Genomic DNA, 57,671 nt, shown 5'->3' with positions numbered 1-57,671 from the left:
ATCCCGAAAAAAATTATTCTTGCGACATCGACAAGAAAAAAAGATGACCCACTCATTCCGATCGCAGAACGGTGCGGGGTCGAAATCATCCGAGGTAGTGAAGATGATGTACTTGGGCGTTTTGTCCAGGCATATAAGGCACATCCATCGGATGCCGTTGTCAGGGCAGCGGCTGATAACCCTTTGCTGGATCCGGAAATGATTGATAACCTGATCACCTTTTTCTGGGATAACCAGCCCTGCGATTATGCATCCAACCTCGGCCCGGTCTCCGGGTATCCCGATGGTGTCGGCGTTGAGATGGTGAGTGCGAAAACACTTTTGCGCCTTGACAGGGAAGCAAAGGACATGCGGTACCGGGAACATGTAGTCACCTATCTTCATAATAACCGCGATTATACAAGCAAATTACAGCATGCCCTGCCGGAATTCCATAGGCCCGGCTACCGGCTGGATATCGATTTCTTTGAGGACCTTGTTTTCGTGCGGGAACTTATCAAACGGTTGCCACAGAAGAAAGGACCTTTCTGGACAACTGGGGATATTATCAGAACACTGGATAAAGAACCAGAACTGCTGAAATTAAGAAAAGTAAGGGGGGAGTGAACTTTAATGGATATTTATGAGATCAAAAGATTAGGGAACTTAATATCAGAAAGTTGCCGGGGGTAGATATCTTAAGATGCACTACAATTTTTCAATTAGGATTATCTAGGAATCATACAATTAAAATAATGGATTCTATTAAATGACACATCATAGTTTATTATTATCTGAAGTTATTGAATTGGCAAATAACAACATAAAGATAGATCATTCGAAAATAGTTGTAATTTTTGAGAATTCTGAAAATGTCAGTTCCCTTTTACCCTTAAAAAAAAGCGACAACCTCCACATTTTGATGTATATTGCCACAGATCCTGATGTTGGCTATGCACTCTATAAAAAAAATGAAAAATATGTTTTGTTTGATGTTTATTTTACTATTAAAGAAATTTCAGAACTTGGATTAAGCAATTTCACTAAAGTTGAAAATTTGTGTGATGTGATTGATCGGGGTATTTGTAAAGATTTTGATATAGTCAATAATTTTTCTTGTCTCCGATGCATCTATCTACTGATGTCAGATCCCATATTAACAATGGATGGGGGCAAAACGTGTTGACATATATTGGAGTGAGTCACAAAATTATAATTTTGTGGTTTATTTGGGAACATTCATTTTTGAGGGTGAAAAATTATGAAAGGCAGTAAAAAAATACTGGCATTTTTTGGCTCGGATATAAAAGATTTAAATTTTTTAAAACGATATTCAGAAAAAGGATATTCGTTGTTGCCACTTGATGCCTCGGCAATTACGCTGTTCTGGAAATCAGGTATACCTTATGGAGTATTCGACGATTACATTGATTTAAAAGAAAGAGGTAATTCTATAGAGAGCGCGGAAATTTGTGAAAAAGGATGGTTTGAATCTGCCCGTAATGAATTTACATATGATAGAATCTGCTGGCCGGATTTAGACCATCGTGCAATGCATTTTTTTTGGGCGGATATTTGTCTTGCTCATTCAATGGCAAATTGTTTCAGAGAACAGTGCATAGAAAAATTAATTTTTCCCGAATGTCCGTTTCCTTCAGTTAAAATAGGTTATAATGGTTCTCATCCTTGTAAAACATTTTGGAAAAAAGATTTACCCTCCATCGTATCAGATATTCCTTCATCAAAATTGTTTAAAATTGCACGATATGGATATAAAAAATGTATTGATACCGCTCATATAATAAAAAAACTGAATACGTATACTTGTTCTTATTTACCTTTTAACGATAAAATTATTTTAGTCATCAATCCCGGTGAAACTTTTCGATTTACAGAAATAGTAAATTCATTATCCGAAAATTTTAAAGATCAATTTTTAGTCATTGCATTATGTTCAGATCCTCGTGAAGTAAAAAAGATGTCACTGCAATTGTCAGTACCAGTTTTTTGTGAACCACAAATAACGAATATTAATTATGACTTAAAGAATCTATTCTTGAAGGGGTATCAAAAATGTTTAAAAGAATCAAATGATCAATACTGGAAAAAACCATTAGAATATCTTGATACCCATTTTTACTATTATTGTGAAAACCGTTGGCCGGAATTAGCAGCAAAATATGAATCGTGGCTAAATTTTTGTCAACAGGCACATCCGAGTGTAATTATTGTTAGTTCCCTCACAGATTGTGAGTCACAGATTCCCGCAGAAGCCGCAAAAAGATCAGGCATTCCCACATTTTCTATCCCTCATGCTGGGGTGATGGATCCGGATAATATCGCATCAAGTGAGTATATTCTGTATAACTTGAAAACAGAACGAATTACCTATAAACAGGGAGGAATTGAAGAGCACCGCCTGATACCCTGTAGAGGATTACTATCTGAAAATCCCTATCCTGTTCACACCAGCTCACTAAGTCAAATCCCTTCCAGGGGAAAGATACTAGCCCTTACTAACCCAATTTCAATACCCGATTCACTACCTGAAACAAGTGTTACCGATCAGTTTGAAGAGTTCCGAACACTTTCCCATCCACCAAAAGATCTCAAACAAATGTTAGAGATTAAGATTAAAGTTCATCCAGGATGGCCTGAACTTGATTTAATACGCATGGCAGATGAGGATTTATTTTCAAAAGTACTGCCTGTTGATTACCCCTTACGATCTGCTTTACAGTGGGCGGATTTGGTAATTGTTTTAAATATGAAATCAACTGCGATTCTCCATGCATTGCAAGCAGAAAAACCAATAATCCTGTTTTATACGGATATTAAATTTAATTTAAAAACGTGTATCTGGGGTAAATTTGCTGATACAATAATGCCTGCAGGAGAAATAGTACAGGATAGCAATCAATTTTGGGATCTCATACGAACATTTTTTATGGATCCGAACATGAGAGAAAAATTGCAGGATCGTTCCCGTAAATATTCACGTGAATATCTTGATGATTCAAAATACCCGCCGATTGAGGAAATAATTAGAGAAACGTTGGAAAACCAAAAAAAACAGCCCTAATTTTTCAAAAAATATGTTTGTGTTACAACAGCTTAAACGGATTCCTCTCTTCTCAAAAGAGATTATTTTTTGAGAGACTCTATCAGGTCCTAAACGCGTTTCTGCATAAAGAGATTTAAAATATTTAAAAAACCATGTTTAATGATCAACAGTTGGTTTGTTTTATGAAAAAATGTAATCATGAACCTTGTAATCTAGTTAATGATTCACCTATTCAAAACATCGATGTCGATCCAGATACTTACTATGGCGAGATCCCTAAAAGTGATATGGAGACAATACTGAAAAATAGCCAAAAAAACGGCAATATCGAACGGGAAATTTCTCGTTATTGTGATCGGAAGAAAAACGAATATTTCCGGGAATATGCGTTAGATCCACGAAGAGCATTGGGTCTTACACTATTAGGAAATATATCTGGGCTCCGTATTCTTGATTATGGTTGTGGTATTGGTTCATTAGGTGTTGTGGCTGCACGACACGGGGCTCATGTTACATTTATCGATAATTGTCAAATCCGTCTGGAAATTGCTCGTGAAAGGATACTTCAAAGTGGACTAAATGGTGAATTCATTGCTTGCAAAGACTATGATTCCCTCCCACCGGATCTTGGTTCGTTTGATTTTATTCTTTTAAATGGTGTCTTGGAATGGATTCCGGTTTGTCGTGCTTCTTTTGACAACGTTCTGGAAATTCAATTGGACTTCCTTGATCACATGAGACAATATCTCTCACCCCGCGGAAGCATCTACTTGGCTATTGAAAATCGATTTGCATTACAATATTTTATGGGCTATCCTGAAGATCATACGGATATTCCCTATTTATCACTTATGGATCGGATTGAGGCGAATCAATGTCACCAGAGACTCAAAGGCCGGGACTTTCTTACTTGGACGTGGTCTCTTCAGGAGTTTAAAAAATTATTGCCCTCTGTAAATCTGACATTAACTGAAGGATATGGAATATTCCCGGATTATCGATTTCCCCGACTTATCACAAGTTTAGAAGATAAAGACGGATTAAAAAAGGGAATGCTGATGGAGAGATACAGCGCCAAAAACGAATTTAAAAACAGATTTATTGACTACGTTTATAATATGGATCTGATTGAGCATTTTATTTACAGTTATTGCTTCTTAATAGGGAGGGAACAGGAATAATGATAACTAAATTAATTGACTATTTAGAAAAAAACCGGAAATTATTCAAAATACCAGAAAATGAAAAAATCGCAATAGAATTGCATCCCCCCTGGCGGAAATCACACAATGGAACCTGTCAATATATCGTTTATGTTGGAAAAAAACGAATTGAAACGATAGTAATTCGAGAAAGTATTTCACTTTATGGCATTCGATGCAGATGCAATCCATATAAACCTCAATTTTCTGAAGACGTTGATAATTTTTTACCGGAAAATAAAGGAAGCTTCTCTCTAAACAATAAGGAATACTATTGGTCGGACAGGATTCAAGAAAAAACATTAATGTCAATTATTTCTGAAAATCCCCGTGATCCAGATACCTGGAAATTAGTATCAGATTTTTTTCATAAATTCAGTTCGACGCAAATAGAAAATTCTGTCTTGTCTTCTGATTTTTATGACGAGTTAAAAGAATTAATAAATCAAAAAATAAAGCAGAAAGAAGGAACACTGGTTTTTGAGGAATTCTGCGATCTAAATATCCTTAAATTCAATGATCAAAAAAAAGTTCCATGTTCCTGGAGTCATGGAGATCTTTGGTCACAAGATATTTTTTTAGTGGGGACCTCATGGCGAATTATCGATTGGGAATATTCTCTTCAGGTAGCACCAATTGGATCCGATATGATTGATTTATATATTACTCTTGCAGAGCATAATCTGAAAATGTCAACTCCGGATGCATGGCGGGGTTTTTGGTATAATGAAATTCCTCAACTTTCAAAATTAAGAGAGGATATATTTTCGGTCTGGTCAACGGCTGGATTCGATGATGAACAAGAAAAGTCTACGTACAAGTATGCATTGATCCGGTCCGTTGGACGCATAATTAGTCAGGAGGGGGAAACAAATAAACTCGATTTAAAAGTTTATTCACAGATTATATTTGAAGTTACAGATAAAAAAATTCATACACCGTTGTCAGTTATTCAACATATATTCCGGCTTATTCGAAATCGATATAGAATTTAATTATGAGAATGACAAATGTCAACGGTATTGATGAAATCGCGATAACTTGAAGATGTATTCGGAAAGAGATCCCTTCCAAAGTCAGATCACAGGAAAAACTTCCAGATATGTATTGGGCCTGGTTTTGATAGACCGCTAACCTCTTTTACCAATACGATAATTTCTAAACGAGAATATGACTAAATTGAAATCATCCCTTGCGTCAGGTCCGATAAAGAATATATTAGTGACTGGAAGTAGCGGGACAATCGGGACCCGGCTATGTGAAAAATTGCTGGCTTGTGGTTATAATGTAATAGGTGTCGATAAAAGATCGAACCCCTGGAACAGTAAAATTGATAAAATTACGATAATTGCAGATTTGTGCGACAAAAACTCCCTGCGCTCATTGCCCAAAGATATCGATATGATCATTCATCTTGCTGCAAATGCAAGAGTCTATAACTTGGTTGTTGACCCCGCTCTCGCCCGGGATAATTTTGAGATGCTCTTTAATGTACTGGAATTTGGTAGAGTAAATAATATCAAAAAAATCATTTTTTCATCAAGCAGGGAAGTATACGGCAATTCGGGACTTCCAATTTATTCAGAAGAAGATGCATTTGTAAAATATTGTGAAAGTCCTTACACAGCATCCAAAATTGGTGGAGAGGCACTCATACATGCATATCATCAGTGTTATGGAATTGATTTTATTATCACCCGGTTTTCCAATGTATACGGCATGTACGATGAATCTGACCGTGTGATTCCTCTGTTTATTCGCCAGACATTGAACAACGAAGATCTGACAATTTTCGGAAAAGACAAAGTGCTCGATTTTACATATATTGATGATACTGTTGACGGGATCATCAAATGCATTGAGCATTTTTCACAGGAAAAAAATTCAGTTTTTAACATTGCATCAGGAACAAGCATTCCAATTATTGAAGTCGCTGAACAAATTATTCAGGGAATGAATGGAAACAATTCTATTGTATTAAATGACAATCGGACGGGGGAGGTAGTTCGATCATCCATTGATATATCTAAAGCACAACAGAAACTTGGATATTTACCAAAAATAAAAATTCATGAAGGAATAAAAAAATCTATAGACTGGTATACAAAACATCTCTATACAAAGTAAATAACAAGACAATTCATGTTTCAATATAGATGTGATCATTAGTGTAGAAAATACGACTACCTTGCGTTAAAGATATGAATTTGGGGGATGTGTAATGACAGATACTAGTTCTTATATCTCGATAATTATTCCAACATTTAACAGGGATGCCTTTCTACCAAATGCGATAAAAGGAATAACCACTCTAAATTATCGATCTGATAAATATGAAATTCTGATAATTGATAATGGCTCGACGGATAATACCGAAAATATATGTAAAACAATAATTCAAGAAAACCCCCAACATACAATAAGATATATTTTTGAACCCTCACCCGGTCTTCTCGCTGCCAGACATAAGGGGGCTTCAGAAGCACAAGGTAATATTTTTACCTTTATTGATGACGATATTATTCCATTCCCGACGTGGCTGGCAGCAATTTCAAAGTCTTTTGAAGATGACAACGTGCAATTAGTGGGTGGGAAATCTATCCCGAAATATGAAGGAGTACCTCCTGCATGGTTACACAATTTGTGGGAAATGACACCGTATGGAGGAACCTCCTGCGGATATTTGAGTTTGCAGGATTTGGGGGATCAACCTAAAGAGATTCATCCAAATTATATTTTTGGACTTAATTTATCAATCAGAAAAACGGCATTATTTGATGCCGGGGGTTTTCATCCGGATCTTTATCCCAAATTTTTACAGAGATACCAAGGAGATGGGGAAACCGGATTAACTATGCGTTGTTATGATAAAGGATTTAGGGCTGTTTATAATCCTGAAGCAGGTGTTTTTCATTGTATCCCTCCGCAACGGATGACAATGTCCTATTTTGAGAATCGTATGTTTTACCAGGGAGTATGCAATTCGTATACCGATTTCAGGTCACAGAACGGAATGTATGGGAAAATCACGAGAATAACCAATGTTAAAAAAATTCTTTTGTCATACTTACATGTCGCAAAAAAGTATTCAGTAAAATACTCAGTCTCAAAAAATGGAACTAATAAACACCCGGATCTGAAGATAATCAAACAAAGAATGGAAATGGCGTATTATAATGGATATGAATTCCATCAAAACGAAGTAACAAATGATCCGGAACTGTTAAAATGGGTTTTAAAGAAAAATTATTGGGATTATCATATCCCCTTTGATAATAAAGATCTTGTAAATGTGGATAAAATCAAAAAAAGTTATTGAAAAATAATTGTTACAAATAAGAAATTTTTTGAAATGAAGTATTCACACATGCAAAATTTTAATTGAGATTTGATCAACCGCGACTCAATACATCAATGTAGTGTCTATTTTTTAACCACATAACACCTAATATAAGGAAATGATAACCATGCCCCCAATCGAGCAACTAACTTCCAATAACCAAATCATTGCTATCATCGTATACCACAAATTCGCAAAAGACGGGATTGAATTTTTCACTCCCGGTGATTTCTCACAACAGCTTGGCTACATGAAACACAAAAAAGGAGAAACCATCCAGGAACACATTCATGTCCTGCATGTGCGGGAAGTGCAGTATACACAGGAAACATTATTCGTCAAAAAAGGCCGGGTAAAGATCAACTTTTATCATCAGGACAAATCATTTTTCACCAGCAGGGAATTAAAAACCGGGGATGTAATTTTACTTGCATCCGGGGGCCACGGGTTTGAATTCCTTGAAGAGACGGAATTGATAGAAGTTAAACAAGGCCCCTATTGTGGTGATCAGGATAAAGTACGGTTTGTGGAGAAAAAGTAAATGATCCCCGTCAGTGAACCCCTCCTTGCAGGAAAAGAATTGGATTATGTCACCGACTGCATAAAAACCGGTTGGATCTCGTCTGCCGGAAAATACATCAACGATTTTGAATCCGGCTGGTCGGCATATTGCGGAAAAAAACATGGCATAGCGGTGAGCAACGGTACAACTGCGCTTGATGTCGCGGTTCACTGCCTTGGGCTCAAACCCGGCGACGAAGTTATTATGCCAACATTCACGATTATCTCGTGCGCCGTTGCGATCGTCAATAATAAAGGGACTCCTGTCCTTGTTGACAGCGATCCAAAACTCTGGACAATGGATGTCGATCAAGTGGCCGAGAAAATCACTCCCAAGACAAAAGCGATTATGCCGGTCCATATCTACGGTCATCCGGTTGATATGGATCCAATTCTTGATCTGGCAGAAGATCACCACCTTGCAATTATAGAAGATGCAGCTGAAGCACATGGCGCGGAATATCATTCACATCATAATAATACAAAATCCTGGAAACGCTGCGGAAGTTTCGGAACGATGAGTTGTTTCAGTTTTTATGCAAACAAACTGGTTACCACTGGAGAAGGCGGTATGGTCATCACGGATGATGAAACATTGGCGAAAAAAGCCCGGGCATACCGGGACCTTTGTTTTCAGCCTCCTCGCAGATTCTATCATGAACATCTCGGAAACCAGTACCGGCTTACCAATATGCAGGCGGCACTCGGTGTTGCCCAGATGGCACGCATTGATGAAATTATCGCGAAGAAACGATGGATGGCACAGGAATATACCAAACGTCTTCAGAACGTCCCGGAGATCCAGTTACCCGCTGAAGAACCTTGGGCAAAAAGTGTCTACTGGATGTATGCTTTGGGTCTTTCCGATACGTGCGGTATGGACAATACAGAATGTGCAAAACGCCTTTATGAAAAAGATGTCGATACCCGGCCGTTCTTTATCGGCATGCACGAACAACCTGCACTTCATAAACTGGGTCTTTTCAAGGACGAAAAATACCCGGTAGCAGAGCGGATTGCCCGAAAGGGATTCTACCTGCCATCGGGATTAACTATAACAAAAGAGCAAATTAATACCGTGGCAGATGCAGTATGTGAGGTTCTCGGCGCATGAATCCTGTTTTTGGCAAAGTATATTCAACATCCTATGATCTCCTTTACGAGGAGAAAGACTATGAGGGGGAGTGTACCCTGATTGAACAGATTATCAGGGATTATAGTAACATCCCGGTTCATTCAATCCTCGATCTTGGATGCGGAACCGGCAACCATTCTCTCCGGCTTGCTGAACGTGGGTATGAGGTAACCGGTGTTGATCGTTCGAACGAGATGCTTGCCATTGCCAAGGCAAAAGCGGATCAGAAAAAATTACCCTGTGTATTTCTTCAGTCTGATCTGAGGGAATTTGACGACACTAAAAAATATGACGCGGTCATCATGATGTTCGCGGTTCTGGGATATCAGCTGGAGAACGAGGATGTCCTTGCGGCGCTGAAAACCGTCTCAAAGCACCTCAATAAAGGAGGTGTTTTTATCTGCGATATCTGGTATGGTCCGGCGGTCCTTAACCAGAAACCCGGGGAGAGAGTCCGGGTAATTGAAACAGGGGATACAAAAATCATCCGGGTTTCATCAGGACTGCTTGATATCTTCCGGCATCTGGTAAAGGTACATTTCCATCTCTGGACCATAAAAGGAAATCATGTGCTGGCTGAAATACAAGAAGATCATAGTATGCGGTTCTTTTTCCCCCTGGAACTATCGCTTTTATTCAAAACCAGTGGATTAAAAATTCAGAAAATCGGGGCGTTTCCGAACTTAGAAACCGGCCCGAGTGAAGAAACCTGGGATATATGCACGGTCTCAATGAAGGAGAGATAACTGACACCATTAAAAATAGCAACTTATTACCGGTTTAACAATGAAAAATCAAAGGTGATTAGAATGAGAGTAGGAATTTTTTATTCAGGAACTTCTCCCGAATCCGGTGGAGGACATACTTATGAGCAGGAACTCCTGCTCTCATTTTTATCAATTGCACATGAAAGCCATCATGATTATGTCATTTTATCCAAAATTGATATGACAACTGTAATCAAGAAGTGTTCGCAGGACAACCTGTCAAATATTTTAGTACGCGGGAAACCACTAAACAGAATTTTTCTTCACTATTTTTTTGACGGCCTGTTTTTTTCAAAACTTGCCCTGAAATTTTCAAGGCTCAACAGGATAATTAAAAAAAATAAACTTGATATGGTGGTTTTCTTAAGCCCGGCACCGGAAGTTGTGGAATGCCCGTATATTATACCTGTATGGGACCTCCAGCACCGGTTGCAGCCGTGGTTCCCTGAGGTGAGTAACAACGGTATCTGGGATGGGCGTGAAAAATATTCCCGGGAAATGCTGAAACGAGCTACATGTATTATTACGGGCACTTCCGCAGGAAAGGAGGAGATTTCATTTTTTTATAGTATTCCGAAGAGCCGCATCAGAATTTTACCCATGCCGACACCGGAGTACTGTTTAGGGGATTTACCGAGAAAAAACAGGAAATATCTCCAAAAATTCGAGATCTCCGGGGAATATTTATTGTATCCTGCCCAGTTCTGGTCACATAAAAATCATATAAATGCAATTCGTGCACTGGAGATTCTTCGCAGAGAGTATAATCTGCCAGTATCTCTGGTTTTTGTGGGATCGGATGCAGGGAATTTATCATATGTTAAAAAAGTTGCATCTAATCAATCCGTTTCGGAATTCATTCAATTTTTAGGTTTTGTTTCTCGTGAGGATCTCATCACATTGTATCAAAATGCGTACGCACTCGTTTTTCCTACCTTTTTTGGCCCGGATAACCTGCCCCCTCTGGAAGCATTTGCATTAGGGTGCCCGGTAATTGCGTCGAATGTTTCCGGTGCGGAAGAACAATTGGGAGATGCAGCTTTGCTTGTCGATCCTAAAAATCCAGCAGAAATTGCACGAACGATTGATATGCTTTTTAAAAATCCTTCATTGCGAGATACATTAATTGAAAAAGGATATGCCCGCGCTCACCAATGGACAGGTAAAGATTATGTCAGGGAAATCTTTTCGGTTCTCGATGAATTCGAAGCGATAAGAAAATGCTGGGACTAAATCCCTCGTTAAGATGGGGCGCGAAAATTGAACCAACCAAGATCGCGATAGTGTGTTGGAAGTTCCGCTATAACCCACATTCCGCAGATCTCCTGATCACATAGTCGCAACGCTCTTCTCTCAATAAATCACAAAATGTTAACGAGAACCTGACCATGCTCACTATCTTCACAATCCCCAAACCATTTGAAGGTCACATTGGCGTCATACAGAAAAACGCAATAAAAAGTTGGCTGAGTCTCACGCCACAATGCGAGGTAATTCTCTTTGGTGATGAGCCGGGGATCCGGGAAATCGCAGAGGAGTTCGGCCTCATTCATGTGCCGAATATACGCAAAAACCAGTACGGGACGCCGTATCTGGATGATGTATTCAGCAAAGCACAGAATATCGCACACAATAATGTGCTCTGCTACTGCAATGCGGATATTATTTTTTTTAATGATATGCCTGAAGCAGTGGGAAAAATTCCGGCAAATAATTATCTTATGGTGGGGGAACGGTGGGATGTGGACATAACAACACCTGTCAATACCTCGCAGGAAACCTGGACGCAGGATCTTTTCGATGTTGTCCGGCAGCACCACACCCTCCAGAATTTTCCGGGAATGGATTATTTTATCTTCCCAAAAGGTCTGTTTCCCGAGTTCCCGCCGTTTTTGGTGGGCCGGAGAGGCTGGGACAACTGGCTCATTTACCACGTGCGGAAGAGAAAGATCCCGGTCATCGATGCAACACTGGTTATCCATGCCGTCCACCAGAACCATACCTATTCCCATATCCCCGAAAAAAAGGGACCCCGGTGGGAAGGACCGGAATCGGACAGCAATATCAGACTTGTCCAAAACCGGACCATGTACTTGTGGGAACTTGCGGACAGCGATTGGTTACTGCTGCCGGAGGGCTTGAAGAAGAAGCCGTTTTCGGTGCGGACTATTGAGCAGGATATTGTTCTGGTATCTCCGCAAAAAACCCATCCTTTCTTCGAGCCGTTTTACCGGTTCGGACACATGATTAAATACGGATTTTTGAAAATTTCAGAGTACTTTAGAAGATAATTCCCCGTCACGGAATATTTTTGGTGCCACAATGAATGTCCGTTTTGTTGACTGGGGGTACGTCCGTGTGACTGGCATCAGTACCCTAGTGATACTGTTGCGTCCATCATCTTAAGGATCGTTTGGAGAGGGAGTCTATCTCTCCGATCTCTTTGGCACTTCGTATTCCTTATTCATAGAATTCGACTGCTTTTGTCCAGATCTCCATCGTCACTTTCACCCGCAAGCATCTGTCAGGTACTCTTGAAAGCGGATATAAATTATATCACTAGTTTAGGACAGAAACTCCGGTGCGCTACAATTAACCTATTAAAATCTGCTTTTCACAGATTTTGTGTTGTGTCGTGATTTGTAAAATAGCGTGGGAACTCATGGGTATCCTTGTGAACATATTCACATAATTTTAACTCATGCACCTCTCATATCTAAATGAGTATGCACACTTCAAAATATTTCGTCACCGGTGGTGCCGGATTCATCGGCAGTAATCTTGTTGATCGGTTACTTTTGCAAGGAAACGAGGTTACGGTTTATGATAACTTTTCCACGGGAATTCCAGAATATCTTGAAGCAGCAAAACACAAAGACGGCTTCCGGTTGATCAACGGGGACACTCAGGATATAGAAAAAATGACTGCATCGATGTCCGGGTGCGATTTTGTTTTCCACCTTGCGGCAAATGCCGATGTCCGTTTTGGCACGGAACATCCGGCAAAAGATCTTCACCAGAATACCATTGCCACTTTTAATGTTCTCGAAGCAATGCGGAAAAATTCCATCAATAAAATTGCGTTCTCGTCAACCGGTTCTGTGTATGGTGAAGCAAAAGTAATCCCCACACCGGAAGATGCACCGTTCCCGGTCCAGACTTCGCTGTACGGCGCATCCAAACTCGCTGGAGAAGGGTTGATTGCGGCATACTGCGAAGGGTTCGGATTCCAGGGATGGATCTTCCGTTTTGTCTCCATTCTTGGAGAACGATATCCTCACGGGCATGTATTTGATTTTTACAAACAGCTCCGTGCCCACCCGGATCATCTTGATGTATTAGGAAACGGGCACCAGAAAAAATCATATCTCTATGTACAGGACTGCATCAACGCGATTTTTACTGCAATCGAAAAATCGCAGGACAAGGTGAACCTCTTCAATCTGGGTACTGATGAGTACTGTGAAGTAAAAGATTCCATAGCCAGGATATGCAGTTATCTTGATCTCAAACCCGATATCCGCTATACCGGTGGAGACCGGGGCTGGATCGGTGATAATCCGTTCATATTCCTTGACTGCAAAAAGATCCGTTCCCTTGGCTGGAAACCAGAATATACGATTCACGAGGGAATCGTTAAGACGCTTGAATTTCTCGAAGATAATCCGTGGTTGCTGGAGAGACGTTCATGAAAGTCTGTGTGTTTGGATTGTGGCACTTGGGATCTGTGATATCCGCGGGTCTTGCAGAATCCGGACACACGGTCATCGGGCTTGATTTTGACCAGGAGAAGATCGGGAACCTCAGGAATGCCAGGGCACCCATTGCGGAACCCGGATTAAATGAATTGATCCTTGAAAATCTCCAGAAAAAGAAGCTCGCATTCATGTGCGATCCCCAATCTGCACTGGCGGATGCTGACGTATTATGGGTTGCGTTTGACACACCGGTAGACGAGCAGGATAATGCAGATCCGGGATATATCGAAAAGAATTTTGAGGCAGTCTCGGAATTTTTAACGGACCAGACCAAAATTCTCATATCTTCCCAGGTTCCCGTTGGATTCACACGGCATCTTGCCCGGAAATTCCAGGACAAATATCCTGGCAAAAAAGTCTTTTTTGCGTACTCCCCGGAAAATTTGCGCTTGGGAAAATCCCTGAAAACATTTTTGGAACCGGACCGGATCGTTATCGGGACTGCTCCCGGGGAACAAGAATTATTTCGTCCGGTTTTCTTACCGGTCAGTGACAGGCTTGAATGGATGAGTGTCGAATCGGCTGAAATGACAAAACACGCAATCAACTCATTTCTTGCCACCTCGATTTGTTTTGCAAATGAAATTGCGACGCTCTGCGAATACGTTGGAGCGAATGCAAAAGAGGTTGAACGGGGATTAAAAACCGAAGAGCGGATCGGTCCAAAAGCGTATCTTACTCCGGGCAACGCATTTTCAGGAGGTACGCTGGCAAGGGATATCCGGTTTTTACAAAAACTGGGAGACAACAACCACCTGCCGGTCCCCCTCATCAACGCCGTCCTGAAAAGCAATGATCTCCATAAGACATGGATTAAAAGGAAGTGCAAGGAAGCACTGGGGGATCTTAAAGGAAAACATATTTCCGTACTCGGGCTCACCTACAAACCGGGCACAGACACGTTACGAAGATCTTTTTCTGTAGAGATCTGTACATGGCTTCACAAAGAGGGTGCCGCCGTCACCGCATTTGATCCGGCAATTCATGAACTCCCTCCGGAACTACAGAAAATTATTTTGTTATCTCCTGATAGTACCTTAACAATAAAGAATGCGGATTGCCTTATCATTGCTACAGAGTGGCCCGAATTCCAGAAAATAAAAAAAGATACACTCATTCACATGCAAACAAAAATTCTCATCGATCCAAACGGATTTGTTGAGAAGAACTTGGGAACAGCTCAAAATATCCGTTATCTGACCGTGGGGAGAGATCTGTCATGAAACTTACAGGACGAAATGCGATCATAACCGGGGCAAACCGGGGTTTTGGTTTTGAAATTGCAAAAAAGTTTGTTGAAGAAGGTGCCTCCGTTGCAATCTGCGGAAGGGATTCAGGACAGGTGGAACATGCTGTCGACGCATTACGGAAACGTTCCCTGCCGCAACAGACCATAATCGGCGTCCCGCTGGATGTATCAAAAGAAGAAAATGTCCGATCGATGATCGATACTGCCCTTGACAAAATGGGACGGATCGATGTCGTTGTCAACAATGCCGGGGTATACGGCCCCAAGGGACTCATCGAAGACGTTAACTCGGAAGAATGGGTTGATGCAATCCATATCAACCTGTTAAGCGTTTTTTTCATGTGCAAAGGGATACTCCCGCATATGAAAAAGAACAATTCAGGGAAAATTATCAACCTCTCCGGTGGCGGGGCGACAGCACCTCTGCCTAGGATTAGTGCGTATGCTGCATCCAAGGCTGCGGTCGTAAGACTGACTGAAACGCTCGCAGAAGAGTGCAGAGAGTATGCAATCGATATTAACGCGGTCGCACCGGGCGCACTCAACACCCGGCTTCTTGAAGAAGTCTTAAATGCCGGACCTGAATCTGTCGGCAAGGCGTTCTACGAAAAAGCCCTCAAGCAGAAAGCAAGTGGCGGAACTCCACTGCACTTAGGTGCGGAACTCTGCGTTTATCTTGCATCTCCTGAAAGCAACGGGATAACCGGGAAACTGATCAGTGCACCTTGGGACCCTTGGCAGAACCTTGCACAGTACCGCGACGATCTGAGGAATTCGGATATTTACACATTAAGACGGATCGTTGAGAAGGACCGGGGCAAAAACTGGGGGACTTAATCGTGAGAGTCGGAATAATCGGCTGCGGTGTCATCGGGAAAAAACGTGCGCTGGCTCTTGGGAACCATGAACTTGTGATCGCCGTGGACCCGTTCCTGGAACGGGCACGGGAAGTTGCGCAGCTCAAAAACTGTACTTCGGTGAGTACAGATTACCACGATGCACTCAATGACGACCGGATAGATCTTGTCTTTATCTCTACTACCAATGAATTTCTTGCAAGGATCGCCCTTGATGCGGTCGCTGCCGGAAAGCATGTGCTGGTAGAGAAACCCGGGGGCAGGAACCCGGAAGAACTTGTCCCGGTTATCGAAACGGCCAAACGAAACAATGTTTTTGTGAAAGTAGGATTCAACCACCGGTTCCATCCAGCCCTGCAAAAGGCAAAACAACTGGTGGATTCAGGAGAGATCGGGCCGTTGATGTTCATCCGCGGCCGTTATGGTCACGGGGGCCGGCGCGGGTACGAAAAAGAGTGGCGTGCAATCCCGGAAAAATCCGGCGGGGGAGAACTCATTGACCAGGGTGTCCACCTGATCGATCTGTCCCGGTGGTTCCTTGGCGATCTCGATCTCCTTGGGGGATTTGCCCATACGTATTTCTGGGATATGCCGGTCGATGACAATGCGTTCCTGATGCTGAAAAACAAAAACGATCAGGTCGCATGGCTCCACGTCAGCTGCACAGAGTGGAAGAATATGTTTTCCTTTGAAATTTACGGGAAGACGGGAAAACTCCAGGTGGACGGGCTTGGCGGGAGCTACGGCACGGAACGATTATCCCTTTACAAGATGCTGCCCGTGATGGGTCCTCCGGAAACGACCATATGGGAGTACCCGTTCCCGGACAATTCATGGAATATCGAAGTAAATGACTTTATCCGGTCGATTGAAATGCACAGGGAACCGCAGGGAAATATCCACGATGCCAAAGAAGCACTCGACATCGTCGCAAAAGTGTATGAAAAATATCATTATACGGTGAATATATGATTATCACCCGAAGTCCTTTGAGGATCTCGCTTGGCGGTGGGGGAACGGACCTGCCCTCGTATTACCAGAAATACGAAGGTTTTCTGATCGCTGCTGCGATCGATAAATATGTCTATATCAACCTGCATGATACATTCGTCGATTACCTGATCGTAAAATACTCAAAAATGGAAGAAGTCAGGAGTCTCGATGAGATCAAACATCCCATCATCCGGGAATCCTTAAAACTCCTGGGATTTGATGCCAGGAATCTTGAAATTGCAAGTCTGGCAGATATTCCCGCCGGGACCGGCCTTGGTTCATCGAGCAGTTTTACCTGTTCGCTTCTTAAAGCCCTTCATACGCATAAGAAAAATGTTATTTCCCCGGCTGACTTGGCAGAGCAGGCATGTCATATCGAAATGGATCTCCTTCATGAACCGATCGGGAAACAGGATCAGTATATCTCCGCATTCGGGGGGATCAACTGTTTTACCTTCTGCAAGGACAACCGGGTAAAAACGGAAAAACTCAATCTCTCCCCGGAAACACTCTATAATCTCGAAGACCATCTCCTGCTCTTCTTCACCGGGTACTCCCGCTCTGCGTCAAATGTCCTCAAGGAACAGGACGACAAAAGCAAGAGCAACGATGCTGCCATGATTGATAACCTGCATTTTATTAAGGAACTTGGGTACAAAAGCAAAGTTGCATTTGAAAATGGGGATCTCGAAGAATTTGCCCGTATCATGAACGTCCACTGGGAGCACAAGAAGCAGCGCTCGAACGCGATGAGCAATGACCGGATCAATACATGGTACGATATCGCCATGAAAAACGGTGCGCTGGGAGGAAAACTTATTGGCGCCGGGGGTGGGGGTTTTTTGATGTTTTACGCAGAGGACAACAAGAAACTCCGCAAGGCCATGGCACGCGAGGGCCTGCAAGAGGTCCGGTTCCGGTTTGACTTTGACGGCAGCAAAGTGGTGACGACATCGTAATGCTGCCCGTTGTCATTCTTGCAGGAGGGCTTGCTACCCGCCTATATCCGGTTACCCAAAAGATCCCAAAGTCCCTGATTTTGATCGCCGGCCGGCCCTTTATCGATCACCAACTGGAGCTCCTGAACGAAAAAGGCGTTACCCATGTTGTCCTTTGTGTGGGAAACTTCGGTGAGATGATCGAAGCGCATGTGGGTGACGGCTCCCAATTCGGGCTGGAGGTATGTTACTCATATGACTGGGATGTTCTCCGGGGGACCGGCGGTGCAATCAAAAAGGCCGCCGGGATGCTTCCGGACGCGTTCATGATCCTATATGGGGATTCTTATCTCGATATCGATTTTTCATCTGTCGTGCAGCGATTTAACACGGGGGCTCTTCCGGCCGTGATGACCGTGTATCGGAACCGGAACACGTTCGATACGAGCAACATCATCATGAATGCCGGGAAAATTGTCAAATATGATAAGAAATCCCGTGACCCGGCGATGGAATACATCGAATACGGACTCATTGCAATCCGGAAGAATGTGTTCGATGATTACCCGGCACATGAGCCCTTCGATCTCTCGCTTGTTCTTTCCCGGCTGGTTGACGCCGGTCAGGTCATGGGATATGAGGTCACAAAACGCTTCTACGAGATCGGGTCGACATCCGGAATCAGGGAAACTGAAGAATATATCAGGATACGAAAACCAGTTTAATATACGGAGTGAAATTTATGAGCGAAGACAATTATATTTCCGCATTTCTCGATGACGCTGTAACGATAATCCGGAAAATCGATCAGGGCCAGATCAAAAAGATGTCGGAGATCCTCCAGGACGTCCGGAAAAATGGCGGGCGCCTGTTTATTCTCGGGGTCGGCGGTGGGGCCGGCCATGCGTCCCACGCGGTCAATGATTTCCGGAAGATCGCCGGGATTGAATCCTATGCGCCGACCGATAATGTTTCGGAGCTTACCGCCCGTGTCAATGACGATGGCTGGGAGACGGTTTTTGAGAGCTGGCTCAAAGGGAGCCGGCTCAATGCGATGGATTGCATCTTTGTTTTTTCTGTCGGTGGCGGGAATTCTGAAAAAAACGTAAGCGTAAACTTGGTAAATGCCATGAAGTACGCAAAGAAGACCGGTGCAAAGGTGATCGGTGTTGTGGGGCGTGACGGCGGCTACACGGCAAAAGTTGCTGACGCATGTGTCATTATCCCGACAGTGAATGAAAAGACTGTGACTCCCCAGACAGAAGCATTTCAGGCTGTTGTCTGGCATCTCATCGTATCGAGCCCGGCGATGCAGAAGTTCGAGATGAAGTGGGAAAGCATGAAATAATTTTCTTTTTAAAATGAAGCCGGCAGTTTTTCTGGATCGCGATGGGGTCATCAATGAGCTCGTGTTGAATACGAGCACCGGAGAGTACGAACCGCCCCATTCTACCGATGATCTGGTGTTACGTCCTTATGTTATCCAGTCTCTCTCTGATCTTCAGAATGCATGTTTTGTTTTCTTCCTTGTCTCCAACCAGCCGGATTACGCAAAAGGGAAAACGACATTGGAACAGATTCAGGCAGTGCACGAAAGACTTGATCACCTTCTGAAATCCGAGGGGATTTTGTTCCGTGACTATTATTACTGTTACCATCATCCGAACGGGATCATACCGAAATACTCCACCGTATGCGAATGCCGGAAGCCAAAGCCTTATTTCCTCTTGAAAGCCGCCCGGGAGTATAGAATCGATCTTGCACAATCGTGGATGATTGGTGATCGGGATACTGATATTGAATGTGGAAAAGCAGCAGGAACATGGACGATTCTCATCGAAAATTCATATTCATCGGGGTACCGCGGTTTGAGTAAACCGGATTTTACCGCGGCGAATCTTAAAGATGCTGTACGAATAATACTACGCACATAAACAAATCCACGTGTATCGGGATGGTATATCATGACGGGATTACCTCAGTTTAAGATTAAGCTCTATGCGGATGGAGCCGACCTGAACGGAATGATTGAAGAATACAAGAAAGGAATCGCAAGCGGTTTTACCACAAATCCCACTCTCATGAAAAAGGCCGGGGTCAAAAGCTACGATGAGTTCGCAAAGGCTGCACTCAAAGCGATTCCGGACCTGCCGATTTCATTCGAAGTTTTTTCAGATGACCTGCCCGGGATGGAACGCGAAGCCCGGAAAATTGCCGGCTGGGGAAAGAACGTCTACATCAAGATCCCGGTGACAAATACCAAAGGTGAGAGCACTGCATCGCTCGTGAAAAAACTCTCCCACGATGGACTGAAACTGAATGTTACTGCCATCCTGACCCTTAACCAGGTAAAGACAGTCTCAAAGGCCCTTTCCCCGGATACGCCGAGCATTGTTTCAATTTTTGCCGGCCGCATCGCGGATACCGGAAGAGACCCGATGCCGATCATGAAAGATGCGGTGAAAGTTCTCAAGTCCAACCCGAAAGCCGAACTTCTCTGGGCCAGCACCCGTGAGCTGCTGAACCTTATTCAGGCAGAGTCCTGCGGGTGCCATATCATCACAATCACAAATGATATCCTCAAGAAGGTTCCGCAGGTTGGTAAAGATCTCGATCACTTGTCACTTGAGACGGTGCAGATGTTTTACTCCGATGCGCAGAGTGCGGGGTATAAGATTTAATTATTGATCAATTTTTAATTCCGGATTTAGAAGGATTTTATCCCACACTACCTCTGATTTATTTAAACACAAATTTTTTATTGATCGTATATCCCCAGATGAAACTGAGAACAATCTGAACCAATTTTGCTATAATGGGATTTATCTGAAGGAATTCCACGCAGATGATGAGGATAATGTTGTTAAAAATATAAGTCAGAATTACGACAAATAGAAATTTCGTGAAGAATACTGCGTTCTTTTCAGATTGATGTTGAAAGGTCCAGTTTTTCTGAAGATAATAAACAGCAAGGGTTCCTATGGAAAAGGAGATCGCATTTGCGAGAAGATAATTAAATGAGGTAAAACTAATGAGAAGTGAATACAACCCAAAATCAATGCATGCGCCGATTCCCCCGGCAATCCCGTATTTACATAACTGACGGAGAGCATTTTTGGATATATTCATCATCTTGTTCTCCTAATTATTCTACCAGAAATGGATCAATAATCTGCTCCAGCGTCTACTTCTCTTTTTTTAAGGTGATTAAGCACCGTATTCCCCGGGAATACCGGATCACTCTTCCCAGATTCAATTCCATTTTCATCAGGAAATAGAGGACTTCGTTCATGACCGGTCCCCCTAACTGGATTAAATGTTTCACGGAGTTCTGTGTTTCTACTTCAGTTTGCTTCATTTTTTGCTTGTTCCGCAACTTCATGAACCGAAATGCCGGGTAAACAAAGAACCCCAGATGCGATGCACACTGCACAGCAAATCCGGCATTTTTTGCTGTTTGGGACAACTCATCCAGAGCATATCTACGGAAATGTTTGAGTTGTTCATCGTAAAAATCATACAAATCCGGGTTGGCAGGGACTTCTATGATTGCATGCCCACCGGGTTTCAGGATCCGATGAATCTGCCGTAATGCTGCGGAATCATCTTCAATGTGTTCAAGAACATTCAGCGCAACAATCACGTCCACGCAATTATCCGGCAGCGGACAATTGACAAGATCAAACTGGATCAACGGAATATCAGGATGATGTTTTGCGATTTTTCCCAAAGGTTCCGGAATACAATCTGACCCGATAATGAATACCCCTGGAAAGGCTTTTTTAATGTCCCGAAGCAGGTAACCGGAAGATGAGCCGATTTCCAGTACTACCCGATCTGCCGACAGATTTTTTTCCAACTCATTGCAGGCATGAAGCCGTGATGCCCGGTCAATGTAATGATTACCCTGATCTGCCTCCGCTTCGTGGAATTCGGTGAGGTATGAGGTCCACCCGGCATCGCATACAGTATAATGTAAGACCGGCACGTTTTCAGAGCCGATCCGGAATCCATTTCCTGTCCAGACCGGATTTTCACGGTATCCGGGAGGGATGGGAAATTTAAACCCCATTACAGGTTCTCCGTTTTTTCAACAATATAAAGTGGGCGCTGCCTTACCTCCTCATAAATACGCCCGACATATTCCCCCATAACCCCCAGCGAAAGGAGCTGCACTCCTGAAAGGAACGTGATCAGGACAATCGTCCATGTCAACCCTGGTGTCAGTTCGACGTGCAGTATAATCCTTTCAACGAGAATCCAGAATCCCAGAAGGAACGCACCCACGGCAATAATTCCTCCCAGTATAGTGGCAACCTGTAAGGGGCGGGTCGAAAAGCCTACAATCCCGTTAAATGCGATCTTGAGCGAGCCCAGGTATCGGTTATAATTGGAAATTCCTGACGCGCGTTCATCACGGTCATATTCGATAAACGTCTGTTTGAACCCGACAAATGCCACCATGCCACGCAGGAATCCGTGTGACTCGTGCAATTTTTTTAGTTCATTGACTACACAGCGATCCATCAGCCGGAAATCCCCGGTATCTGCCGGGATAGACACATCAGAAATTTTATTGATTACAATATAGCCGAAATGCGAAATCCACTTTTTGATGAAGGTTTCACCTTTTCGGGAGCTCCGTTTGGCGTAAACGACCTTGTATCCCTCACGCCATTTTCCCAGCATCGGCTCGATCAATTCCGGAGGATCTTGAAGGTCCACATCGATAACGACGCAAACGTCACCTTTGCAGAAATGGATGCCGGCGAGTGTTGCGGCAGGCTGGCCGAATCGGCGGCTGAACCGGATAAGACGGATGTTTTCGTTTTGCTTGATCTCGTCCATGATTATCTGCTCGGTGTTGTCCGGGGAGGGATCGAGACAGAATATGATTTCATAGGAGAGTTGTAATTTTTTAAGGAGTGTTTCGGTTCTTTGCAAAAATGGTGTTATATTAGTTTCTTCTCGATAGACTGGTACGACAATTGAAATAAATGGTTGTTGTCTCATAATCCCTGCATCTCTTTACGGATCTATTTTAGTATTACACTGGAATCAACAATGAATAATTTCCATACCCTTTAATTTTCTTATATGTGTTATTGTCAATACTTACATTTTCGCCAATTTGAATTTCATCATTTCCCTTTTTCGCTGAAAATATTACATCCGGTTTAAAATCTTTTAATGAGTTATCCTGGAAATATTTGGATGGATTATCCACATTTACATGTTCTATTCTCGGAAAAGATCCAGAGTCATTTTTTAATAGCATCCATAATTGATATTCATTATTATATGGTGAGTTAAATATGATATCGAATCCAATATTTTCATATTTTTGCTCTTTAATGTACTGAGTCAATACAAAAAAGGGTTCTTTTGCATTTCGGTTGGTATTGAAATATTGCGCATTCCGATCTCGCTCAAAAATACTTTGTGTAAATTCAGGAGGATTCCGATCAATTATCTCCGATATATTTTTCCCGATAATTTTACTAATTGTGGGGTAGGTGGGTTCTAATGATTTATAACTGATAATCGGTTTTGTCTCATTGAGTACTACCCACGGTACTGACATAATTAATACTATAATTAAGATGAGATATGCGATTTTTTTATTGAAATGGTTTGATAAGACATACCCTACAAGTGGGGCAGTTATCATAAAGAGGGGTAATTGGTACCGAATGTTGTAGACATTATAATTAAAAAACATACAAAACAGGATGAATGAGAATCCAATGCCAAATATGTATAGGCCCATATACATATTTTTTATTTTTTTTCTGATTGTAAAAATAAAAAGTATCGCTAGAGTTAATAAAATCAGGATCAAATGGAGTGCATTTCCCGTATTATCTTCACTAAAATTTAATGCGGGAATCATAAACTCCCTGAAACTATTTGGAGACACTGAAAAAATAGTGTCTATGTTACTGACAATTGCATTAATATGAGTGGTTATACCTACGTTAATTGGATAAAAAAATTGCAAATGTTCTGCTAAATTCCAAAAGAAATTTGTTATTATCTTTGGAAAAGAAAACTCTATCGTTACTACTCCTTTGGAATCACCCAATATATTTCCAAAATATTCGTAGTTCCTATAAAAATAAGGAAGACATATGGTCAAAAATGTAATTGGTACAAGTAACGTCCAAGTAAGCCAAAACATCAAAGATTTTTTAATGTTGGTAAAATCAAATTCTTTTATCATGCATACGATGAAAATGACAATAAATGGAATTATATAGACATATGCAACGGGTTTGGTATAAACCGCCAGGCCGAGACTGGCGCCTGCTAAAAATGAATATGCAAATGATGGCTGGTTTGTGAATTTATCTATAAAATAAATAAAGCATAATATAAAAAATCCTAAAACCAGTTCATACTGTGTGGAAGACGCTTCGAGGATTAACATCGGTATGGTTCCACAAATTATGACTGAAAATATCTGGCATTCAATTGAAGGAGAAAATCTTTTTGCAATCAAAGAAACGAGAATCAAACAACCCAGCATACTAAAAAACTGGACAAAATTAGAGAAATAATCAGTTCCTGAAAGTAACTGTAAATGCATTATTGCAATGGATGCGAAAGGTGGATAATAAAATTGAGCTTCAATATTGGTCGGAAATACGTTTAAATTCTGATTTTGAATCCAATGCATTATTCTTGCAACATTTGATACCATTGAGTCCCAATTGCATGGCGGCGATATCCACGCAATTAATGTAATAAGTATAATATTAATAACTAAAAACAAAATGAGAATTGTATTAGTAAATGAGATTGATGGAATGGTAATTTTTTTGCCATACCCATTCCTTTTCATTATGTGAAAAAGCATTATTATAACACTCATGGCAAAAAAAATTAACCAAAATATTATAATTGCATTTGCTGTAATAGCATTAAAAAAACTAAAAATTTCTGTGACTACGGATATCACGAAAGCTAAAATAATCCCTGAAATTATTAATGATTCCCTAAAACCAAAATTAAATTTAAAAAATTTTTGATTATACACTATACCTGTAAGTATGCTCATTGTCAATAGGGGTAAAACCATCCAAATCTGCATTTATGTCATTTCCTTTGTTAGTAGAGTTAAGTCGAATAAATTATCATTGACTTGATCGCCCATAATATCCCGTTATTGTATTACGTTTTAATAGATTTTTAATATTTACATTTCCCCAAATTAACCATTTCTGAGATGTCCCCCTTCAGATCACACCCATCTCGGATAACCGGCTCGGCAAATACTTTTTCGTCACAAAGTCCAACCCCCTTGCCGCAAACGCCTGCTGTTCTGACTTCAGCCCCAGTTCGAGCTGCAAATTGATCTGCTTCTTCCAGTAATCCGTCGCAAACCGGGGATCGGTCAGCTCTGAGTTCAAAGCCTCGACATCCTTGTCGGACAACTTATCCGAAGGCAGGTTATAATCCCGGATATCGCTGGGCTGCAACCCGAGGAACTGCGCTTTTGGCGTCGCGAGCAGCTCGGACATATGCGCGCTCTTGATTGCGCCGTAGGCAACCGATGCGTAGATCCGGTACGACCACGGATCCCCATCGGTAAAGACCATAATTGGCAGATTCCAGGTCTGGCTTATCCGGTTGAGCAGCCTGCGCGTCGACCGGGCCGGCTGCCCTTTAAGGTGGAGGAGGATCGCGTTGTGCTCCTCGTCAAACCCGTTCTCGATGAGCCGGTCATACATACCACCAGTTTCCATGGCGATGACAAATTTCGCATCGTGATCGACAAGCTCAAGGTTCTCAACATTGTTCGGGATGGAATACCCGGCAGATCCCACGTCGTCCTGGCAGTGGATCATCTTTAAGCCTCGCCGGGTCGGCTCCCGGATCCGCATCGGGCCATAGATACTTGCCCCGTTTTCTTCGGGCCGGAGGTGGAAGCCTTCGCGCGGCACATCGGAGATGATCTCGAGATCCTCGACAAGGAAGTTGCTCTCATCCTGCGCATTAAACTTCGCGCGCTTCCAGCCCTCAGAGATGTAATACATTTCTCTTAATGTCGAGGACCGGTTCTCGATGAGCTGCTGCTTGACAAAACCGATCACAAAAGCCATTTTCAAAAGATGCGTCGCGCTCTTTGCCGTTGCCGCTGTCCGAAGGCTCTCCTTGTCGCCATACTTCCAGACCTCGCTTGCATCGTCGTACTCAATGTTGAATTTTGTACGGGTGGGTAGCGAGATGGACGGGATCTCCCCGGCTGTCATCTGGTCGTACCAGGAAGACGCAATCGCCATGAGCGCTTTCATCGACCGTGCATCAAGTTCCTCTTTAGACATCGAGATCCACCACCATCTTCTTGTTGTCCTCTATCCCACGGATGTCAAGCATACCGCCGCCTTTGCCGGTATACGTGACACGCCAGACTACCTGCTTTGGGATCGCAATCTTCCAGACTTTCGTGAACTGCCCGTCCATCTCGGTCGAGAACGCGGGGGGCATGTCCGCATCCGCCGCATTGTCCGTGGAAATATCGTAGACCGAGATCTCGATATCGTGGCCTGTGTAGTTGTTCAGTTCGATGGTCACTTTCCCGTCCCGGGTCCATTTCTTTGCGATCAGCTTGCGCATCAGCCGGCCTTCGATGGGGGTCGTATCGACCACCGGCTTTTCCACGATCTCGCTCACCTTTACCGCGATCTCCGGGATGACCGCGCAGACCGCACGCGCCCGGTCCTCCGCGAGCTTGTTCCGGTCCCTGCGTGAGAGGAAGGTCTTGAGCTCGCGGCCGAGTTCCTGCAGGGCAAGTACAATCTCTTTTTCGATCTCCGGGATGTTCGCGATTGCATCCTTGCTCTCGCTCGTGAAGGGCACGTTTGTGGATGCCACATGGACGAGGATCAAAACCGGCCCCAGAGGAAGGCCCTGCTGGGAGATATTGTACGACTTCCAGTTGACGTTTTCCACGCACTCGGTGATCGCGCAGGCGCCCTGCTGGTACATAAGCGGGACCCGGTTTGCAAACCTGAGGATCGTTGCATTGCCTTCGGGCGCGAGACGGCCGCCATACCCGATCGCCGCTTCAACCACGAACGGGTGGCCGGAGTACACCGAGCTCGGCCGTGTCCGTGCCGAGACAAAGTCCATCTGGAACTCCTTGTCAAGGCCGCGCCGGATCAGTTCCTCCCCGATGGGGGAGAGGCACTGGGTGGTCGGCGGGGCAGGCACGGCGACGGACTGCATCGCGGCGAGCAAATTCTTGAGCTCTTCCGTGCCAAGTCCCTTGACCTTGAGTGCCGGCTTGAGGCCGGCCTTGTCGCACATATCCTGCGTGGTCTTCTTCCCGACACGGGAAAAGCCGTTTACGAGGAAATCGGCGAGTTTCTCCTCGCTTGCGGCAGCCATCCTCTTGAGCTGCCCGAACTCGATCCCGTGCGGGTGGGGCTGGATCGCCACCGGACAGGCGATCACTTCCTGGCTCACACGCTCGAACGTGAACGCCTCATCGTCCAACTCCACCCGGAAGCGTGCATGGGGGTTCACCACCGAGGTGTACTTGAGGTATTCGAGCAGTTTCTTCTTTGCCGACATCGTGCTCTTGAACTCGATCTGGACCCGGGTGCCGTGGATCCGGTCCCACTCGAAAATCTGCTGGGAGGTGATGTCGGGTTCGTTTGTCTCAATCTTGATCTGGATCTCAAACTTGTGCGCCTGCTCCTTTACCCCGGTTCGCGAGATGACAACGGTAGGAATGCCGCTTGTCAGCTGCGCGTAGAGCACGGCGGCAGAGATCCCGATCCCCTGTTGCCCCCGGGTCTGCCGGATCTGATGGAACCGGGAGCCGTACAGCAGTTTCCCGAAAACAAACGGAACCTGCGCGGGGACGATGCCGGGACCGTTGTCCTCGACAATGATCCGGAATATCTCGGGACCGGTCTTTTTGATGCTGATGTAGATGTCGGGAAGCACCTGCGCTTCCTCGCAGGCGTCAAGGGCATTATCCACGGCTTCCTTGATCGTGGTAATGACGCCCCGGGTCGGGGAGTCAAAACCCAGCAGGTGTTTGTTCTTCTCGAAGAATTCCGCGACACTGATACTGCGCTGCTGCTTTGCGAGTTCCTCAGCGAGCACCATGCGCTTTCACCTCGGCTATCGCCGCGGCCGGGGCAAGCGTCTTCTGCTCGCCCGAGTGAAGATCCTTGAGTGTGACCTGCCCTGCTTCGGCTTCCCTCGCGCCGATCACGACGGCAAAGTCCGCCGACTTCGCTGCGTGTGCCATCTGTGCCCCAAGCCCGCGCTCCATGAGATCCATCTCCGCCCGGATCCCTTCGGCGCGGAATGCCCGGGCCACGGAGAGCGCGAAGCTGCGCCCCTCGCTTGTGCATACGATCCCGACAATGGTATCTTTTTTGGGCTGTACATCGCCCAGAGAAACCATCACCCGGTCAAATCCGATCGCAAAACCCACGGAAGCGACATCGTCGCCGCCGAACAGGTGCGCGAGCCGGTACGCCCCGCCGCCCACGATCTGGTTCTCCGCGCCAAGGTTATGAGCAAACCCTTCAAAGACCATGCCGGTATAGTAGTCGAGGCCTCGGGCGATGCCGAAGTTGAGGGAATAACTGACACCGGATGCATCGAGGATCCCGGTCATCTGCTCCACGCGCTCTTTTTCCGGGATCGTCCCGGCGATCTCGAAAGCCTCGGCAAGCGTGCGGCATTCCACGAGCGCGGTCAGCGACTCGCCAAGATCAGCCTTGCCCATCTCCGATAGGGTAGTTTTGAGGCCGTCGAAATCCTTCTTGTCGAGGTGCGCCATCACCCGGCGCTGGGCAGAAGGTTCGAGATCTTTTAGGAGATTTTTCATGAACGCGAGGTGGCCCACCTTGAGGTCCCACGTGACACCGGTTGCATTGAGCGCGTCTGCGGCAAGCATGATCACTTCCGCATCGGCGATCGCGGTGTCGGCCCCGATCAGTTCGGCACCGAACTGCCAGAACTGTCGGTACCGGCCTTTCTGCGGGCGCTCGTACCGGAAGCAGTCGGCAAAGTAGCACCAGCGCAGGGGTTTTGGCGCGACCTTTGCCTCGTTGATGTACATCCGGATCACGGCTGCCGTGATCTCCGGGCGCAGGGCAAGTTTCCTCCCTCCCTTGTCCTCGAAGACGTACATCTCCTGCATGATCCCCTCGCCCGACCGGAGCGTGAAGAGTTCGAGGTCTTCGAATTCAGGTGTACATACTTCCCGGTATCCCCAGCGGCGCACTGCCTCGCGCATCTTTGCTTCGGTACTGCGCCGCGCTTCCATCTCGTCGGGGAGAAAATCCCGTGTGCCTCGTGGTTTCTGGATCATGCCTGGTACATTCCTTATTTTTATTTCCTGCTTCAGCCATTATTTTTTATCGGATACGGGGCGCTTCACGCTGCCCAGCGTCCGTCCGAGCGTGCTCTCTTTTCCCGTCCAGATCTTCTCGCGTGTCATGCGTCCCTGGAGGTAGAGTGCGGCGAGGATCAGCGCCAGCCCGAAGATCTCGATGCTTTCACCGGCCAGCGTGCAGAGGACGCCAAAGGTGCCGAGGGCCCCGTACAGCACGCCCCAGTACGCCGCTTTCCGGTAGCCGGATAGGCCGGTCCGGAAAAAAATCCTCGCATCGCGCAGCCAGAGAAAGATCACGACCGCTGCGCCGAAAAACGCAACATAGAGCAGGTACGACATCGCAATGAACTAACTTATACTACGCCTCCCCATATCTGTATTATCTATTATGCATGCAAACCCGGTGCTTTCAGCCGTCCTTGAACGGTACAGGAAAGGCGAGATCCCGCTCGATGAGGCAGCCCAGGAGATTGAAGGGCTGCGCCTCGAACGGGTCGGGGACTTTGCCTGTATCGACCTTGGCCGCGCGGTCCGGTGCGGGATGCCGGAGGTTGTGCTTGCCGAGGGAAAGGAACCGGCGCACCTTGCAGAGATTGCCGCCCGGCACGCGGAGGCGGCCGGCCGCTGCGTCGTCACGCGCGTGACGCCGGAGCAGGTGTCCGCGGTAAAAACCCGGTGCACGGGAACCGGGATCTCGGTCGAATGCCGGGACACTGCTCGGATCATCATCCTCTCGACCGGTGTTGTACCGGAGAAGACCGGGGGGATTGTTGCCGTCATCACGGCCGGGACATCGGATATCCGCGTTGCAGAGGAAGCAAAGATTATCGCAGAAGAGATGGGCTGCACGGTCCGGACGGCATACGATGTCGGGGCAGCCGGTATCCACCGGTTGTTCCCGGCGCTCAAGCCGCTGCTCGATGCCGATGTGTTTGTGGTCTGCGCCGGCCGGGAGGGAACGCTCCCGGCGGTTGTCGCAGGTCTCGTGGACAAACCGGTGCTCGGTGTCCCGGTCAGTACGGGCTACGGATACATGGGAGAAGGACGGGCGGCTCTGGCGAGCATGCTCCAGTCCTGTTCGGTTATTGCGGTCGTCAACATCGATGCCGGGTTCACGGCCGGTGCCTTTGCGGCGAGGATAGCAAATGCGGGAGAGAAAAAATGAAGCGCGGATTTTATGTCGGCAGGTTCCAGCCCTACCACAACGGGCACCAGGCGGTTCTTGAAGAGCTCGCACGGACGTGCGACGAGATCATCATCGGTGTCGGGAGCGCGCAGCTCTCCCACACGATCGAGAACCCGTTCACGGCCGGCGAGCGCGTGCTGATGATCACCCGGGCGCTTACCTCCCTCCGGTGCCCGTACTACGTGATCCCGATCGAGGATGTGCAGAGGAACGCGCTCTGGGCTGCGCATGTCATGTCGATGACGCCGCCGTTTGACACCTGCTATTCGTCAAACCCGCTCGTGGTCCGACTGTTCCATGAAGCCGGCGTGGAGGTGCAGTCCCCTGCCATGTACGAGCGCGACCGGCACAGCGGGACAGAGATCCGGCGCCGGATGCTTGGCGGCGAGCCCTGGGAGTCCCTGGTCCCGAAAGCCGTCGTGACCGTGATTTCCGAGATTGACGGGGTCGAACGGCTCCGCCAGATTGCACGCGACGATCAGTAACCAAGAACACTTTCTTTATTCATGAACAAATGATCATGATATCTGCTACCCCAATGATTCAGTAATTCCGGAGTGTTACATGCTGAAATTTTTAAAATCGCTCCTTGGCTCTGCGCCCGACAAACAGATCAGCCTGTCGTTTAAGGAAGTCCCTTCGTGGCTGGATGAACGGGAGAAGGCTGCGCATGATAGTATCAGCGCGGAGGTGCAGGAGCCGATCCATAATATACAAAATGCTACCGCAAACCTCCAACTGTTGGTTAATAACCTCAAAGGTGCGGATCAGGACCCGGAGACCCACCCGAAGATCAAGAGCATTGCAAAAAATTCTCTGCCCCTGTTTCTTAAGGCGATGAACTCCTCGCTCTCAAAGGAGCTCCCTAGTGAGCCGGAGGAGTTCTACACCGCTTCGGTCGAATGTGTGAAAGGCTGCCTTAACGCAGTTCGCGGTCAGGGCCGGTACCTTATGGTCGCTTTCCCGGACGAGATGAAGGCGACCAAGTCCGGCATCGATGCAATAGGTCGGGAGATCAACGTGATGACCAAATCCCTTGGCCGGTTCAAAACGGAAAACTCCCGTATCCATGCCGTACGCACTGCATATACTGCGCTGTGCGATGCCCGTAAGGACCTGAAACGATCGTTTGGGAAGGAGGAACGGATTAAAGCGCGTATTGCCGAGATCTCCGGTCGTCTTGATGCTATTGCCACTGAAACTGCCCGGCTCTCTGTCGATCCTTCATTACAGGTGCTGGATACCGAGCGTGCCCGGTTCGCTGAACTGGTCCGACAGCGTGACGATCTCATGAGGCACTATGCCTCGCTTACGATGACCTCCTCTCATGTCTTCAGGAAAGCCGAAAAGATCGCTACCCGGAAGAACCTGTCAAAGGAAGTTCATGCTCTTAAAGACGCCATGGATCTCTTGTCCGATCATGAGGTTGCCGCTGCGGAAACGGTTGCCTGCGCACTGGATCTGGCATGCCCTCTGGTACAGAAGATGATCGATGAGGGCGATATTATCTTAAAAAACAAGGAAGAGCGTGCGGTCTTTTCAGATATCGGGAAATTTTCCGGCGAGGTCAGCGGGTTGTGTACCCGGTACCGCGAGCTCGAAAAGCATTGCCGTGAATCAGAAGAGGGTCTTTTATCCCATCCGGTTCTTGCGCGCCTGCGGTCGCTCGAACGAGAGAAAGGGCAACTGGAAGGGATGCGTGTTCATGAAGAGGAGGAACAGAAGGATCTTCTCGAATGGAGAACGAAACTCCAGACATCGGTTCCCCTTTTAGAAGAAGAACTGGCAAAAAAATTGAAGGAGATAGCAGGGGAGACGGTGCAATTTCAGATGAACGAACCGGCGCGAGGGTAATACGCCGGTGCGATCCTCAATGATTGTTCGTTTTCCTCTTTTTTATCTGAACAAGTCTTTGACTTTCCTGTTGATCAATTCAATTTTTCGTGTGTTTGTGTCGTCGCTGATGTGCCCGTTTATGGTACTGGCAGCTGACGGATGCATGACCGGTGTCCACCGCTCAATAGGGGAAATCCCGACTGTGTCACTCATTTTGGTGTCTTTGTCTCGGCAAAATCCCCCAGTTCGCTCTGGTTGGGCGGGAAGGCATCCGACCAGCCATAGTAGTCGTGGAGCATCTGTGCAATGACATCGCTGAAGGTCATGTTGCCACGCTTGAGCGTAAGCAAAGCCTCATACACCTCGGGATCAATCCGGATCGATCGTCCCTCGCCTGCACGAGGCATAATTACCACTCTGTGGTAACGGTATATAAATATGTCGCAAAATACCTGTGAAATTTTCAGATAATCCTTGAAAATTCTCAATAATACCGGTTTTCTGGCCACTTTGTGCGGCCCGCGCCGGATCTCTCCGGCATCCCTTTCATGGGATCATGGCGAGCTGATGAATCGTGTCCTTTCCGCGAACCGGATATACGTGAAGGTCGTCTCATCGGCGTAAGCAAATTCCGGGCTCTCCCCCTGGCATCCGCCAAGCCTGAAGAGTGTCGGGATATCCAGCGGGACGCGTGCCACCTCGATCTCTTCCCCGGGAAATCCGTCATCCTTTTCACGTACAAACCGGATAAGGTGCTCCGTGATCCCGTCCATGGTTTTACGACAGCAGATGTGGGTATGCTGGTGCCCGCAGACCATGTAGGAAAGGCCGCGTTTTTCAAGTGCGTCAAACGCCATCGGTGCGGTATAATGGTACCCGGTAAACGAGTCCCCAGCCGTATGGGACAATCGCTGCCAGCACTTGAGCCGGAGTGTCTGGGTGCCGAGATCAAGCGGTCCCCCGTGAACAAAGAGTACCTTGTGATATACCCATTCCATTGGCATGTCTGAAAAAATGTCAAGGAGGGGAGAACCACGCAGCAGTTCGTGCCGTAAGGTACTGGTCTCATCGCTTCCGGAGACCGGGACATCGTTTAAGAATGCATGATCATGGTTGCCGATAACAGATACCAGATGAAATTCCTTCGCTAGATCATGGATGATCTCAAGCGTCGCTCCCGGGCAGTTACCCCTATGCAGGAGATCCCCGAGGTTGACAAGGGTATCGACAGGGCCAAAACGCGTCTGAAATGACTGGTCCCGGATATATGCAGCGAGAAGCCCGAGGGCGTCAGCATCGGCATGTACATCGGAAAAAATTACAGTGCCCATAAATCAGTGAATGGTTATTGGTCGTTTATTGTCATATAAACCCGTGATGCTCCAGGTTAGATCCATGTGGGTTTAGTAAGAGAGTATGAAGGATATGTTCATGTCAGATTTCTGCACATGTACTCTATTCATCTTTGAGTATCCGGGTGCGCCCGACGCATACCGGACCTAAAGGAGAGATCCATGGAGAAAGTTCTCAACGATTATATTGAACGAATGAGACCCGTCTTTGGCCGGATACCGGAAAAGACCGCCCATGTTATCGCATCGGCATTTTTCGCGTTCAAGTTCGAGTTATATCCAAAAACCGTCCGCGAATGCACGACCGCCCTTTCGCAGGTACCGGATGGCAGCGGCAGCGAGGCCCTCAAAAAGGCGCTTACGATCGTACGCGCCTACGCGGAGGCACTTGAGAACGCGCAGGTCAGGCCGGATCACGTGGTCGCTTTTACGGATGCCGAGCATGCGTACCTTGCGGTCAACCTGCCCCCGGATCGTATTGAAGATCCCGACACGCTCGAACTGGACAATGCCCTTCTCCTTCTCTATGCAGTAGCGGTGATCTCATCACCCGATGACGAACAGGCCTTGGACGAACACCGGACGTATGTTATAACGATGCTTGGTACCTACAAGCGGGCATTGGGTATTCCATAACGCTTTTTTTTAATCTGACTGCTCCAGATGCAAGTGGCCGTGGTCAGAAAATGGCCTGCGGGCTCTGCCCCTTAAAAAAAAACAAAAAAAAAGTTACAGGCTGTCAAGGCTGACCGCATTGAAGTCCTGTGCCATATCCTTGATGTCCTTGACCCCAAACGCTGTCTGCACGGACGCGAGTTCAAGATCGTTTGCCGCGTCGCAGACATAGTCCAGGATATCGACCGAGAGCTCCTTTTTGATCTTGCTCTTTTTCATCTGGTCGAGCAGGGACGCCATCTTTTCGGGGGATTCCATGCGGAGCTTTGCAAGGCTCATGACACACATGTAGATGCGGGTCAGGTTCCTGTCTGTGCCGGTAATGGTGTCAAAGAAGTTCCTGATCACCTGTGCCTGGTATATCTCTCCACCCATGGATTCACCTCCGTTCTATCGGTATTTCCCCTATACTCTTCGTCATGTTATAAGGTTTGTGGTAAACGGGAGCCAAATCAGGCCAAAATCACGAAAAAAAGGGCAAATTTCGCGTGGGAGCGGCGCGACTGTCTGACAATGGGATGACACCCGTCACACAGCGCCGCATCCCGGCGCCTACTTCGCCGCACTCACGATCTTTATGATGTCCCCATCCTTGAGAAGATGGTTCTCCTTGATCCGCATCTTGGTGCGGGCATCGATCGCGTACAGGAAGCCCTTCCCTATATCGGTGTGTACCTGGAACGCAAGATCGTGCGGGGTCGATCCACGTTTCATCAGGAATGCATCCGGGAGCACATCGCCCTGCTTGTTGCAGAACTTATTCTCGTCCTCGACCGGGTACACGACAATCCGGTCGAGCAGTTCAAAGACCGCACGGTTGATGGCATCCTGGACCCCGGTCCCGTTGTTCTTCTTCATGACCTCTGCGATTTTTAAAAGACCTGCTTTCTGGGGCGCGGAGAGCGTGACCCCGTCCGCGACCTTAAACTCCTTGTCGCCCGGGAGGTATTTTATCACGTTTGCCGTTGCGGCATTTCTTAAGGCAAGTTCTGACGCGGCGCTCACAAACGCAACTTTCTGTGCGGCAAGTTTCTCCCGGAAGGCCTCGGGGGTCTCATCGACCTTATTCCCGACCACAAGCATCGGCTTTGAGATCTTTACAATCTCGGCACAGAACGGCACGAGTTCTTCCATCTGTGCGTGGACGAGATCGAGTTTGAGCTGCAGTTCCAGTTCACGCACTTCGTCGGGAGTGATCCCAAGGCCGGTGAAGACCTCGGCAATACCCTGGTGGATGGAGAACGTCTTGACCGATGCCTGGCGGGAGAGACGGGACCAGTGCTTGTCAAGGATCCCATAGACCCACATCGTCATCTCAAAGCCAAGGAACTTCACGTCTTCTGCCGGGTCATGATTCCCGACACCCACCGGGTTTCCTTCGCTGTCGGTCCCGCCGCTTGCATCGACCACGTGGAGGATCGCATCGGCCTGACGGAGGTTGTCAAGGAACTGGTTGCCCAGTCCCTTGCCCTTGTGCGCATCGGGAACCAGTCCTGCGACATCGATGAGGTTGACGGCAACGAACCGGACCCCATCCACGCAGTGGCCGCAGTTGAGGTCAAGGCCGTGGCAGGGACAGGTCGTCCGCACGTATGCGACGCCGAAGTTGGGATTGATGGTCGTAAATGGGTAGTTGGCGATCTCTGCGTTCGCCATAGTTGCCGCCTTGAAAAAGGTCGACTTTCCGCAGTTTGGTTTTCCTGCAAGCGCGAGGGTGATCATTTGTATTTCCTCATCTGTCAAGAATTTTTAATATCAACGGATGGCTCTGCCGGATCCGCCAGAATAATCTGAAGTTGTTTTAGTATAGAATCTGACAAAGTTTTTCATGGCTGCTTATTAAAAGGTACTTATGACCTTTATCGCAAAAACCTGCTATTATTTCGATAAACCGGGCCCGGTAAACACCACTGATGCCGCACGCTTTGCCATAGAACGGGCAAAGGAACTCAAACTTAAGACCATCGTTGTCGCAAGCAGTTCAGGAGAGACCGCGCGGGTCTTCTTTGACGCGATGAAGGGAACAGGACTCTCCCTTGTCGTCGTGACCCACGTGATGGGTTTTACTAAAGCCGGCGAATGGGAGTTCTCGGAAAAGACCGCACAGGAACTCCGTAAGGAAGGTGTGAAGATCGTGACCGGTACCCATGCCCTCTCCGGCCTCGAACGCGCCCTTTCAAAATCCCCGAAGGTCGGCGGCGCGTCCCGGACCGAAGCGATAGCAGAAGCGCTGCGGCGCGTGATCGCGGTCGGCCTCAAGGTTGCCGTCGAGTGCGTGTTGATTGCCGCCGACCAGGGTGCGGTCAGGATCGATGAGGAGATTATCGCGGTCGGCGGGACGGCAAGCGGCGCGGATACGGTCTGTGTGATCCGCCCGGCCTACACGGCAAGTTTCTTTGATCTCCAGGTGCGGGAAATCGTGGCCATGCCCCGGGTCAGATGACCATGGTCCTTAAGGAATTGCAGGAGGCTGTCCGCGTCGTTGGACACACCCCGGCTCTCTGGGTTTCCGGGATCGTCGCAGGTCTGCTTGGCGCGGTGCTCTGGATTATGTTAAACCTCTCCGGCACGTTCTTTACCAGCCGGCTTGTCATTATCTCCGGCCTCGTGATGGGACTCTTTGTTGCCGGCACGTTTGGACTCTTAAAGAAAAACGAGACCGGTGCCGGCACGATGGTGCGCGAAGGGGTACGTTACTATTTCCGGGTGCTGCTCCCCTGGCTTGTCATTTTCTTTGTGCTCATGCTCGTCTTTGTGGTGATCATGCTCGGAACGATCCTTTTTACCGGGGGTTCAACTGATTATGAGGCTGCGGGACTGTGTGCCATATTTTTCATGGTTCCCACGTTGTTCATGGCATTCTTCTGCGATACAGCGGCAGTCTACGAGGATCTTCGGGTTTTTTCCGCCCTCCGTCAGAGTATTGTCATGGTTTCCCGCAACACATGGAAAGTGCTGGGATTTTATGTTACCTGCTGCGCGCTTTTGTTCATCGACTTCTTCGTGTTTGCCCTTGTCTGGGAGGGCCTTCTCTTTAACAAACTCGAGCCGCTCACTCATTTTAACGAGACCCAGTTTGCTACCTTTACCCCGGATCAACTGGTAACCATGATCGGGCCTGATGGCATGTGGGTTACTGCCGCCGTCATCTTTTTTGGGGTCGTATTTCTCGTGCCGCTCCTGCTTGCATTCAAGGCCACATTCTATAGGAGCTTAATCGGGAGCGGGAGCCCAACAGCACCTGTCCAGCAGATGACCGGGGAGTTTGACAGCAAAGGCCGCTGGTACAAATACTAAAAATATCACCAGATTTTTTGGATTTTAAAAAAAATATCAGAATATTTTTCAAGTCCGTCTTTGAGCCATGGAACATAATAGCGCGCTCTGGAGAAACTGACATACGTGCAAATAAGGAAAAGCCATATTTTTTAAAATCACAGAACAGCACAAAAAAATGTATTCAAAAGTTATGGCGCAGCCGGGGTGTCAGGTTCAACGACGTCTGCAACATTAGATTCTGGAATGATAGCGACACCAATTACTTTGTCTTTCTCGTCGAGACGCATGATCCGGACACCTTTCGTGCCACGCCCGACGCTCCGTATCTCGCTCACCCGGGTCCGCATGACAACACCCGCAGCCGTCATCACGACTATCTCATCTGAGTCCGAGACCGCGCAGGACATAATAACGACGGCATCGCGTTCGAGAGAGATATTCCGGACTCCCATCGTGCCCCTTCCGTGCCCACGGAACTCGTCAAACTCAGTCCGCTTCCCGAACCCGACGTCGGATATGGTAAGCAGGTGATCTTTTTCAAGCAGGGTGACCGCAACGATGGTATCCCCTCCTCGCAGTTTCATGCCTCTCACACCAAATGCGCCCCTTCTGACCGTCCGCACCGTTTCCTCGTGGAACCGTAGGCTCCGGCCGAATCGGGTGGTAAGTACGAGTTCGTTCGTCCCATTCGTCGAGATCACCTCTATCAACTGGTCATTCTCATGGAGTTTAATGGCATTCGTGCCGATCGACCGGGGAAAGGAAAACTCGGTTTGGGGGATCTTGATAACTTGTCCCAGTTTCGTCGCAAACAGGAGGAACCGGTCCTCGCGGAACTCGCGGATCGGAACAACGGTCGTCACGACCTCTTCTTTTAAGTTCAGGAGGTTTACAATCGGTTTGCCCTTTGCCACCCGGGAGCTCTCGGGTATTTCGTAGACCTTGAGCCAGTAGACCCTGCCGAGGTTCGTGAAGCAGAGCAGGTAATCCTTCATGCCGGCTGCAAAGACGGAATCGACAAAGTCCTCCTCTTTTGTGGTCATGCCGGTGATACCCCGGCCGCCCCGGCGCTGCTGGCGGTAAGTGTCGAGGTCCATACGCTTGATATAGTTGGCGGTGGTGATCGAGACAAGCACCGTCTTGTCCTCGATCAGGTCTTCTGTGGTGAGGTCGCCGGTCGCGCTTGCGATCTGTGTCCTCCTCTTATCGCCGAATTTCTCGGCAATTTCGGTAGTCTCCCGCCGGATCTCGTCTTTTATCGTGGCTTCGCTTGAGATGAGGGTTGTGAGCCGGGTGATCTCTGCAACAAGCCCGGTCTTTTCATCGGTAATTTTCTGCTGCTCAAGAGCCGCGAGACGGCGCAGCTGCATCTGGAGGATCGCATTTGCCTGCACCTCGTCAAGGCCGAACCGGGAGATGAGCGTGAGCCGGGCATTATCCACCGTGTCGGACGAGCGGATCGCGGCGATAATTTCGTCGATCCGTCCGAGTGCAAGGAGCAGCCCTTCGAGGATATGGACTCTCTCCTGCGCCTTTTTAAGGTCAAACTCTGAACGGCGCCGGATCACTTCGATCCGGTGCTGGACAAAGGAGGAAAGGAGGCCGTGGAGGGTGAGCACCTTGGGCTGGCCATCGACAATCGCAAGGTTGATCACCCAGAAACTGGATTCGAGCGCCGTGTGCCGGTAGAGGTTGTTTAAGATAACCGGCGCCATCGTACCCTTACGGAGCTCGAAGACGACCCGGATACCCTCCTTGTCTGACTCATCGCGAAGATCGGAGATGCCATCGATCCGTTTCTCTTTTACCATGTTTGCAATGCCCTCGATCCACTGGGCCTTGTTTACCTGGTACGGGAGCTCGGTGACGATGATCCGGTCGCCCCGGTTGCCGCTGTCGGAGTCCTCGATCGTCGCTACTCCACGGACGACGACCCGGCCCTGACCGGTCATGTAGGCATTCTTCACGCCGTCGGTGCCCATCATGATGCCGCCGGTCGGGAAATCCGGGCCCGGCAGAACTTTCATGAGTTCGTCGACGGGAACCTCCGGGTTTTCAAGGTATTTTATGACCGCTGCACTGACCTCGCGGAGGTTGTGGGGCGGCATCTTTGTCGCCATCCCAACCGCGATACCGTCCGTGCCATTCACCAGGAGCTCCGGAATTTTTGCGGGGAGCACGGTCGGTTCCTTGAGGGATTCATCGTAGTTGGGAATGAAATCGACCGTCTCCTTCTCGAGGTCCTTTAACATCTCCTCGGCAAAGGGGGTAAGCTTGACTTCGGTGTACCTGCTTGCAGCCGCAGAGTCCCCGTCGATTGACCCGAAGTTTCCCTGCCCCAGCACGGGCATGTACCGGTAGGAGAAGGGCTGGGCCATCTTGACAATCGTGTCGTAGATGGATGAGTCGCCGTGCGGGTGGAACTTACCCATCACTTCACCGACGACCCTCGCGCTCTTTTTCGTGGGCTTGTCGCTGGTGTTACCCATCTCCCACATCGCAAAGAGTGACCTGCGGTGGACCGGCTTGAGGCCGTCCCTGACATCGGGGATTGCCCGCCCGATAATAACGCTCATCGCGTAATTGATATACGCGACTTTCATCTCCTTTTCGATGCTGATCGGCTCGACCCGGTGGGTGAGCGGGCCGGATGCCGGGGGCAAATCTTTTTCAGATGTCAAGGTTGGTCACCTCCTTTGCGTGGCGCATGATGAACTCTTTTCGTATGTCCACGTCCTTTCCCATCAGTGTCTTGAAGATCTCGTTTGCTTCCATCGCGTCTTCGATGTTGACCTGCCGGAAGATCCGGTGCTCGGGGCTCATGGTCGTGTCCCAGAGCTGCTGGGCGTTCATTTCACCCAGACCCTTGTACCGCTGGACGGAGACGCCCTTCTCGCCCATCTCTGCGGAGAGTTTCTTCATGTCCTCTTCGGTAAACGCGTATTTTTCCTCTTTACCCCGGGCGATACGGAACAGGGGCGGCTGGGCGATATACACATACCCGGCCTCGATGATTTTGACCATGTACCGGTAGAAAAATGTCAGGAGCAGTGTCCGGATATGTGCACCATCGACATCGGCATCGGTCATGATCACAATGTGATGGTACCGTGCCCGCTCGACATCGAACTTGTCGCCGACGCCGGTTCCGATGGCGGAGAGCAGCGTCTGGATTTCTGCATTCTTTAGGATCTGGTGTTCCCCGGCCTTTTCGACGTTGAGGATCTTACCCCTGAGCGGGAGAATTGCCTGGAACTTCCTGTCCCGGCCCTGCTTTGCGCTGCCTCCTGCCGAGTCACCTTCCACGATATAGATCTCGCTCTTTGCCGGGTCGCGTTCCGAACAGTCAGCAAGTTTCCCGGGAAGACCGGAACTCTCAAGCGTGCTCTTGCGCCGTGCGAGTTCCCTCGCGTTCCGTGCTGCCTCGCGTGCTTTTGCTGCCGAGAGGGATTTCTCGATAATGATGGCAAGTACCTTGGGGTTCTCATCAAAATACTGGCTGAGCGCCGCATAGACAAGAGAATCCACGATGCCCCGGATATTGCTGTTCCCAAGGCGCATCTTGGTCTGGCCCTCGAACTGGGGATTGGCCATCTTGACAGAGATCACTGAGGTCAGGCCCTCGCGGACATCCTCGCCACGAAGCTGGATCGTCGAATTCTCTTTTATTAAGTTATTGCGCTTTGCCACCGTGTTGATGGCCCGGGTGATCGCGCTCCGGAACCCTTCCAGGTGGGTGCCGCCCTCACGTGTGTTGACACTGTTGACATAGGAATACGTTTTCTCGTCGTATCCTGTCGTGTACTGGAGGGCAATCTCGACCTCGACCTTGTTTTCGGGGTCTTTCTGGGTGATATCGATGGGAACTGGGTGGAGACACTCGGTTCCTTCATTTAGGTATTTTACGAACTCCGAGAGCCCGCCCGTGCAATAGGAGGCCCGGGTGCCGGTACGTTCATCCGCGATCTGTATCGTGAGACCGGCGTTTAAGAAAGCCAGTTCGCGGAGCCGGGTGGCAAGAACGTCGTAATCGAATATGACCGTCTCAAAGATGGTTTCATCGGGCCTGAAGGTAATCTTTGTACCTGTGAGTTTTTGGCCGAACTCCGCAAAGAACCGTGCACGGTCCTCTGCTTCAGTATTGGCTGGTTCTTCAGGTACTGCCGGTTCAACGGAGGTTACAGGTAATACCGGTTCTGCGGGTCCGGACAGGCTCTGCTGGACGGTTTCATGGAGGGAACTCCGGGTAAATACCGCCGGTGCTCCGTACCACTGCTGGTACCGGATGAGTGCCTCGTTGAGCGTCTCTTCCCGCTGCGAGATAGGGCCAAGGGGAATTCCCTTGGAAAAATGCATCTCGTAAATGTTGCCGTTCCGGTAGACCCGGGCAGTAAGGTTGGATGAAAGGGCGTTTACCACCGAGACACCAACCCCGTGGAGACCGCCCGAGACCTGGTAGGTGGCCTTGTCAAATTTACCACCAGCATGGAGGACCGTAAGCACCACTTCGAGAGCGCTCTTGTGGTTCTTTTCCATCGTATCGACCGGGATACCCCGGCCATTATCCTCAACCGACAGCGACCCATCGCCATTGATAATAACCGAGATCAAGGTACAGAATCCGGCAAGTGCCTCATCTATGGAATTGTCCACAACTTCGTACACAAGGTGGTGGAGCCCCCGGGTATTGGTGCTCCCGATATACATTGCAGGGCGCTCGCGTACCGGTGTGAGCCCTTCAAGTATCGTGATGTGGGATGCATCGTAGGAATCAGTCAAAGGAAACCTCCTTTAAAAAATCATTAAAAAAATTCCTTATAATTAGCACAATAACTATTGGTTCTTCGACACAAAAACTCTATGGTTCGAAAAAAATTGTAACCGTACTTTTACAAAACGGTACCCGTCGCATTCCTGCGGTTTTTTAGAGAAAACGGTACCTCCTCATTTGTACAAAAGTGGCACCCCCCCACCTCCGGGCCACAAGAGGGGGTAGGGGTATCATGCTTTTAAAAAATCGGTCGGGGGGGTGGGGGTACCTCTCATTTTTGGGAGCGGGGGGTACCCCCTTAGCAAGAAAAGAGGCCCCTACCCCCCAGGCCATCGGCCGGCAAAAGATACCTTCAGACGATAACTCCACGCGAAACACAGGCTTTGGAAATGCAGGAATGAGGGGTAGTCCCCCACTTATGCCCGGACAGGGGGTGGGGGTATCATGCTTTTGAAAAATTGGTCGGGGGGTGGGGGTACCTCCCGTTTTTGGGAGCGGGGGGTGCCATCATGAGCTGGTGGAGGGGGGTACCCCCAATGGACCGGGAATCGCTTCGGTAAGTACTATCAAAAAATTCTGATGTTTGTAAAGGAGTTTGTAAAGGAAAATTTAGAGAATTACTGGGTTTTTTTGAATTCGCGATTCCGGTCATGTCAGGGATCTCCCGGGTAATACTCCTTCCGTTAATGAGATCATCTGCATTCTGTGTAAGCCTGTGGTCTACGGGAGATTGCCAGAATCCGGTACAAAAAAGATATCCCCTAGAATAAACGGATGGCGGTCAGCCAGACCGTTACAGGGATTACAATAACAAAGGCCAGCGAGATGCAGAGAAATGCCGCATCCCATCTACCGAGCGGTTTCTTCTTCACGAACAGGAAACTGTCTTTGCCGTATCCCCGGCAGAGCATACTCGTGTACACTCGTTCGCCCTGCTCGTAGGAGCGGATGAACATGGTGCCGATCAGGAAGCCGATCTGGCGGAGGCGGTACCTATAGGGGAGGTGACGGTCGAATGCATCGAAACATTTCGTTTTTAAGGTTTCGTTCATTTTGCGATACATGTACCCGAAAACGAACAGGTAGCGGATCATCATGCCCAGCGCGAGGGCAAATTCCGCCGGGAGACCCATCCGTGCAGCCCCTTCCAGCATTTCGTGCATCTTGGTCGTCGAGGAGAGCAGGATGATAAACGAGATGCACACGACAAACTTTACAAGCAGGATGAATGCAAACTCCACCGATTGCGCGTAGATGTTTATCCCGAGCGGCAGGGAGTACAGAACATCATACTCGGTGTAATACTTGTTTTTTAAGAAGATCTGGAAAAAGATGATAATCCCCCAGAGTGGGACGATGGCACAGACACGCCGTAGATACACGACAAATGACAGCCGGGTGCAACACCAGAGGATAAAAAAGAAGAGAAAAAAAAGTGCCCCCACCGTATAAATCATTGTCGAATAGGGAACCGCAACAAGGGCGATAATTGCGGCAAAACATATCGCGATCTTTACCCGTGCATCGATCCGGTGGATAACGCTGTCCTTATACGCATCTCGTTCGACCTGAAAGAGTTCCTCGATCATAATCGTTTGCCAAATGCACGGAGCAGTGCCTGTTCCGCGTCTGCATACGTGTATGCCATCGAGATCTCTACCCCGTTTGCCTGGAGCGACCGGATCAGCCGGGGCAGTACCGGAACATCGAGACGGACGGACTTGAGCATATCCGGCTGCAGGAAGATCTCATCGACTGTTCCTGACGCAACGATCCTGCCCTTGTCCATGACATAGATGAAATCGGCCACCTCCGGTACCAGCGCAACATCGTGGGTGGAGAAGATCACGGTCATGCCGTATTTCGATGACAGGGAATTGATAAAATAATTTAAATCTGCAACCCCCCGGGGGTCAAGACCGGCCGTAGGCTCATCGAGTACGAGTACCTCCGGTTCCATCGCGATCACCCCGGCGATGGCCACCCGTTTCTTCTCTCCGCCGCTCAGGTGATGTGGCACCCGGCCGGCAAGGTGCTCGATGCCGACTACGCGAAGTGCCTCGTGGACCCGGTGGCTGATTGTCTCCTCGTCAAGGCCCAGGTTGGTCGGGCCAAATGCGATGTCCTGCTCGACCGTGGGGGAAAAGATCTGGTCGTCGGGGTTCTGGAACACGAGACCCACAAATTTCCGGATTTCATTCCGGTTCTTTTTCGTGATCGGTTCTCCCCGGATCAGGACCGAACCGGAAGACGGCTGGAAGATACCGTTAAAGTGCTTGAAAAGTGTGCTCTTCCCGGCACCATTCGACCCGATCACCGCAATGCGGGCGTTTCTTGGGGCAATGAAATTGACACGATCCAGTGCCGTGACGTCACCAGGATAGACATAACAGAGATCGCGGGTTTCGATAAGGTGCATGAGTGTACGAAATATGATGAAAAGAAATAAAGGTGTGTTGGTTTTTTATTTGGTTGGTTTTCCTGCCAGCTTGATCGCGTATGCAATACCGAGTACGACGCCAAAGGCGAGCAGGGTACCAATAACAATGGCGATGATGCCGCCAGCCGATCCCATCGACTCACCCAGCCCATAGTCGGGCATCGGAGCTGAGTATGAGAATTTCCCGGTCAGGTCTTCATGGATCTCGGCACCTTCCGGGGTTCCCCCGGTAAGAGTTTTCTCACCCTGTATGATCAGGGCCGTGCTCTCAAGGCCATCCGGGTCACCGGACGCAAGGAAGACTGCGACCACCCCGATAAGGAGTGCGACAATAATCCCCCCAATAAGGAACGTCTTGTTATCGATCATGCTGTTTGAACCCCTCCTTTAATTGGTTTAACCCCGGTATCGACCAGATCCGGCCGTACACTGGTGATCAAGTAGATTGCTGCCACAGTGACGATACCTTCGATCACACCGATCGCCGCATGGTAAAGCCCCATCGCAATGAGCCCTTCCTTCAGCGGGAATGTCCCGGCTAAGAACATCTCTACTGCGCACGCGCACGCCGGGATCAGGCAGGCAAGCCATGCTGCGACAAAACCGGAGACCGGCATGCTTTTTGTCGTCTTCATGAGTCCTTTGAACGAGTAGTACCCGACAAACCCGCCAATAACACCCATGTTGATGATGTTTGCACCCATTGTTGTGATCCCGCCGTCACCGAACAGGACTGCCTGCACGATCAGTACCATTGTCAGGATGAAAACCGCGGCAAACGGCGAGCCGAGGACAATCGCGGCAAGCGCCCCGCCGACGAGGTGCCCGCTTGTGCCCATGGAGACGGGCAGGTTGAAGGACTGGAGGGCGAAGATCCCGGCCGCCAGAACTGCCACAAGAGGAAGTTTCTCTTCGCTCATCTCGTTCTTTGCCCAACGAACTGCCAGTATTACAAATATCAGGGCGATAATCCAATAGATCCCGCCCTGCCAGATTGGTATAAATGCATCAGGAATATGCATGAACTCACCACTACAAAGTTATTACAATTATATCCAATAGTAACACTCAATAGATAAAATATGTTGCGATTTGTTATCTGATTCGATAATTTTTTTTTAATGATACAATTAAAGTGTGAGAAATTCCTATTTGTTAAGAATTTTAAAATCCCAAAGAGTTCTTAATATAAGTATTGACGACGAGCACATTGCCATTACCGGGTTCTGCCTCCTGGAAACAAGCCTCGCTACGATCTTGTAATTGCGGCACGCAATAATATTCCGGAATTCGTACAAAAAAACGGATCGACAGATCTCACATTATCCCCTTGTTTTGGGATATACCTCTTGAAAAAGAGAGATACTAGGGATGTGCATAAATTGGCGATCAGAATTCTTCTGCGATCCCGTATCCCCACGCGTAGAGCCGGGCCACGGGATCGTTTTGCGGGAAGAGGTTGCAGTTAAGACCCCTGACTCTTAAGAACCGGTCTGCCATCGAGGGCGACAGCGGGATAATTTTATCTTTGACGGTCCTGCTGGTAGACCAGAGATGAAGATAGTACGTGATCCTCTTGTCCGGATCGATTGCACTGTGCATGTAGAGATCTTTTCCGGTTACCTTTGCATCGGAAGCGTCAGAGACCGGCCGCGCTCGCAAGATAGAGACACTCGTCATACCGCGTATTGACGGTTGTCTTACGGCTGCCATCATACAATGTCTGTTTCATTTTCGTTACCTGACTGCTGTTTTCCGGGATCATTCCCCAATGATCCCGGTTTCTTGGCGGACAAACAGCAATAAGCCCGCAGCGATACCTTGTCGAAGGGTGAGGAGTTCTCCTTTTTTGGTTAAGGTGACATCTCCACAGGGAACATGGGGCGGCCCTGTTAATAAGTATTTTTATTTTTGTAGCAAAAAATATGTAGTTTTTAAATTTTTATAATAAGTGTTAAGGAACGTGTGCATCAGAGCGGCAGATCTTTGGGGTCCGATGCGCCCCTGTCCCCATGCAGGAAGAATACGGGGCAGAACCAAGTACAGGGGCAACGCAGGCTGCAGGGCAATTTTGCCAGTTACGGGGGTTCGTATAAAACGTGCCCGTCAGATTGTTGGCCGGTGCTCATTTTCCAGGCATCTGCGCATGAAGGGATCCATAAATGGAACGGGGCATCTGTTTCCGGTAACCGATGGCCCTCACGGCGACGTAAGATTCGGAAGGTCGTTGTCTTTGCGTCCCAGGGCTTGCCCGCAGGTAAACCGGAATGAGGGAAGGGGTACCTGCATCTCGAACTGCGCGCCATGACCGGGCTCGCCCGTTTCCCGGATCGTGATATCAGTCAGCGCGAGGATCTCCTGCACAAGGTACAGGCCGAGCCCGGTATTTTTCCCAAAGCCCCGTTCGAATATATGAGATTTCTCATCATCAGGGACACCCACCCCGTTATCGTTATAGATCAAAAGTAATCCCCGGTCATTTTTCTGAAAAGATACAGTTACTGCGCTCACGTCCCCACCATGCCGCAGGGAATTGTCGATGAAGTTGTAGAAAACCTTCTCAAGAAGCGGATCCGCAAAGATCTCCAGACTGTCCACTAAAATCGTAAATTTGATGCGGGGGGCATTGACCTGCGCCGTCACACAGGTAACAAGCTCCTGCAGATTCTGCCACTCGGGATCGTGGATACCGAGATCCTGGTAGTCCCGGGTAAAGAGGATACTCTGGTAGATTGCCTGGGCTGCACGTTTCTGTTTTTTGAGGTAATCCAGAATGAGGGGGTCGTTAATTTTTGCATCAGCCAGTTCCATAAATCCCATCAGCGCCGTGAGATTGTTGAGGATATCGTGCCGGGTGACGGAATACATCAGGTTGAGGTCCTTGTTTGCCCGGGTCAATGCATGCGTGTACCGTTCCACATCGTCGTGCTGCCGAACGATCTGCTCCTCATAAATTTTCCTCTGCGTGACATCATGGAAAAGGATCTGCACAAGCACCCGGCCCTCAACACCAACAGGAGAAAAAAACGCTTCCACCCAGGTCGTCTGTCCATCGGGTTTTTTAATCGTGTAAGCCTGAGGATCGGGCAGGGTTTTCCCGGTTAGTACTTCTTTGGATCTGGCAAGGATTGCCTCACCGGTTCCGTTGCCGATAAGGGTGTCAAGGGGTGTCTTGAGGAGCTGCGGCGAGCTCACACCAATCAAAGTGCACACAGCAGGATTGCCATAGACAATCTTCCCGTTCTCATGGATGAGAAGCGCATCGGGCAGTACCTCGACGAGTGCCCGGTATTTTCTCTCGCTTTCCTGGATCAGCCGGTGGCTCTGCTGGAGTTCATCAACAGTATGGCGAAGCTCCTCCTCGGTTACCGCCAGTTGTTCGTTCCGTGAGAGGATCTCCTCATTTTTGCGGCCGAGTATCTCCCGATTCGCCCGGTGTTCCATGATGCGCTGCACCCGTTCCGTGATGTCGCGGAAGGTCTCAATCGCACCGGTCACGCAGCCATCCGCACTTAAAAGAGGTGTTGCCTTCACCCAGAGTACCAGGTGTTTTCCCCCGGGCACATCCACCTCGCATTCCCCGATAAGGAGCCGGGGAGATATCTCCCGCATATGGTAGCAGGTGCTCATGAGCCGCTCATTCGGGGAAAGAATCAGGTTTGCGAGAAGGGGGCGCGGCTTTCCGTAAAACGGAACCGCGTAGGCATAATCCCCTTTTTCCAGGATTGCATCTGCACGAATGCCGGTCATCTCCTCGGCGGCCCGGTTCCATACGATCAGTTTTCCCTGGAGATCGATGACAATGGTCGGGTCGGGCAAAAAGTTGAGGATATTCTCAATCTGCTGGTGGGACTCCTGCGCGGACTGTTCGGCCCGGTACTGCCGGTCGGCAATCCGGATCTTGTGAGTGAGCTCTGCGTACTGAGCCACCGTATCGGTACCCTTCTGGAGGTAGAATGTGACCCCGTTGTTGAGCGCCGCAATCACAATCTCCTCCCGGCCTTTCCCGGTAAAAAGGATAAACGGTATTTTTTCGCCATCTGCCCGCAATTTTTTCAAAAGTGCGAGCCCGTCCATTCCCGGCATGTCATAGTCGGAGACAATGACGTCGTAGGTCCCGGTTTTGAATTTGTCCAGGGCAGCAGCGGCAGAATCTGCGGTCTCGACAGAAATTTCGCCGGTTTTTTGCAGAAATGCTCTGCTGATATCCAGCAGTGCGTGTTCATCATCGACAAGGAGAGTACTGATCATAGTATCGTCAGGGCATCCAGATAAGTGAATAATGTACCACTTAATATTATGAATTTTAAAAATGTTGCTATTTTTTACGGAAAATTTCGGTATCTGAAAAACCGGCCGGCCCGATACAGTAAATGCCAAAACGGCTGCGTGAACTGTTTATGAGACAAGGATCTGGGTACATCCTCGCAACACACGGGATCCCCAAAGGAGATACCCTTCAGGGATCCGGCGTGTGAAACTCGGCAGCTTTCCCATATGCCGGGATGTGCCGGTTGTGTTTGTTTGTGTCCACTTCAGCAGTGGCACAAGAGCCTCCCGTAGATCTTTTCCCCTGCCCCCGATCACAGGGGATTGCACCACCAGAAACTACCCCCTACAATTGTGCTGTTCTATGATGACCCAAGATAAAGGCGGTTCTTCACATCGGACATGGTCATGTTGTACTTCACGACCGGCCCATACAGGATCATTATGGCCTTCCAGTCCTGTTCCGCGAGATCCGGTTTGTCAGTGTTTGCGGGATGGAAGAAACTGTCCTCATCGAGTGCTTCTCCGGTTATCCCCAGCCAGTATGTCAATGCCCGTATCAGATAATGGCGGCGTTTTTCAGGCGGCAGATCCGCATTCACGAATATCTGCTCCGTTCCATTTACACTATAGATGATAGTATCTGAAAAGAGCGAGTCATATTCTGTATAATACATCTGGTCATTTCCTATCTGATCTTTCTGGAGATCGTGCAGTTGCCGGTTGGGAAAGATATTGATCCAGAGGTCTGCATCATTTCCATCATTTTTAAGGAACGGGTATAATTTCTGGGTCTTCGAGATACGGTTGAACTTTGTGATGAACTCCTCTACTTCTTTTTTATCTTCAGCAGAATACGCACCGAACAGGGAAATGGTGATCGAATGCCGATATTCCCTCCTCATGATAACGCCGTTATATTCCGAGAAGGCGATGGTCAGAAAATGCTTGTTGATGTCTTTTGTCGGTATATACTTCTTCTGGGACAGATAGGATGCTTTGATATCGTTTTTGATCTGTTCTGCAGTGTCCGATGAGTTCCTGTCGTCAGACCCCACGGTATCAGAAACCAGTGCAGGTGTGACCGGGGTGGTGACACTGGTTGTTGTGTCAGTCCCCGGAACCCGCGATGGTGCCAGACAACCGGCGCACAGCAGGAATGCTACAATCATGGCCGCCAACCACATACGACAAATCGGGTTCATCCATACCTCTCGATTCAGATCCCCGGGCTGACTGCTGCCGTGCTGTTTGCGCCCGGCACAAAGTCCCTGCTGTATTCATCCAATGCAGTAAGCGGATCGGTGCCGGAGAACAACTCCGGGTGCAGGATTGCAGCAACCAGCGGGAGCCCTGCCGGTGCACGGGGTCCGACAACTACCTTGCCGCTGATGGCATACACGTCCCCATTCGCGACCGCACTGACATCCGCAAGCGCGGGCCGGTCTGCCACCTGCTGTCGGTAACTGTCCAGGGTTCTGCCTTCAGGTATCGGATCAGGCGCCACCTTGATGATAACCGAAGGGTTCTCCTTGATCAGCCACTCCGGTGTTACCTTGACATAACTCTTGGACTCCGTGGCAGCGATATTGCTTCCGCGTGCAACAAGGACCATGTCGCCGATGCTGCTGTTTACTCCCTGCGCCATGTAATCGGAATACCCTTCAACATATACCGGTGTCAGCACCGTACCAGCGGTCTTTTCCGTAGTATACGCGTACCATGCATCGAAGAACCGGATGTACCGGCTGGCATTGCTCTCCTGGCCGGTCATCTGCCCCAGCGACCGGGCATCGCTCCGCAGCGTTGTAAGCCGGTTGCAATCAATGTAGATAACCGTGATCTTCGAACGTTCGAACTGGTCGGCATTTTTCAGCCGGTACCCGCTGTACGAGACGATCGCGTTTGGTTTGAGGCCCAGGATCCGCTCTACACTGGGTGCATCCCAGGTCCCGACACTGACTGCATTCGGGATGAGCGGCGCGAGCTGGCTGTTCTTGAGCGTTGTGTCGGTGACCCCCACGATCGAGTTCCCCGCTCCCAGTGCGATGAGCATCTCGGTGGCATCGCTGTTGAGGCTGACGATCCGGGAGGCAGGACCATCGAGCTGCACCGTATTCCCGAGGCTGTCAGTGATGGTGATTGCAGCACGTGGTGTTGCGGCCGTAGACGGGGTGGCTGAGTTCGTACATCCGACGATAACGATAAGGGCTGCGAGAATACCCGCAAGAATGAGTATCGTAGAAAGATGCTGTCGGGTCCTGCCTGCACTTTTTTTTCCGTGTGTCACTACGGTGACTTTTCCCTTCTTATTGGCAAATTTTAGGTTTGTTATCATCAGCATATCACCCTGTCATGGTCTCTACTGCCTCTCCCCCTTCCCATTCCGGGAGGAGGTACGTGCCGGTACCGGTTGCAATACTGCACATATCCACACCGTAGACTGAGCGGATGGCTTCCCGGGTCATGACCTCGGCGGGGGTTCCCTGCTTAACGATGGCGCCCTTCTGCATCATGACGATGCGGTCCGCATAATACTGGGCGAAGTTCAGGTCGTGGACCACCACGAGTACCGTCGCCCCTTCCGTATGCGCCAGATCCCGGATGAGCCGGAATACGGCAATCTGGTGGCGGATGTCCAGCGCACTGGTCGGTTCATCGAAGAGGTACAGGGTCGGCTGCTGGGCAAGGGCCCGGGCGATGAACACTTTCTGCCGTTCACCCCCGGATAACTGATCGAGTCGTTTTCCCGCAAGGGGAAGAATCGCCATGCTCTTCATCGCTTCGTTCATAATAGCGAAATCTTTCTTACTCAATGCCCAGGATACGTGCGGTCTCCTGCCGATCGCAACGGCATCCAACACCGTGATCGAGGCCATCTGCCGGAAGTCCTGCGGGACATAGCCCACCCGTTTTGCCATGTCGATCTTGGGCAGCGTGAAGAGATCCAGGTTGTCCAGCTGTATCGATCCTGCCGATGGCACATTGATGCCGGCAATGGTCTTGATGAGGGTGCTTTTGCCGCACCCGTTTGGGCCAATGACGCCGACAACCTCCCCCTTCCCGGCAGAAATGCTGACGGATTTGAGGATGGGCGTTGTATCATACGAAACGGCCAGGTCAGAAATTTCAAGTCTCATGTCATCGCCTCACGTGAATATCCGGTTGTCCTTGCTTAAGATCAGGTACATGAAGAATACGCCCCCGAGAAGGTACATGATGACACCGACCGGGATCTCCACCGGTTCGATGATGGTCCGGCCGATGGTATCCGAGACCATCAGGATCAGGGCGCCTAAAAGCGCGGAACAGGGGATGAGGTACCGGTTGTCCTGCCCGATGAGAAGCCTCCCGATATGCGGCCCGATGAGGCCGATGAAGCCAATAATGCCGGTGAAGGCGAGACAGGCGGACGATGCAAGCGTGCAGAAGAAGAGGCCGAGGAGCCGGACTTTCCTGATCTCCACACCGGCATTCTGGGCAACCTCGTCCCCGGCAAGAAGAGCGTTTAGGTCCCATGCCTTGTACAGGAGGTAGGCACAGCAGATGATGACAATCGGGGTGACAAGGATCACGGCCGACCAGTTGGCGCCCCACATCCCTCCCATGAGCCAGAGTGTGATCTGCCGGAGCTTCTCGTTGTCAGTGGTGTACTGGAGGACCATGAGCCCGGCCTGGAAGATGTACCCGAGGACTACACCTGCAAGGATCAGCGTGGCGCTGGTCGATCCCCGCCGCAGCGATATGGCATAGATCAGGAAGACCGATCCGATACCGAACGTGAAGGCCGAGAGGACGATAAATGCGTCTTGGTACTCCATGAACGCGAGGGAGAGGAGGGGTAGGGAACTCATGACAATTGCACATGCTGCACCGAACGAGGCTGCGGATGACATCCCGAGCGTGAACGGGCTGACGAGTGGGTTGCGCATCAGGGCCTGCATCACGGTTCCCGCAACAGCAAGACTTGCGCCGGTCAGCACAGCAAGGAGGATTCGGGGCATCCGGAGGTCCAACACGATCATCCGCGTCTGGGTGTCCAGCGCATTCGGTTTGATGAGGGCATCGATCACTTCCATGACGGATAGATGGATCGAACCGGCATTGAGGGCATAGAACCCGGCTGCAAGGAGAGCGAGCAAGAGTGCCCCGAGAACCAACCAGCGATGGTGCCATTCCCGGTTATAGAGTATTTCAATATCTTCATCCATTAAAGTATGTAATCTAAGATAGTTCGTATTAAGTATTGCGAATTTTTTTATGAAATAGATTACTTGTGGGATATTCCGGTAAAAAGCAGGAATCTGTTTTCAGGACCGTCCCGATCTTAATCTCCGTTGTCTCAAGGACAACGTCATGTTGGGACATGTGGGATAGGGTCTGAAGATCGGCTGGACATCACGGTCAGTAAAAACCGGTGGCTGCATATGCCCGCAGTTGCCCATGATCTCGCAAAACCGCATCATCTGGTTGCGGCCAAGTGAGAGGATGATGCAGATGGCCCATTTTTTGGAGATTGTCGGCATGAGCCCCTGCAGGCAGCAAAAACAGATGTGGTCGCTATCCTCTTTCATAGTCGCTTTCTAACTGTAAAGTTGGTAATATTAATACTTCAAGTCTTATAGTTTTTACAAAATATGAAAATTCTATTCAATCGTAGTATAACTGGATGCATGGCGGCCACCCCAACAGCCGATCCTGCACTGACAGTATCCCCCACTAAACAACGCAAACAACGATGATAATGGCACATTATACCGAGATGATCGATCTCTATTCCGATGACGGAAAATTGTTGAAGAGCGATGTCCTGCTCCATCAGATAAGCCCGCTCTTAAACCCAGCAGCACACACGATAATCGATTTAACGAAAAGAAGGATCAACGTGAACCTTGCTGAAATTGAAGATGCGTTAAAGAACGGAAAACTTGGGAACGACCGGATCCCCGGCAGGGAACTTATCCTCCCGATCCTTGATGATTCCATCTATTATGGCATGGACTACCTCAAGGACAAGTACGGGTTCAATTACCGCGAACCGGGCCCGGACAAGGTGATCAAACCCATGCAGGAGAATGTTAATGATCTCGCAACCGAAGTCCCGCTCTACAGCATGGAGCAGTACGAGAAGTACCCGACATTAATGGAGGACCACTTCGGTGGCTCGTAGCGTGCAGCGGTCATGGCCGCAGCAGCCGGGCTGACAACCTCTATCGGCACAGGCAACTCAAACGCAGGGTTCAACGCGTGGTACTTCTCGATGATTATCCACAAGGATGCATGGTCGCGGTTCGGGTTCTTCGGCTACGATCTCTCCAGGACCCGTGCGGCTCGGCAACAAAGATTATTGCCGTAAGTGCAATGGCAAGTTTCAGCGGTTTTTTGTGTGCGTGATCGTGATCGTCCATGGTATTTTCACTCCAGCGGGAAGAGGCCGGACTAAAGAGTATCCTGTTTGCAGGTAGTATCAATTTTATAGGTAATAAGCCGGAACGTAACGGCAGGGACAGGTAGTATCCATGAAGAAACCACAAGAGCCGGAGAATGAGATCTGTTTTTGCCCGCTTTTCGGGCTGCTCGATGTCATCGCCAAAAAATGGGCGCTCCTGATCATCGCAATTCTCGGGAACGAAGGATCGAAAGGCTTCAATGAATTAAAAAACGAACTCGACGACATCAGCCCGAAGTCGCTCTCGGACACCTTGAAAAACCTGGAACGGATCGGGCTTGTGGATAGAAAAATCCTGCCAACCTCGCCACCCACAACGCAATACTCGCTGACCGGTGACGGCCGGGAACTGCGGGGGCACCTGATCCCGCTCCTTGTCTGGGTCTCAAAACGGGGGGCAGAGGATCTTCCCGGCTGTCCGATCCGGACGAGAAAAGGACGGTAGCCTGACAGAGTAAGCCAATGTGCGGATCTTCCCGGAATAGTATTTCCCACGACATATGATTAGCGGGGGAGACAAGAACGAACCGAATGGACGATAGGTAATTCGGGAGACCACATCCCCGCGTACAATCAGTCTGGCAGGAAAAGATCGGGATCCTAAAAAAAAAGTCCGGCGCCGGCCGGACCGTGGATGCATCGCTTCAGCGATCAGGGGCAGGCCGTAATTCCGGCGGGCCCCAAATCACTGGAGAAGGAATTGTGAAGGAATCACTTCCTGGATTTTTTAGCTGCACTGGTTCCTGTCTTGCTCTTTGCTGGTTCGGTCTTCTTTGGCTTCGTTTCCGGTATGCTCTTTTTCTTTGTTGTTTCAACCATCTTCGGTTTCAACTCCCCCTGTCTGATGGATTCTGGTTACATAGGGTGGATCGGGATGACAATGAAACGAGCGCCGGCATCCGTTTTTTAGAAGGGATGTCCGGGCGGACACGGATGCCTGTGCTGGGATCATCACCCCGGTTACCGTTTGGCAGAGGCAAGTAATAAACATTTTTAATTTCGTATGAAATGATGTGAGAATAATCATTTGTTATGAACCACACGGATCAAAAAACAGGGATATTGAAAGATGAGATTTATTGAGGACATGCAATTCTGAATGAGAGAGGTATGAGGCGATTTTCTGGCGATGCTCTCTGGTGCCATCACCATATACTGGTTGGGCAGTCAAGTATAAAAATTTTTCAATTTCGTATGAAATTTTACTATTACATGGATTTATGGAATTCAAAACATTTTCTGACCAGGGGTACCCTCTTTGATGGATCCGACAAGCGAATCAGTATTTGATCGGACATATGACATTTCCACGGCACTGCGATGCCAGGATTTGGGGTCGCATTCCGTGAAAAGAAGGGGGCCAGATGAGGAGCGCAAAAGCTTGTCGTGAAATTCCTTGTGCATCTGAAAAAATTTAACGTACCTGTCAGGCTCTCCATTGCTATGGTGAAGGCCGGGAGCCGGGGGTATCCAGCGGCACATCTGCAAGGTCATGTACACGGTACCCTTCAGCCCGTAGTTTTTCCTTGCCCAAAATATGCTTACCTACAAGACAAAACAATTCCTCCCGCCGGTCATTGCGCCACCGGACTTCTGCGGATTTCTTCTCCAGATCCAATAAAATTCGTTTTGCATCCGCATGGGAGAGATCGCGCCATTTGCACTCGCAGAACAGGATCCGGTCAGCAGTATCGTCGAGACCGACCAGATCGATCTCCTGCTCCTGGTACCACCACCTGCCCAGCGTGGTAAAATGCAGGTCGGGAAGGAGCAGTTTTGTCCGGATAAGATGCGCAGTAAGCTGTTCGAACATCCCGCCGGCATATCCGGGAAATGTGCCCTGGATCCTCTCCAGGACTTCCCCGGTCCGGTCCGCCTCAAGATCGATCCTGTTCGGAATGATATACCGGAAATAAAACGAGAGGTAGGGATCGGTAATGAGATAATGCCGTTTCCGGAACTTCGGGGATGCCGTTACCGGGATCTCGTCATGGACGATGTGAAGCCGGGTGAGCACACTGAGGTACTTGGAGACCATTCCCTTGTCAAGCCCGGTCTCGTTACAGATGTCCCCAAGCGTCGTGCACCCTGATGCCAGTGCCCGGAATATCACCCGGTAATTTGCCGGTTCCCGGAACTCGTAGGTGAGTAAGAGATCCCCTTCTGTTGCAAGGTACGCGCCGCGTGACAGGATGGATGCCTGCACGTTTTCCCAGAACGGCTTTTTGGGGTCAAATTGCCGGAGGTATGCCGGTATCCCGCCCAGCACAAACCAGGTCATTGCACATTCTTCCGGGGAGTACGGGACAAACTGCCGGATGCAGGGGTACGGAAGGGGTTGTACCTGCCATTGCCCGGTCCTCCTGCCATAGAGCGGGCTCGCAGTTCCGAGCACCTCGGTCTCCATGGTGCTGACAGAAGATCCCGAGAGGATCAGCATCACCGGGGCACCAGAGAGATTCTCGTCCCAGCACTTCTGGAATACGGAGGGGATTGCCGGGTTCCTTGCGATGAGGTAGGGAAATTCGTCGATGGCGATGACAACTTTTTTTCCCGGCTGCCGGTTGGCAAACCCGGTGTGGTGGATGAATGCGGAGAAGAGCGAGTTCCAGTCCGCGTACTGCGGCTGTTCGAAGGCCGGGTCATGCAGGAACAGCGCTGCGTGGTGTGCAAACTCCCGGATATTCCGTGCGTCGCCTTCCTCGGATGCAAGGAAATAGATGCCCGGTCTTCCCTTCAGGAACTCTAAGAGCAGGGAAGTTTTCCCCACCCGCCTCCTGCCATAGAGGACGATGCACTCCGCAGTGTCCGTTGCATGCCGGTCTTTGAGAAACCGGAGTTCCTGATGGCGGTCAACAAAATTCTGTTGAGGCATGAGTATACTACTTTACTCTCAACGAAAAGATAAGGTTTTCCGTGGGAGGTGGAGGTTGGTCGTTCTGCCGCCTTTCCCAGTAAACCCCAAAAAATCCTGTCGGATAATTCCCGCGCCCCACGAAAAATTATCAGGCTCCTGAAAAATACGGGCAAAGAAGACTGCCGGATCCTCCCGAAACCCCTATACAGCTAACCCGAACCATCAAAGTAATTTAAATACGAACCTGCCGTTCTCCATGGATAAGGGGAAACATGTTCCAGAATTTCTGCACGAGGGTGGAACGGAAACTGAGGCGCCTTGGTGTCGCACGAAAAGCGGCGGCCCGGTT

Annotated in this window: 54 protein-coding genes and 2 pseudogenes (1 of these 56 running past the window's edge); 31 read left to right on the top strand and 25 right to left on the bottom strand. The window is 48.7% G+C overall.

All coding sequences use genetic code 11. The features are described 5' to 3' along the window. From WCX19_RS03005 to WCX19_RS02905, 21 genes are all read left to right on the top strand, one after another. Positions 1 to 606, top strand: partial view of a cytidylyltransferase domain-containing protein gene (locus WCX19_RS03005; RefSeq protein ID WP_373004780.1) — the 3' portion only. 129 nt of this gene lie to the left of the window's left edge; only the last 606 of its 735 coding nucleotides appear in the window; the start codon falls outside the window, past its left edge; its stop codon occupies positions 604 to 606. 142 nt (positions 607 to 748) lie between these two features. Next, the gene (locus WCX19_RS03000) at positions 749 to 1,165 is read left to right on the top strand and encodes a hypothetical protein (RefSeq protein WP_373004777.1); all 417 of its coding nucleotides are present in this window, start codon (positions 749 to 751) and stop codon (positions 1,163 to 1,165) included. 75 nt (positions 1,166 to 1,240) lie between these two features. Next, positions 1,241 to 3,061, top strand: a complete 1,821-nt coding sequence (locus tag WCX19_RS02995) for a hypothetical protein (protein WP_373004774.1) — start codon at positions 1,241 to 1,243, stop codon at positions 3,059 to 3,061. A gap of 164 nt (positions 3,062 to 3,225) precedes the next feature. Next, entirely contained in the window at positions 3,226 to 4,224 is a 999-nt protein-coding gene (locus tag WCX19_RS02990) for a class I SAM-dependent methyltransferase (protein WP_373004772.1), read from the top strand. After that, complete coding sequence (locus WCX19_RS02985; protein WP_373004769.1) at positions 4,224 to 5,240, top strand: hypothetical protein; 1,017 nt, start codon at positions 4,224 to 4,226, stop codon at positions 5,238 to 5,240. The genes WCX19_RS02990 and WCX19_RS02985 overlap by 1 nt, the downstream gene beginning before the upstream one ends. A gap of 226 nt (positions 5,241 to 5,466) precedes the next feature. Further along, positions 5,467 to 6,372 carry an NAD-dependent epimerase/dehydratase family protein gene (locus WCX19_RS02980; protein ID WP_373004766.1) on the top strand — a complete coding sequence of 302 codons (906 nt, stop codon included), beginning with the start codon at positions 5,467 to 5,469 and terminating at the stop codon, positions 6,370 to 6,372. Between the two features lie 94 nt (positions 6,373 to 6,466). Further along, a complete protein-coding gene (locus WCX19_RS02975; RefSeq protein ID WP_373004764.1) occupies positions 6,467 to 7,564 on the top strand; it encodes a glycosyltransferase family 2 protein in 1,098 nt (365 codons plus the stop codon). 148 nt (positions 7,565 to 7,712) lie between these two features. Next, a complete protein-coding gene (locus WCX19_RS02970; RefSeq protein WP_373004761.1) occupies positions 7,713 to 8,126 on the top strand; it encodes a hypothetical protein in 414 nt (137 codons plus the stop codon). Next, complete coding sequence (locus WCX19_RS02965; RefSeq protein WP_373004758.1) at positions 8,127 to 9,260, top strand: DegT/DnrJ/EryC1/StrS family aminotransferase; 1,134 nt, start codon at positions 8,127 to 8,129, stop codon at positions 9,258 to 9,260. It begins immediately after the preceding gene. Continuing rightward, positions 9,257 to 10,027: a class I SAM-dependent methyltransferase gene (locus WCX19_RS02960; RefSeq protein ID WP_373004755.1), complete on the top strand. Its 771-nt coding sequence runs from the start codon at positions 9,257 to 9,259 to the stop codon at positions 10,025 to 10,027. Before WCX19_RS02965 ends, WCX19_RS02960 begins: the two co-directional genes overlap by 4 nt. 63 nt (positions 10,028 to 10,090) lie before the next feature. Next, positions 10,091 to 11,281 (top strand): glycosyltransferase family 4 protein, encoded by a 1,191-nt coding sequence (locus WCX19_RS02955; RefSeq protein ID WP_373004752.1) that lies wholly within the window; start codon positions 10,091 to 10,093, stop codon positions 11,279 to 11,281. A 155-nt stretch (positions 11,282 to 11,436) separates the two neighbouring features. Beyond that, positions 11,437 to 12,339 carry a hypothetical protein gene (locus WCX19_RS02950; protein ID WP_373004749.1) on the top strand — a complete coding sequence of 301 codons (903 nt, stop codon included), beginning with the start codon at positions 11,437 to 11,439 and terminating at the stop codon, positions 12,337 to 12,339. Between the two features lie 435 nt (positions 12,340 to 12,774). Continuing rightward, positions 12,775 to 13,740 carry an NAD-dependent epimerase/dehydratase family protein gene (locus WCX19_RS02945; protein WP_373004746.1) on the top strand — a complete coding sequence of 322 codons (966 nt, stop codon included), beginning with the start codon at positions 12,775 to 12,777 and terminating at the stop codon, positions 13,738 to 13,740. Next, positions 13,737 to 15,029 (top strand): UDP-glucose/GDP-mannose dehydrogenase family protein, encoded by a 1,293-nt coding sequence (locus tag WCX19_RS02940; RefSeq protein WP_373004743.1) that lies wholly within the window; start codon positions 13,737 to 13,739, stop codon positions 15,027 to 15,029. Before WCX19_RS02945 ends, WCX19_RS02940 begins: the two co-directional genes overlap by 4 nt. After that, entirely contained in the window at positions 15,026 to 15,892 is an 867-nt protein-coding gene (locus tag WCX19_RS02935; RefSeq protein WP_373004740.1) for an SDR family NAD(P)-dependent oxidoreductase, read from the top strand. The genes WCX19_RS02940 and WCX19_RS02935 overlap by 4 nt, the downstream gene beginning before the upstream one ends. A 2-nt stretch (positions 15,893 to 15,894) precedes the next feature. Beyond that, entirely contained in the window at positions 15,895 to 16,884 is a 990-nt protein-coding gene (locus WCX19_RS02930) for a Gfo/Idh/MocA family protein (protein WP_373004737.1), read from the top strand. Then, positions 16,881 to 17,864, top strand: a complete 984-nt coding sequence (locus tag WCX19_RS02925) for a hypothetical protein (RefSeq protein ID WP_373004734.1) — start codon at positions 16,881 to 16,883, stop codon at positions 17,862 to 17,864. The genes WCX19_RS02930 and WCX19_RS02925 overlap by 4 nt, the downstream gene beginning before the upstream one ends. Then, a complete protein-coding gene (locus tag WCX19_RS02920) occupies positions 17,864 to 18,568 on the top strand; it encodes a nucleotidyltransferase family protein (RefSeq protein WP_373004732.1) in 705 nt (234 codons plus the stop codon). Before WCX19_RS02925 ends, WCX19_RS02920 begins: the two co-directional genes overlap by 1 nt. A 17-nt stretch (positions 18,569 to 18,585) precedes the next feature. Next, positions 18,586 to 19,191 (top strand): SIS domain-containing protein, encoded by a 606-nt coding sequence (locus WCX19_RS02915; protein ID WP_373004729.1) that lies wholly within the window; start codon positions 18,586 to 18,588, stop codon positions 19,189 to 19,191. Between the two features lie 13 nt (positions 19,192 to 19,204). After that, complete coding sequence (locus tag WCX19_RS02910; protein ID WP_373004726.1) at positions 19,205 to 19,777, top strand: D-glycero-alpha-D-manno-heptose-1,7-bisphosphate 7-phosphatase; 573 nt, start codon at positions 19,205 to 19,207, stop codon at positions 19,775 to 19,777. A gap of 30 nt (positions 19,778 to 19,807) precedes the next feature. Next, entirely contained in the window at positions 19,808 to 20,524 is a 717-nt protein-coding gene (locus WCX19_RS02905) for a transaldolase (RefSeq protein WP_373004723.1), read from the top strand. Positions 20,525 to 20,582: 58 nt separating this feature from the next. Here the strand turns inward: WCX19_RS02905 and WCX19_RS02900 are convergent, their stop codons facing one another. From WCX19_RS02900 to WCX19_RS02885, 4 genes are read right to left on the bottom strand one after another with little or no spacing between them, the layout of a single operon-like run. Beyond that, positions 20,583 to 20,972: a GtrA family protein gene (locus WCX19_RS02900; protein WP_373004974.1), complete on the bottom strand. Its 390-nt coding sequence runs from the start codon at positions 20,970 to 20,972 to the stop codon at positions 20,583 to 20,585. 55 nt (positions 20,973 to 21,027) lie between these two features. After that, positions 21,028 to 21,915 (bottom strand): methyltransferase domain-containing protein, encoded by an 888-nt coding sequence (locus tag WCX19_RS02895; protein WP_373004720.1) that lies wholly within the window; start codon positions 21,913 to 21,915, stop codon positions 21,028 to 21,030. Next, a complete protein-coding gene (locus WCX19_RS02890; protein WP_373004718.1) occupies positions 21,915 to 22,856 on the bottom strand; it encodes a glycosyltransferase family 2 protein in 942 nt (313 codons plus the stop codon). The genes WCX19_RS02895 and WCX19_RS02890 overlap by 1 nt, the downstream gene beginning before the upstream one ends. A 34-nt stretch (positions 22,857 to 22,890) precedes the next feature. Further along, entirely contained in the window at positions 22,891 to 24,717 is a 1,827-nt protein-coding gene (locus tag WCX19_RS02885; RefSeq protein WP_373004715.1) for an ArnT family glycosyltransferase, read from the bottom strand. Here WCX19_RS02885 and WCX19_RS02880 point away from each other — a divergent pair. Further along, a complete protein-coding gene (locus WCX19_RS02880) occupies positions 24,716 to 24,874 on the top strand; it encodes a hypothetical protein (RefSeq protein ID WP_373004712.1) in 159 nt (52 codons plus the stop codon). The two genes, WCX19_RS02885 and WCX19_RS02880, sit on opposite strands and share 2 nt — an antisense overlap. Positions 24,875 to 25,081: 207 nt before the next feature. Here WCX19_RS02880 and WCX19_RS02875 read toward each other — a convergent pair whose 3' ends face one another. The 4 genes from WCX19_RS02875 to WCX19_RS02860 are packed head-to-tail and all read right to left on the bottom strand — an operon-like array spanning position 25,082 to position 29,547. Next, positions 25,082 to 26,170 carry a DNA topoisomerase IV subunit A gene (locus tag WCX19_RS02875; RefSeq protein ID WP_373004708.1) on the bottom strand — a complete coding sequence of 363 codons (1,089 nt, stop codon included), beginning with the start codon at positions 26,168 to 26,170 and terminating at the stop codon, positions 25,082 to 25,084. Continuing rightward, positions 26,163 to 27,965, bottom strand: coding sequence for a DNA topoisomerase VI subunit B (locus WCX19_RS02870; protein ID WP_373004705.1), 1,803 nt, complete (start codon positions 27,963 to 27,965; stop codon positions 26,163 to 26,165). The genes WCX19_RS02875 and WCX19_RS02870 overlap by 8 nt, the downstream gene beginning before the upstream one ends. After that, entirely contained in the window at positions 27,952 to 29,184 is a 1,233-nt protein-coding gene (hisS, locus tag WCX19_RS02865) for a histidine--tRNA ligase (RefSeq protein ID WP_373004702.1), read from the bottom strand. The genes WCX19_RS02870 and hisS overlap by 14 nt, the downstream gene beginning before the upstream one ends. A 39-nt stretch (positions 29,185 to 29,223) precedes the next feature. Further along, positions 29,224 to 29,547: an ABC transporter permease gene (locus WCX19_RS02860; protein WP_373004699.1), complete on the bottom strand. Its 324-nt coding sequence runs from the start codon at positions 29,545 to 29,547 to the stop codon at positions 29,224 to 29,226. 49 nt (positions 29,548 to 29,596) lie between these two features. Between WCX19_RS02860 and larB the strand changes: the two genes are divergently transcribed. The 3 genes from larB (at position 29,597) to WCX19_RS02845 (ending at position 32,248) form a co-directional block, all read left to right on the top strand. Next, positions 29,597 to 30,373 (top strand): nickel pincer cofactor biosynthesis protein LarB, encoded by a 777-nt coding sequence (gene larB / locus WCX19_RS02855; RefSeq protein ID WP_373004696.1) that lies wholly within the window; start codon positions 29,597 to 29,599, stop codon positions 30,371 to 30,373. Beyond that, complete coding sequence (locus WCX19_RS02850; RefSeq protein ID WP_373004693.1) at positions 30,370 to 30,879, top strand: nicotinamide-nucleotide adenylyltransferase; 510 nt, start codon at positions 30,370 to 30,372, stop codon at positions 30,877 to 30,879. The genes larB and WCX19_RS02850 overlap by 4 nt, the downstream gene beginning before the upstream one ends. 79 nt (positions 30,880 to 30,958) lie before the next feature. Next, a complete protein-coding gene (locus WCX19_RS02845) occupies positions 30,959 to 32,248 on the top strand; it encodes a hypothetical protein (protein WP_373004690.1) in 1,290 nt (429 codons plus the stop codon). Between the two features lie 191 nt (positions 32,249 to 32,439). Here the strand turns inward: WCX19_RS02845 and WCX19_RS02840 are convergent, their stop codons facing one another. Both WCX19_RS02840 and WCX19_RS02835 read right to left on the bottom strand, forming a co-directional pair. Next, on the bottom strand, positions 32,440 to 32,637 hold the full coding sequence (locus WCX19_RS02840) for an antitoxin VapB family protein (RefSeq protein ID WP_373004688.1): 198 nt from the start codon (positions 32,635 to 32,637) through the stop codon (positions 32,440 to 32,442). A gap of 147 nt (positions 32,638 to 32,784) precedes the next feature. Next, positions 32,785 to 33,561, bottom strand: a complete 777-nt coding sequence (locus tag WCX19_RS02835; protein WP_373004685.1) for a metallophosphoesterase — start codon at positions 33,559 to 33,561, stop codon at positions 32,785 to 32,787. Positions 33,562 to 33,744: 183 nt separating this feature from the next. Here WCX19_RS02835 and WCX19_RS02830 point away from each other — a divergent pair, with 183 nt between their 5' ends. Then, on the top strand, positions 33,745 to 34,218 hold the full coding sequence (locus tag WCX19_RS02830) for a hypothetical protein (RefSeq protein ID WP_373004682.1): 474 nt from the start codon (positions 33,745 to 33,747) through the stop codon (positions 34,216 to 34,218). 93 nt (positions 34,219 to 34,311) lie between these two features. Here the strand turns inward: WCX19_RS02830 and WCX19_RS02825 are convergent, their stop codons facing one another. Together WCX19_RS02825 and WCX19_RS02820 are read right to left on the bottom strand one after the other, a co-directional pair. Next, positions 34,312 to 34,632, bottom strand: a complete 321-nt coding sequence (locus WCX19_RS02825) for a hypothetical protein (protein ID WP_373004679.1) — start codon at positions 34,630 to 34,632, stop codon at positions 34,312 to 34,314. A gap of 177 nt (positions 34,633 to 34,809) precedes the next feature. Next, positions 34,810 to 35,979 carry a redox-regulated ATPase YchF gene (locus tag WCX19_RS02820; RefSeq protein ID WP_373004676.1) on the bottom strand — a complete coding sequence of 390 codons (1,170 nt, stop codon included), beginning with the start codon at positions 35,977 to 35,979 and terminating at the stop codon, positions 34,810 to 34,812. A 130-nt stretch (positions 35,980 to 36,109) separates the two neighbouring features. Between WCX19_RS02820 and WCX19_RS02815 the strand changes: the two genes are divergently transcribed. Beyond that, positions 36,110 to 36,700, top strand: coding sequence for a pyruvate kinase alpha/beta domain-containing protein (locus WCX19_RS02815; protein WP_373004673.1), 591 nt, complete (start codon positions 36,110 to 36,112; stop codon positions 36,698 to 36,700). Then, positions 36,697 to 37,554 carry a hypothetical protein gene (locus WCX19_RS02810; RefSeq protein ID WP_373004670.1) on the top strand — a complete coding sequence of 286 codons (858 nt, stop codon included), beginning with the start codon at positions 36,697 to 36,699 and terminating at the stop codon, positions 37,552 to 37,554. Before WCX19_RS02815 ends, WCX19_RS02810 begins: the two co-directional genes overlap by 4 nt. A gap of 170 nt (positions 37,555 to 37,724) precedes the next feature. On the opposite strand, the gene gyrA is transcribed toward WCX19_RS02810, so the two are convergent. The 12 genes from gyrA to WCX19_RS02750 form a co-directional block, all read right to left on the bottom strand. After that, positions 37,725 to 40,217, bottom strand: coding sequence for a DNA gyrase subunit A (gyrA, locus tag WCX19_RS02805; protein ID WP_373004667.1), 2,493 nt, complete (start codon positions 40,215 to 40,217; stop codon positions 37,725 to 37,727). Beyond that, positions 40,207 to 42,315 carry a DNA topoisomerase subunit B gene (locus WCX19_RS02800; protein ID WP_373004664.1) on the bottom strand — a complete coding sequence of 703 codons (2,109 nt, stop codon included), beginning with the start codon at positions 42,313 to 42,315 and terminating at the stop codon, positions 40,207 to 40,209. Before WCX19_RS02800 ends, gyrA begins: the two co-directional genes overlap by 11 nt. A 753-nt stretch (positions 42,316 to 43,068) precedes the next feature. After that, positions 43,069 to 43,896: an energy-coupling factor transporter transmembrane protein EcfT gene (locus WCX19_RS02795; protein ID WP_373004660.1), complete on the bottom strand. Its 828-nt coding sequence runs from the start codon at positions 43,894 to 43,896 to the stop codon at positions 43,069 to 43,071. Continuing rightward, positions 43,893 to 44,726: an ATP-binding cassette domain-containing protein gene (locus WCX19_RS02790; RefSeq protein ID WP_373004657.1), complete on the bottom strand. Its 834-nt coding sequence runs from the start codon at positions 44,724 to 44,726 to the stop codon at positions 43,893 to 43,895. The genes WCX19_RS02795 and WCX19_RS02790 overlap by 4 nt, the downstream gene beginning before the upstream one ends. A 45-nt stretch (positions 44,727 to 44,771) precedes the next feature. Next, a complete protein-coding gene (locus tag WCX19_RS02785) occupies positions 44,772 to 45,116 on the bottom strand; it encodes a PDGLE domain-containing protein (RefSeq protein ID WP_373004654.1) in 345 nt (114 codons plus the stop codon). Further along, positions 45,113 to 45,769 (bottom strand): cobalt transporter CbiM, encoded by a 657-nt coding sequence (cbiM, locus tag WCX19_RS02780; protein ID WP_373004651.1) that lies wholly within the window; start codon positions 45,767 to 45,769, stop codon positions 45,113 to 45,115. Before cbiM ends, WCX19_RS02785 begins: the two co-directional genes overlap by 4 nt. Before the next feature lie 367 nt (positions 45,770 to 46,136). Further along, a complete protein-coding gene (locus tag WCX19_RS02775; RefSeq protein ID WP_373004648.1) occupies positions 46,137 to 46,409 on the bottom strand; it encodes a hypothetical protein in 273 nt (90 codons plus the stop codon). 537 nt (positions 46,410 to 46,946) lie between these two features. Continuing rightward, the gene (locus tag WCX19_RS02770; protein WP_373004646.1) at positions 46,947 to 48,998 is read right to left on the bottom strand and encodes a PAS domain S-box protein; all 2,052 of its coding nucleotides are present in this window, start codon (positions 48,996 to 48,998) and stop codon (positions 46,947 to 46,949) included. 380 nt (positions 48,999 to 49,378) lie between these two features. Continuing rightward, positions 49,379 to 50,188, bottom strand: coding sequence for a DUF2927 domain-containing protein (locus WCX19_RS02765; protein ID WP_373004643.1), 810 nt, complete (start codon positions 50,186 to 50,188; stop codon positions 49,379 to 49,381). Positions 50,189 to 50,235: 47 nt separating this feature from the next. Next, a complete protein-coding gene (locus WCX19_RS02760) occupies positions 50,236 to 51,354 on the bottom strand; it encodes an ABC transporter substrate-binding protein (protein WP_373004640.1) in 1,119 nt (372 codons plus the stop codon). A 7-nt stretch (positions 51,355 to 51,361) separates the two neighbouring features. Continuing rightward, a complete protein-coding gene (locus tag WCX19_RS02755) occupies positions 51,362 to 52,156 on the bottom strand; it encodes an ABC transporter ATP-binding protein (RefSeq protein ID WP_373004637.1) in 795 nt (264 codons plus the stop codon). Between the two features lie 9 nt (positions 52,157 to 52,165). Then, on the bottom strand, positions 52,166 to 53,227 hold the full coding sequence (locus tag WCX19_RS02750; protein WP_373004634.1) for a FecCD family ABC transporter permease: 1,062 nt from the start codon (positions 53,225 to 53,227) through the stop codon (positions 52,166 to 52,168). A gap of 527 nt (positions 53,228 to 53,754) precedes the next feature. On the opposite strand from WCX19_RS02750, the pseudogene WCX19_RS02745 reads away from it, so the two are divergent. From WCX19_RS02745 to WCX19_RS02735, 3 genes and pseudogenes are all read left to right on the top strand, one after another. Further along, positions 53,755 to 53,940 (top strand): annotated as a pseudogene (locus WCX19_RS02745) (methyl-coenzyme M reductase subunit beta); the annotation flags it as partial. Between the two features lie 45 nt (positions 53,941 to 53,985). Next, positions 53,986 to 54,362 (top strand): annotated as a pseudogene (locus tag WCX19_RS02740) (methyl-coenzyme M reductase subunit alpha); the annotation flags it as partial. A gap of 173 nt (positions 54,363 to 54,535) precedes the next feature. Continuing rightward, positions 54,536 to 54,910 (top strand): winged helix-turn-helix transcriptional regulator, encoded by a 375-nt coding sequence (locus WCX19_RS02735; protein WP_373004631.1) that lies wholly within the window; start codon positions 54,536 to 54,538, stop codon positions 54,908 to 54,910. 996 nt (positions 54,911 to 55,906) lie between these two features. Here the strand turns inward: WCX19_RS02735 and WCX19_RS02730 are convergent. Further along, the gene (locus WCX19_RS02730; RefSeq protein ID WP_373004629.1) at positions 55,907 to 57,340 is read right to left on the bottom strand and encodes an ATP-binding protein; all 1,434 of its coding nucleotides are present in this window, start codon (positions 57,338 to 57,340) and stop codon (positions 55,907 to 55,909) included. Positions 57,341 to 57,671: the final 331 nt, after the last annotated feature.

Source organism: Methanoregula sp., assembly GCF_041663825.1.
Classification (GTDB): domain Archaea; phylum Halobacteriota; class Methanomicrobia; order Methanomicrobiales; family Methanospirillaceae; genus Methanoregula.
The sequence above is the reverse complement of the archived record's forward strand: the minus strand, read 5'-3'. Positions and strand labels throughout refer to the sequence as shown.

What these genes read in the sequence shown, in the direction of transcription:
- WCX19_RS03000 (WP_373004777.1), top strand. Translation starts at nt 749, where the DNA reads ATGACACATCATAGTTTATTATTATCTGAAGTTATTGAATTGGCAAAT.
- WCX19_RS02995 (WP_373004774.1), top strand. Translation starts at nt 1,241, where the DNA reads ATGAAAGGCAGTAAAAAAATACTGGCATTTTTTGGCTCGGATATAAAA.
- WCX19_RS02990 (WP_373004772.1), top strand. Translation starts at nt 3,226, where the DNA reads ATGAAAAAATGTAATCATGAACCTTGTAATCTAGTTAATGATTCACCT.
- WCX19_RS02985 (WP_373004769.1), top strand. Translation starts at nt 4,224, where the DNA reads ATGATAACTAAATTAATTGACTATTTAGAAAAAAACCGGAAATTATTC.
- WCX19_RS02975 (WP_373004764.1), top strand. Translation starts at nt 6,467, where the DNA reads ATGACAGATACTAGTTCTTATATCTCGATAATTATTCCAACATTTAAC.
- WCX19_RS02970 (WP_373004761.1), top strand. Translation starts at nt 7,713, where the DNA reads ATGCCCCCAATCGAGCAACTAACTTCCAATAACCAAATCATTGCTATC.
- WCX19_RS02965 (WP_373004758.1), top strand. Translation starts at nt 8,127, where the DNA reads ATGATCCCCGTCAGTGAACCCCTCCTTGCAGGAAAAGAATTGGATTAT.
- WCX19_RS02960 (WP_373004755.1), top strand. Translation starts at nt 9,257, where the DNA reads ATGAATCCTGTTTTTGGCAAAGTATATTCAACATCCTATGATCTCCTT.
- WCX19_RS02955 (WP_373004752.1), top strand. Translation starts at nt 10,091, where the DNA reads ATGAGAGTAGGAATTTTTTATTCAGGAACTTCTCCCGAATCCGGTGGA.
- WCX19_RS02950 (WP_373004749.1), top strand. Translation starts at nt 11,437, where the DNA reads ATGCTCACTATCTTCACAATCCCCAAACCATTTGAAGGTCACATTGGC.
- WCX19_RS02945 (WP_373004746.1), top strand. Translation starts at nt 12,775, where the DNA reads ATGCACACTTCAAAATATTTCGTCACCGGTGGTGCCGGATTCATCGGC.
- WCX19_RS02940 (WP_373004743.1), top strand. Translation starts at nt 13,737, where the DNA reads ATGAAAGTCTGTGTGTTTGGATTGTGGCACTTGGGATCTGTGATATCC.
- WCX19_RS02935 (WP_373004740.1), top strand. Translation starts at nt 15,026, where the DNA reads ATGAAACTTACAGGACGAAATGCGATCATAACCGGGGCAAACCGGGGT.
- WCX19_RS02925 (WP_373004734.1), top strand. Translation starts at nt 16,881, where the DNA reads ATGATTATCACCCGAAGTCCTTTGAGGATCTCGCTTGGCGGTGGGGGA.
- WCX19_RS02920 (WP_373004732.1), top strand. Translation starts at nt 17,864, where the DNA reads ATGCTGCCCGTTGTCATTCTTGCAGGAGGGCTTGCTACCCGCCTATAT.
- WCX19_RS02915 (WP_373004729.1), top strand. Translation starts at nt 18,586, where the DNA reads ATGAGCGAAGACAATTATATTTCCGCATTTCTCGATGACGCTGTAACG.
- WCX19_RS02910 (WP_373004726.1), top strand. Translation starts at nt 19,205, where the DNA reads ATGAAGCCGGCAGTTTTTCTGGATCGCGATGGGGTCATCAATGAGCTC.
- WCX19_RS02905 (WP_373004723.1), top strand. Translation starts at nt 19,808, where the DNA reads ATGACGGGATTACCTCAGTTTAAGATTAAGCTCTATGCGGATGGAGCC.
- WCX19_RS02900 (WP_373004974.1), bottom strand. Translation starts at nt 20,972, where the DNA reads ATGAATATATCCAAAAATGCTCTCCGTCAGTTATGTAAATACGGGATT.
- WCX19_RS02895 (WP_373004720.1), bottom strand. Translation starts at nt 21,915, where the DNA reads ATGGGGTTTAAATTTCCCATCCCTCCCGGATACCGTGAAAATCCGGTC.
- WCX19_RS02890 (WP_373004718.1), bottom strand. Translation starts at nt 22,856, where the DNA reads ATGAGACAACAACCATTTATTTCAATTGTCGTACCAGTCTATCGAGAA.
- WCX19_RS02880 (WP_373004712.1), top strand. Translation starts at nt 24,716, where the DNA reads ATGGCAAAAAAAATTAACCAAAATATTATAATTGCATTTGCTGTAATA.
- WCX19_RS02885 (WP_373004715.1), bottom strand. Translation starts at nt 24,717, where the DNA reads ATGAGTGTTATAATAATGCTTTTTCACATAATGAAAAGGAATGGGTAT.
- WCX19_RS02875 (WP_373004708.1), bottom strand. Translation starts at nt 26,170, where the DNA reads ATGTCTAAAGAGGAACTTGATGCACGGTCGATGAAAGCGCTCATGGCG.
- WCX19_RS02870 (WP_373004705.1), bottom strand. Translation starts at nt 27,965, where the DNA reads ATGGTGCTCGCTGAGGAACTCGCAAAGCAGCAGCGCAGTATCAGTGTC.
- hisS (WP_373004702.1), bottom strand. Translation starts at nt 29,184, where the DNA reads ATGATCCAGAAACCACGAGGCACACGGGATTTTCTCCCCGACGAGATG.
- WCX19_RS02860 (WP_373004699.1), bottom strand. Translation starts at nt 29,547, where the DNA reads ATGTCGTACCTGCTCTATGTTGCGTTTTTCGGCGCAGCGGTCGTGATC.
- larB (WP_373004696.1), top strand. Translation starts at nt 29,597, where the DNA reads ATGCATGCAAACCCGGTGCTTTCAGCCGTCCTTGAACGGTACAGGAAA.
- WCX19_RS02850 (WP_373004693.1), top strand. Translation starts at nt 30,370, where the DNA reads ATGAAGCGCGGATTTTATGTCGGCAGGTTCCAGCCCTACCACAACGGG.
- WCX19_RS02845 (WP_373004690.1), top strand. Translation starts at nt 30,959, where the DNA reads ATGCTGAAATTTTTAAAATCGCTCCTTGGCTCTGCGCCCGACAAACAG.
- WCX19_RS02840 (WP_373004688.1), bottom strand. Translation starts at nt 32,637, where the DNA reads ATGCCTCGTGCAGGCGAGGGACGATCGATCCGGATTGATCCCGAGGTG.
- WCX19_RS02835 (WP_373004685.1), bottom strand. Translation starts at nt 33,561, where the DNA reads ATGGGCACTGTAATTTTTTCCGATGTACATGCCGATGCTGACGCCCTC.
- WCX19_RS02830 (WP_373004682.1), top strand. Translation starts at nt 33,745, where the DNA reads ATGGAGAAAGTTCTCAACGATTATATTGAACGAATGAGACCCGTCTTT.
- WCX19_RS02825 (WP_373004679.1), bottom strand. Translation starts at nt 34,632, where the DNA reads ATGGGTGGAGAGATATACCAGGCACAGGTGATCAGGAACTTCTTTGAC.
- WCX19_RS02820 (WP_373004676.1), bottom strand. Translation starts at nt 35,979, where the DNA reads ATGATCACCCTCGCGCTTGCAGGAAAACCAAACTGCGGAAAGTCGACC.
- WCX19_RS02815 (WP_373004673.1), top strand. Translation starts at nt 36,110, where the DNA reads ATGACCTTTATCGCAAAAACCTGCTATTATTTCGATAAACCGGGCCCG.
- WCX19_RS02810 (WP_373004670.1), top strand. Translation starts at nt 36,697, where the DNA reads ATGACCATGGTCCTTAAGGAATTGCAGGAGGCTGTCCGCGTCGTTGGA.
- WCX19_RS02795 (WP_373004660.1), bottom strand. Translation starts at nt 43,896, where the DNA reads ATGATCGAGGAACTCTTTCAGGTCGAACGAGATGCGTATAAGGACAGC.
- WCX19_RS02790 (WP_373004657.1), bottom strand. Translation starts at nt 44,726, where the DNA reads ATGCACCTTATCGAAACCCGCGATCTCTGTTATGTCTATCCTGGTGAC.
- WCX19_RS02785 (WP_373004654.1), bottom strand. Translation starts at nt 45,116, where the DNA reads ATGATCGATAACAAGACGTTCCTTATTGGGGGGATTATTGTCGCACTC.
- cbiM (WP_373004651.1), bottom strand. Translation starts at nt 45,769, where the DNA reads ATGCATATTCCTGATGCATTTATACCAATCTGGCAGGGCGGGATCTAT.
- WCX19_RS02770 (WP_373004646.1), bottom strand. Translation starts at nt 48,998, where the DNA reads ATGATCAGTACTCTCCTTGTCGATGATGAACACGCACTGCTGGATATC.
- WCX19_RS02765 (WP_373004643.1), bottom strand. Translation starts at nt 50,188, where the DNA reads ATGATTGTAGCATTCCTGCTGTGCGCCGGTTGTCTGGCACCATCGCGG.
- WCX19_RS02760 (WP_373004640.1), bottom strand. Translation starts at nt 51,354, where the DNA reads ATGATAACAAACCTAAAATTTGCCAATAAGAAGGGAAAAGTCACCGTA.
- WCX19_RS02755 (WP_373004637.1), bottom strand. Translation starts at nt 52,156, where the DNA reads ATGAGACTTGAAATTTCTGACCTGGCCGTTTCGTATGATACAACGCCC.
- WCX19_RS02750 (WP_373004634.1), bottom strand. Translation starts at nt 53,227, where the DNA reads ATGGATGAAGATATTGAAATACTCTATAACCGGGAATGGCACCATCGC.
- WCX19_RS02735 (WP_373004631.1), top strand. Translation starts at nt 54,536, where the DNA reads ATGAAGAAACCACAAGAGCCGGAGAATGAGATCTGTTTTTGCCCGCTT.
- WCX19_RS02730 (WP_373004629.1), bottom strand. Translation starts at nt 57,340, where the DNA reads ATGCCTCAACAGAATTTTGTTGACCGCCATCAGGAACTCCGGTTTCTC.